A 54,861-nucleotide genomic window follows, 5' to 3' on the forward strand; every position below is an offset into this window, starting at 1 on the left:
GTAGGCCGCCTCCAGGCCCGAGGCCCGCAGCAGGCTGCGCACCTCAGCAGCTCCACCGCGGCCCGGATCGGTCAGCACCGCCAGGGCGGCAGGACGCTTCTGCAGCGCCGCCGCCAGCGGCGCCGGATCACGGCCATGCAGGCTGATCCAGCTGGCGTCCTGCCAGGGGCGGCCGAGGCGGGCGAAGGCCAGCTGCAGGGAGCTGGGGGCGGGATGGAAGCGCAACTGCTCCGGGCTGAAGTGCTGCAGCAGGATCCGGCCGATGCCGAACCAGAGCGGATCGCCGCTGGCCAGGAGCACCACGCGGCAGTTCTGGGCCAAGGCCTCTTGCAGCCGGGGGATCAGTTCGGCGGGTCTGTCGCTGGCGATCAGGAGAGGCCCAGAACCTGGTCCGGATGCGTCCGAAGCGCCTGAACCCGTGATGGCTGACTTGGCGGAGAACAGTCCTGCAGCCTCCGTCAGGGTCTCAGTGGTCTGCGGGTCCTGGATCTTCGACCAGAGCTCCAGCTCGTCGAGCAGGCGAGCCGGGGCGGCCACCAGCGCAGCCTTGCGCACCAACTGCTGTGCCGCCGCCGGCAGGCTGGCCATGCCGCCGGCACCGGTGCCCACCACATCCAGCCAGGATTGTTCGCTCAGGGCTTGCCACGGCCAGTGCTGGCCATGATGCTCAACTCCGTTCCCTCGGGAGTCCGTCGGCCACTCCGCCATGCATGACCGCCGCCAGCGCATCCACGATCTGGTGCTCGCCCTGCTGGCCCAGCAGGGCGACCTGGAGCTGCTTTCCGGCGACGGTGCCGGCCTGCCCGATGGCGATGCCGGCACCTGGATCGAGCGCAACCGCCGGGTGGTGCTGCGTTATCAGGCCCTGGTGCGCTCCGCCGTCACCCTCGATGCCCTGGTGGATCAGGAGGTGAATGGGGGCTTCCCGGCGCCGAAGCCCCAGGAGTGGCAGCCGTGATCGAACGGGACAACCCAGCTCTGACAAGCTGGGGGCATCCATAGAACCTGCATGGCGCGTTTTGGCCTGTCCGCCCTGACATCGCTGCTGCGGGACGCCGGATCCCGTCCGGTTGAAGGGTCCCGCCGCAGCGCCGGCACGGCCTGGAAGCCTCCGGTGGCCAGCTGGTCGCGACCCTTTGGTCTGGGTTGGGACGCGCCCTACACCGTGCGCTACGCCAGCAACCTCGACGACGGCCCCAACCACGGCATGCCCCTGGGGGGCTTCGGCGCCGGCTGCATCGGCCGAGGCCCCGATGGCAGCGTCAACCTCTGGCACCTGGACGGCGGCGAGCACTGGTTCGGCACCCTGCCGGACTGCCAGTTCGCCCTGTTCGAGAGCGATGGCAGCAGCAGCCGCGCCCATGCCCTGGCCGTGAAGCCGCCGCTGGACGCCTCCCGGCCCGAGGCGGGCGAGCCCCTGACCAGCTGGAGCTGGTACCCCGCCAGCACCGCCGAGACCACCACCGGCACCTACGCCGCCCGCTATCCCCTCAGCGCCACCCACTACAGCGGTGTGTTCGCCGCCGAGCTCAGCTGCGAGGCCTTCAGTCCGATCCTGCCGGGCGACTACCAGCGCAGCAGCTATCCGGTGGCGGTGTTCGTGTGGACGCTGCACAACCCCAGCGACCGCCCCCTGGACCTGTCGTTGCTGCTGAGCTGGCGCAACACCGTGGGCTGGTTCCGCAATACCGATCCCTCCGCCTCGGTGCACTTCCGCGACGACGGCAGCCCCGAGCACAACTACGTGCCCGCCATCGGCCACAGCCGCGGCCAGCGTAACCGCTGGATCGATCAGCCGGGCCTGCAGGGGATCCTGCTGGAGGGCGAGCGCAGCGAGCCGATCGCCGAAGGGGAAGGGCAGTGGTGCCTGGCGGTGCCCGATGCCGCAGCCCTGGAGGCAGCCGGCGTGCCGGGGGCCCGCATTCAGCGCTGCAGCCGCTGGAACCCGGCTGGCAGTGGCGCCGAACTCTGGGAACCCTTCGCCCGCGACGGCTCCATCCCCGATGGCGACAACGATCGCCGCAGTGCGGAGAACGATCCCGCCAGTGCCGCCCTGGCGGTGCAGCTGCGCCTGGAGCCCGGCGCCACGGTCGAGATCCCAGTGGTGATCAGCTGGGACCTGCCGGTCACGGCCTTCGCCAGCGGCACGACCGCCCTGCGTCGCTACACCGATGTCTTCGGTGCGGTGGGAGACAATGCCGCCGCCATCGCCGCCGAAGCCCTGCGGGACTGGCGCGGCTGGCTGGAGCGGATCGACGCCTGGCAGCAGCCCGTGCTGGAGCGCACCGACCTGCCGGAGCCGCTGCGCATGGCCCTGTTCAACGAGCTCTATGACCTGGCCAGCGGCGGCAGCCTCTGGACCGCTGCCAGTCCCGCCGATCCGGTGGGCCGCTTCGGGGTGCTGGAGTGCCTCGACTACGCCTGGTACGAGAGCCTTGATGTGCGGCTCTACGGCTCCTTCGCTCTGCTGCAGCTCTGGCCGGAGCTGGACAAGAGCGTGCTGCGCAGCTTCGCCCGCGCCATCCCCGCCGCCGACCCCACACCGCGGCCGATCGGCTGGTATTTCACCCAGGGGCGGGGCCGCGTCGAGGCCGCCCGCAAGGTGGCTGGTGCCACACCCCACGACCTCGGGGCCCCCAACGAGCGGCCCTGGGATGCCACCAACTACACCGCTTATCAAGACTGCAATCTCTGGAAGGATCTGGCCAGCGACTTCGTGCTGCAGGTCTGGCGCACGTTCCGGCTCGCACCGACCGGAGAAGACCTGCGCTTCCTGGCGGAGTGCTGGCCGGCCGCCGTGGACGCGCTGCGCTACCTCAAGACCTTTGACGCCAACGACGACGGCCTGCCCGACAACGGCGGCGCCCCGGACCAGACCTTCGACGACTGGCCGCTGCAGGGCGTGAGCGCCTATTGCGGTGCGCTCTGGATCGCGGCCCTGGAGGCGGCCCTGGCGATGGGCCAGCGCCTCCAGCTGGAGCTGGGCCTTGATACCTCAGAGGAGCAACGGCAGTTCAGCGGCTGGCTGGAGCAGTCACGCGCCAATTTCGACCGGTTGCTCTGGAACGGCGAGTACTACGCCATCGATGCCTGTAGCGGCACCCCCGTGGTGATGGCCGACCAGCTCTGCGGCGATTTCTACGCCCGCCTGCTCGGTCTGCCCGCCGTGGTGGCCGACGATCGGGCCCATTCCGCCCTCAACGCCGTCAAGGAAGCCTGTTTCGAGGGGTTCAGGGGTGGCAGCCTCGGTGTGGCCAATGGCCTGCGTCGCGACGGCACGCCCCTCGATCCCAACGGCACCCACCCGCTGGAGGTGTGGACCGGCATCAACTTCGGCCTGGCCGCCTACTACCGGCTGATGGGCGACAGCAGCACCGCCTTCGCGATCACCGGCGCCGTGGTGCAGCAGGTCTATGGGGGCGGCCTGCAGTTCCGCACCCCCGAGGCGATCACGGCGGTGAACACCTTCCGCGCCTGCCACTACCTGCGGGCCATGGCGATCTGGGCCCTGTGGGCCACCCATACGGACTGGCAGGCGATTCCCGGCGCGGAACAGCCGGCCCCCTGGCCGTTGCACAGGGAGCAGCCAGCTTGAACGTGCCTCCCCTGAAGCGGCGCTGGGCCCACCCACTCCAGCCTGGCCTGGCCCTGATCCTGGGTCTGCTCTGCTGGCTGGGCTGGCCAGCGCTGGCGATGGCCCAGCTGCATGCCCATCCGGATCAGAACAGCATCCCGGTAGTCCGCAGCCTCGAGAGCCTGCGGGACCTCGACGGTCAGAGCTGGCAGGTGGTGGCCTACCGCCAGGGTCCGGTCGGCGGCCCCTTGATCCTGCGCCTGGTGGGCTACCCCGGCAAGGTGAGGCTCGACCACCCCACCAACCTGCAGGTGGTCAGCGGCCGCCTCAGCTGGCAACTGGCCGATGTGACCCTGGCCAGCACCGCCCTGGCCGGCGATGGTCGGGCCGCGGCCGCTGAGTTTGATCTGGCGCCCTTGCTGGCCGATCTGCAGCAGAACCGGCCGCTGCGGCTGCAGCTGAGGGGAGTGTTCACCGACCTGCCGGTGCCCCCTTACGTGGTGGCGGAGTGGCGCAGCCTCAACGACGCCGCGGAGCCAGTGTGAGCCTGCCGATCTCGCCTCTGCCGAGCCCACGGGCGGGCATCGGTTACTGCTCGTCCTCCAGCCAGTGGCACGGCTGGATGGAACGGGCCCTGCAGCTCGCCGCCCTCGGAGCCGGCCGGACCAGTCCCAATCCGATGGTGGGGGCCCTGGTACTGGATCGAAGCGGCCAGCTCGTGGGCGAAGGCTTCCATGCCGCGGCCGGCGAACCCCATGCCGAAGTGGGCGCGCTGGTGCAGGCCGGTGAGCGGGCCCGCGGCGGCACCCTGATCGTGACCCTGGAGCCGTGCTGCCATCAGGGCCGCACGCCCCCCTGCAGCCAGGCGGTGATCCGCGCCGGCCTGGCGCGAGTGGTGGTGGCCATGGCCGATCCCGATCCCCGGGTGGCCGGCCGTGGCATTGCCCAGCTGCGCTCGGCGGGCCTGGAGGTGATCGTGGGCGTGGCGGAAGCGGCAGCCCTACGCCTCAACCGCGCCTTTCTGCATCGGGTCCAGACCGGTTGCCCCCTGGCCATCCTCAAGTGGGCCATGGGCGTGGATGGCCGCACGGCGCTCCCGAATGGCGCCAGCCAGTGGATCAGCGGCAGTGCGTCACGGGACTGGGTGCACCACTTACGGGCCAGCTGCGATGCGGTGATCGTCGGCGGCGGCACGGTCCGAGCCGATGACCCGCTGCTCACCAGCCGGGGGCGACGCTCGCCGGAGCCGCTGCGGGTGGTGCTGAGCCGCAGCCTGGCCCTGCCGGAGCAGGCCCGTCTCTGGGACCAGGCTGACGCCGCAACCCTGGTGGCCCACGGGTACGAAGCCCAGCCGCGGCGGCGCTTCCAGCTGGATCGACGCGGTGTGGAACGGCTGGTGCTGAGCCGTTGCGAACCCACGGAGCTGCTCGAGGCCCTGGCCCGGCGCGGCTGCAACCAGGTGCTGTGGGAATGCGGCCCTGCTCTGGCGGCGGCGGCCCTGCGGGTCGGGGCCGTGCAGGAGATCGTGGCCGTGATCGCACCAAAACCAATGGGTGGTCTGGCCGCCTTCACACCCCTGGATGATCTCGGCTTCACGGCCATGGACCAGGTGGCCGCATGGACTGCAAGACCGCCATCCGTGTTGGATGGCGACCTGCTCTGGCGCCTGGAGGCCCCTGCCTCGTGATCATCCTGCCCTTTGACCTTGGTCTTCTGTTGAGCGGCCTGCTGCTGGCCGTGGTCGTCTGGATCGGGATGGACCAACTGGCCCGGCTGGCACGGCCGAGCGGTCTGGCGCGGCGCCTGCTGCTGCGGGCGCGCCTCAGTGTCAGCCTCACGATCGGGCTGGGCACCCTGATCTGGTGGGGGTTCGAGCGCCTGGGCTGGGATCTGAGCCGCAACGGCAGCGAGGTGCGGCAGGTGGTGCTGATCCTCGGACTGGTCTGGACAGTGCTGCGCTGCAAAAGCGCCCTGCTGGCCCATGCCGGAGAAAACCTGGAGTGGTTGCAGCAACGCAGCCAGGCAGACCGCAACTTTCTTCAGGACCTGCTCAACAAGCTGATCACGGGAACGTTGCTGCTGCTGGCGACACTCGAGGTGCTGCGCCTGATGGGGGTGTCGCCCACGCTCTTGCTCACCGCCAGTGGCTTCGGTGCGGCCGCCCTCGGGTTTGGCGCCCGCACCCTGGTGGAAAACCTGCTGGGCGGGGTGATGCTGTATGTGAACCGCCCCTTTGTGATCGGCGACTTCATCCAGGTGCCGAGCCAGTCCCTGCAGGGGACGGTGAAGGTGATCGGGCTGTATTACACCCAATTGATCACACCGGATCAGCAGCCTCTCTATCTGCCCAATGCCACCTTCGCCAGCTCGGCGATCCTCAACGGTGCGCGCCGCGATCACCGTCAGGTGCTGGTGACGTTCGGCATCCGCTACGACGATCAGCCCCTGCTGGAGCCGATCCTTTCCGCCTTGCGCGAGGAACTGACCCAATGCCCGGGGGTGGAGCCATCCCTGCCCAGGCGGGTGCATTTTGTGGGATACGGGGAATCCAGCCTCGATCTCCGTCTGGAGTGCTTCGGGGGCGGCAGCTCCGATGCCTATTACGAGCTGCAGCAGGAGATCCTTCAGCGGATCGGCCGGGTCGTGGCCAGCCAGGGCGCCGCGATGCCCTTCCCGACCAGGCTGGTGCTCCAGACCAAGCCTCAGAACGAGGATCCGCAGGAGAGCTCAGCGGGGGCCGAAGGGTAAGGGGCTACCAGGCTCGCGGCGGCGGATCAGTCGATGGAGTGGCTGTGCTGGACCAGATCAGCTGGGAATGAAGTGACGCAGGCGGCAGGCCTCGCTGGCTGTGCGGTGCTGCAGTTCCTCATCGCTGAGCTCACTCTCCTGACGCTGCTGGGCCGCGATCACGTCGCTCTCGCTGAGCTGGTAGCCCTGTTCCGCCGCCAGGGCCAGAAAAGCGGCCAACTCCAGGGGCTGATTCAGCCGCTGCTGCAGGTCGGCATCGGCGCGGGCGCGGGCGAGAAAGGCATCGAGTTGATCAAGGCTCATGAATCAGGTCCGATGGGTGTCTCAGTCCTAAGCCCACAGCGTGCCAGGTGCTCAGGGGTCGTCCCGCAGCGGCGGGTGGCTCTTCTGGACTTCGCTTTCCTGCACCGTGAGGCGGCTGATCAGGATCCCCATCACAACCGCGATGTACAGCGGCCCCACCACGGTGAACAGCACCGTGAACATCTGCGCAGCTGGCGTCTGGGGCAGGATGTCGCCGAAACCCACGGTGCTGATACAGACAAAGGCGTAGTAGGTGAGACGCACAAAGTCGAGGTTCCACGGCACTTCCAATGAACTGGTCGGCCCTGGCAGGATGAGTGGCTTTTGATCGCTGGCGCTGATGAAGCTGCCCGGCTGGAGGGTCTCCAGCACCGTCACCACCATGCCGGCCGTGAGGCCCAGCAGCAGGTAGCCGGCCACGGCCCCCATCAACACCTTCTGGTTGATCAGCTTTTCCTCCGACAGGAACAGGATCAGCCGCTGCAGGCTCCAGGCGATGAAGCCGGTGATCAGCAGCAGCAGGGGAAGGCCGCTGTTGCGCACCTCCAGCGGCGTGAACGACCAGAACACCATCGACAGCAAGCAGGCCAGCCCCACCAGGCGGAAGGCCAGATCGTTGCTGCGGCGGCCGCCGGGCCGCAGCGTCTCGCGCAGCTGCAGGCTGAGAATCAGCAGCAGGAGTCCGTAAACAAGATGGGCCAGCCGGTTGAACGGAGCCGGCAGGCTCAGGCAGCCCAGGATGAACAGGTCGAGCAGCAGCAGGTTGCGGTAAAAGCGATGTCGGCGAGATCGCCGTCGATCCGGACTGAGATCAGTTGGACTCAGCAGATGCATGCAGCCGCCTCGGTTGCCTGCATTGTGGGGCCGCCGTTCGGTTCTCCCACCCCGCCCTCGGGGCTCCCCTGCAGCAAGGACCCTTAGTTTGGTCAGACTACGGACGACTGACGATGGCCATCCGCCAGGACGACAAAGGTCCGAACCGGCGCTTCGGAGTGATCAATCTGGTGTTGATCGGCTTCGGTGTGCTGTTGCTGTTCAGCAACTTCCTGCCGTCGCAGGGAATGCAGCAGGTGCCGCGGGTGCCCTATTCGCTGTTCATCGATCAGGTGAACGACGACAACGTCAAACGTGCGTACATCACCCAGGACCAGATCCGCTACGAACTCAAGAGCCCTGAGGAAGAAGGCGCGCCCTCGGTGCTGGCCACGACCCCGATCTTTGACATGGAGCTACCCCAGCGCCTGGAGCAGCATGGGGTTGAATTCGCCGCTGCTCCTCCCAAAAAACCAAACTTTTTCACCACGCTGCTGAGCTGGGTGGTGCCTCCGCTGATCTTCATTCTGGTGCTTCAGTTCTTCGCCAGGAGAAGTGGCATGGGCGGCGGCGCCCAGGGAGCCCTCAGCTTCACCAAGAGCAAGGCCAAGGTCTACGTGCCCGATGAGGAATCGCGCGTCACCTTCGCCGATGTGGCTGGCGTCGATGAGGCCAAGCAGGAGCTCACCGAGATCGTCGATTTTCTCAAGACCCCGGAGCGCTACGCCGCCATCGGCGCCCGCATTCCCAAGGGCGTGCTGCTGGTGGGTCCTCCCGGCACCGGCAAGACCCTGTTGTCCAAAGCAGTGGCCGGTGAGGCCGGTGTGCCCTTCTTCATCATCTCGGGCTCCGAGTTCGTCGAGCTGTTCGTCGGTGCCGGTGCCGCCAGGGTGCGGGATCTGTTCGAGGAAGCCAAGAAGAAAGCGCCCTGCATCATCTTCATCGACGAACTCGATGCCATCGGCAAGAGCCGCTCCGGGTCGATGGGTGTGGTCGGCGGCAATGATGAACGGGAGCAGACCCTCAACCAGCTGCTCACCGAGATGGACGGCTTCGCCGCTCAGGACAAGCCGGTGATCGTGCTGGCGGCCACCAACCAGCCCGAAACGCTCGATGCCGCCCTGCTGAGGCCCGGCCGATTCGATCGCCAGGTCCTGGTGGATCGGCCTGATCTCTCAGGCCGCAAGATGATTCTCGACATCTATGCCAAGAAGGTGAAGTTGTCGGGCAGCGTTGATCTCGACAAGATCGCCCAGGCCACCAGTGGCTTCGCCGGCGCCGATCTGGCCAATCTGGTCAACGAGGCCGCCCTGCTGGCGGCCCGCGCCTACCGCACCAGTGTGGAGCAGGGCGACCTCAACGAAGCGATCGAACGGGTGGTGGCCGGCCTGGAGAAGAAGAGCCGAGTGCTCCAGCCCGATGAGAAGAAAGTGGTGGCTTATCACGAAGTGGGCCACGCCATCGTGGGTCACCTGATGCCAGGCGGCAGCAAGGTGGCGAAGATCTCGATCGTGCCGCGCGGCATGGCAGCCCTGGGGTACACGTTGCAGCTGCCGACGGAGGAACGCTTTCTCAACTCCAAGGGCGATCTCGAGGGGCAGATCGCCACATTGCTCGGGGGCCGCAGCGCTGAAGAGATCGTCTTCGGTGCCGTGACCACCGGCGCCGCCAATGATCTGCAGCGCGCCACCGACATCGCCGAGCAGATGGTGGGCACCTACGGTATGAGCGAGACCCTTGGGCTCCTCGCCTACGACAAGCAGGGCGGCAGCCGCTTCCTCGGTGGGCCCAGCAACCCCCGCCGTGTCGTCAGTGACGCCACCGCCCAGGCGATCGATAAGGAGGTGCGCACCCTGGTGGATCGGGCCCATGAACGGGCCCTGTCGATCCTGAACCACAACCGTGGGTTGCTCGATTCGATCTCCGAGAAGATCCTCGAGAAGGAGGTGATCGAAGGCGACGATCTCAAGGATCTGCTCGCTTCCAGCACCATGCCCCAGGGGGAAGAGGCTGTCAGCTGTGCAGATCAGCTCAGCCCAGCCTGAGTCCCAGACAGGGAAGCGTCCCGCCCCGGATGCTTCCGGGTCTCCGCCCTTGACGGCGGGGCCCCCAATCCCGGATAAGGGTTCTTTGAGATGGGGCGATGACCTCCCAGCTCTCCAGCCTCGCCTCGCTGCTGAGCGGCCTGCGCGGATCGGATCTCCTCTCCTCCGCTGATCTGAGCGGCGATCAGACCCTGGCCCTGCTGCAGCTGGCCGCCGAACTCAAGAGTGGACAACGCCGCATCGACCTGGGCGGCAAGACGCTGGGCCTGATCTTCACCAAGGCCTCAACCCGCACCCGGGTGAGCTTCACGGTGGCGATGGCGCGCCTTGGGGGGCAGACGGTTGATCTCCACCCCTCGGTCACCCAGGTGGGGCGCGGAGAGCCGGTGGCGGATACGGCCCGGGTGCTGAGCCGTTACGTGGATGCCCTGGCGATCCGCACCTTCGCCCAGCAGGAGCTGGCCGAGTACGCGCACTGGGCCTCCATCCCGGTGATCAATGCCCTCACCGACCTGGAACATCCCTGCCAGGCCCTGGCCGATTACCTCACCCTGCAGGACTCCTTCGGGGAGATCGAGGGCCTGACCCTGGCCTACGTCGGCGACGGCAACAACGTGGCCCATTCCCTCCTGATCGCCGGCGCCTTGCTGGGGGTGAACGTGCGGGTGGGCTGTCCGGAGGGGTTTCTGCCCGATCCGGCCGTGGTGGAGCAGGCCCGAAGCCTGGCCGGAGATCGCTGCCGCCTGGAGGTGCTGCACGATCCGGTGGCAACCGTGCGCGGCGCCCAGGCGCTCTATACCGATGTGTGGGCCTCAATGGGCCAGGAGCAGGAGCAGACGGAACGCGAGCGGGCCTTTGCGGGCTGGTGTCTGGATGAGGCGCTCCTTTCCGAGGCGGACAGTCGGGCGATCGTGCTGCATTGCCTGCCGGCCCACCGCGGCGAAGAGATCAGTGCCGGCGTGATTGAGGGTGACGCCAGCCGCGTGTTTGATCAGGCGGAGAACCGCTTGCATGTGCAGCAGGCCCTGCTGGCGGCGGTGCTGGGGGCGTTCTGAGTGGCTCCGGGTTCCAATCCGGCCAGCCGATCTCTGGACAAAAGTGGCCCCAGAGCGATACAGATGTATCAGGTGCTCGATGATCTGTGCCGGTACTCCCTCCTCCTGCCGCTTCCACCCTGGAAACGCTCACATCGGCCCAGCGCGAGTTGTACGACTGGCTGGAGGGGTATATCGCCGCCCATCGCCACAGTCCTTCGATCCGGCAGATGATGCAGGCGATGGGCCTGCGTTCGCCGGCCCCGATCCAGAGCCGGCTGAGGCATCTGCAGCAGAAGGGCTGGATCACCTGGCAGGAGGGCCAGGCCCGCACTCTGCAGCTGCTGGGCGAGCGCTCCGAGGGAATTCCGGTGCTTGGTGCTGTAGCGGCCGGAGGCCTGGTGGAAACCTTCGACGATGTCCAGGACCGGCTCGACATCGCGCCGCTGCTGGAAAGTCGTGGCCTGTTTGCCCTCACCGTGAATGGAGACTCGATGGTGGGCGCCCACATCGCTGACGGTGACATGGTGCTGATGGAACCGGTCAGCGATGCCAGCCGAATTCGGCCCGGCACCATCGTCAGCGCCCAGGTGCCCGGCAGCGGGACCACACTCAAGCACTTCCATCCCGATGGAACCCAGATCCGCTTGGAGGCCGCCAATCCCGCCTACGAACCGATCGTGCTGCCCGCCGACCAGGTGCTGATCCAGGGTCGCCTCGTGGCCGTGTGGCGCCAGCTTTGAGTCTGCACAACAGCTCGACGGAACCCATCCAGCCAGGACAGGCCGCGGTGTAAAGTCTCCTGGCGAGCGACGGGGCTCTCCGAGCCAAGCGAAGTCACCAGAACTTCGTTCGTTTCTTGCAAGCATGGGGCCATAGCTCAGCTGGTAGAGCACCTGCATGGCATGCAGGGGGTCAGCGGTTCGAATCCGCTTGGCTCCATTAATCACTGTTTTTGTTGGGGCTTTGTTTCAACAAGATATTTGGTTGAATTAAGTTTCAACTTTATATTTTAATTCAATATTTCGTACCCGATTCTCTCTCCAGTTCATTCGAGATTTTTTATAGGGCCTCTCTGGGTGCCCTCAAGCCTGACTTCGTTGACCATCTGTGGCCTGGCAACTCACGGGTAACGCCCGGCCCCTGCTGGGGTTGTGACCGGCACCACCTTCATCCCGATCGGTGCCAGGGCGATCAAAGCCAGCTTGATGTGCTGGATGCCGAAGGGAATTCCCACGATGGTCACAAAGCAGGCCAAGGCGGAGCTGAGGTGGCCGATCGCCAGCCACCAGCCGGCCAGCAGGAACCAGATCAGGTTCCCCACCAACCCCAGCGGCCCCGTTCCGAAGTCGCCCTGGCCGGTGAGCTCCCGACGACTGACGGCCTCATAGCCGAACGGCCAGAACGCGAAGTTGCCGATCACGAAGCAGGCGCGCGCCCAGGGAATCCCCACGATCGTGAGGGCGGCGACGAGGCCTGCCAGCCACCATCCCACCCCCATCACAAAGCCGCCGAGGACAAACCAGAGGATGTTGAGAAGGAGGCTCACGCTGGAACAGGCAGGTTGCTGCTGATCGGTAGCCACACGATGACCTCCATCCAAGGCGATGACCAGCGCACGGGCAGTTCCCGTGCTGACCCCACACCCCCTGGTGGGGCCGTCAGGGCGGCGCTACGACCGGCTCCCCTTCCCTGGCCGTCATGGTGTCGACGACGCGCCCGTTACTTCCTGGCATCACCGCGGTTCGGGTGGCCCTTGGGCTGGCCTGTCTGGGCCTGGCAGCCCTGGCCCCAGCGGCGGAGGCGGCAGGCCTGATGCGGCTGCGGCGCACGGATCGCGTCCTGCCGAGCAGTGGCGATCCTGTCTGGGCACTGCAGCTGGAGCTGCCGGGAGAACCCCTGCGGTCCTATGCGGCCCTTGCGGGACGGGCGGATCGGCAGCAGGCGGATCGCCATCGCCTCGGCAGCCGCTCACCCCTGCCCCCCGGGCACTACCGCGTCTCCGAGATCGTCTCCCTGGCAGGGTCCGATGATCTGCCGGTTGAGCTGGGCCGCATCAGCTGGATCGGCCTGGAGCCGCAGTTCCCCACCGATCGCCGTGCCCTCGGCATCCATCTCGATCCAAGCGCGGGGCATGGCAGCGAGAGCGGCACCGATGGCTGCATCGGCATGATCCATGCAGATGATCTGCTGACGCTGACGGCGTTGCTGCAGCAGCACGGGGTGAGCGAACTTGAAGTGCTGCCCTGAGGGCTCCTGTGAGCCCGAGGCAGGTCGCACCTCCAGGCCAAGACACCCAACACCGCGGACAAGACCACGGCAGATTGTCCCTCTTCCATCTCTGGAACTGGGCAAGGCATGACCGGCAACCTCGCCGCCATCGGCTTTCTGTTCACCTGGGTGCTGGGCTGGGGCATCGGCGGCTCCCTGATCGACGCCGCACTGCTCCACGTCGGTGTCTACTCGCTCGAGACCGGTCAGCTGGGCACCCTCGCCACCTTCGTGGGCTGGACAGTGGTGTGGGGAGGATTGGGCTGGTGGCTCTACGAGCGGCTCACCGCAACGCCCTCGTCGTCGGATTGAGTGATGCCTGGCAGAGGCTTGGTCGCTGCCTGGCAGAGGCGTGACCGGTGCTGGTTCGCTGATCAGCCAGAGCGGCATTGGATGGGTGTCCGCTGACCAAGGCATCCGGTCGCGATCCCGTTGAACCCGCCGGGACCACCCCAGACGCATCGCCAGACAGCCGTACGACCGCGCTCCACAGCACCAGGGGAAGCGGCCGAGCCCGTGGCAGCGACCTCACGGGGCTCATGCGTGAACCAGCGGATTAGCCATCATCGGACAGAGATGTGCTTAAAGACACACGCGAGAGGGCATGTTCATGCCGATTTGACGTGTTGAAAACCTGATCACGATGCCATCGTGATCAGCACTGGGCATCAAGAAAGATCACGTCAGATTGGCGCAGCTTCCGGCGAGGTGATCACACTGGTGTTGCGCTGAATCGATCCACAGCTGATGACGTCTTACCTCACCTGGCGGCGGACCGTCCTGCTATCCACCCTGGACGGGCTGATGGCCAGCAACGCCGCCACGCCCGCCCACGGGTCCACCCTCCAGGCGGCAGACCAGGGCAATGAGGCCGAGACCAACGGGGTGTTCGAGCGTCTTGAACGGGAGCTGTCGCGCTGCATGCCCGTGGCCGAAATCGCTGCCACCACCTCGGATCTGCTCACGTCGCGGCGCTGCACCTCCTCTCCGGCACGGCTGCGGATGCTCGATGGCTTCCGCCGTCATCTTCTGGTGCGTCAGTCCTGAGTTGAGCCGCTGGCAAGACAGCCCCAAAGAGGCTGATCGAAATCAAGCCGTTCAAATCAAACGAGATGACATCATCAGAGCAAAACGAACCACTAAAAGGTCTGGGTCCAGCCAGGAGCGTGTTGACGGGATACTCGAAGTAGCGATCCTTCAGCTGCAGATCTATGCCTGCGGCATGCTGGCGTCGGCAGCCTCTTTGGCCGCGTCGAAATGTGCCGCCAGAACGGCATCAGCTCTGGTGAGGCCATCCACTTTATGTGTGAAGATCTCGGCCTCGACATGGCCCCAACCGAGCTGAAACTCGGCGTGATGGCCCTGGCGTTCACAGATCTCACCAGCCTGATTCACCCACGCCAGGGCGGAGACAAAGTCCGGGAAGGTCCAGGCCTTGCGCAGGTGGTGGGCGTCCACCACCTCCCAGCCCGGCAGTTCCTGCAGCACGGCGTCGCATTCCTCTGGGGTGAGGGTGGGCGCCCCATCCCGGCAGGGAACGCAGGTCTCATCTCCGAGGGCCATGGGGTGTCGCGCGTTGCTGCCGCAAGTATGGGCAGAATTCCCATCGCGCCGCCGCTCCTGACCATGCTTCTGCGCCTGCTTCTGCCCCTGTTGATTGTGCTCCTGGTGGGCTGGGGCGGACCGTCCGCGGCCCTGGCCTCGATGTTTCACCTGGAAGGACCGTTGCCGGCTGATCTCGGCATCCACGGAGGCTCGCTGTCACCCTGTGCCAGCTCAGCGCACTGCGCGCGTCAGAACTGGTCGGTTGCCGATCCCGATGCTGCCGTGGAGTTCCTGGCATCCCGGCTTGAGGCCACCGAAGCGATCCGCATCGTGGAGCGTCAGTCCAACTACCTGCATGCCACCGCCACCAGCAGCCTGTTCGGCTTCGTGGACGATCTCGAGCTCCTGGCGGATCCTGTCCACCAGCAGGTGCAGGCCCGCTCCGTATCGCGGCTCGGGGATTCCGATCTCGGGGTCAACGCCCGTCGCCTGGAGTGGCTCAGCACAGCTCTGGAGCGTGACTGAACTCTTGTCAGGGCACGGGGCTCTGGCCTCGGCAACCGCTTCTCGACCCAGGCTCAAGAAGCAGGTGACAGGAGTCTCGCCCCAACGCCCCCTGATGGATTCGAACCATCGACCGGCTGCTTAGAAGGCAGCTGCTCTATCCGGCTGAGCTAAGGGAGCTCACTGGCCTGGGCCAGGTCTTCCAATGATGCCTTGTGGGCAGGTGCCCGTGCTGGTGGGACGTAGAATGGTCAACCCTGCGATTTTCGCGCCATGGCGGCGACCCGGCTCAGCGAAGCGCAGAAAACAGAGCTGGTGGCCCGTTTTCGTAACGGAGACACCAGCCAGGAGCTGGCGGGGATCTATGGCTGCAGTGCCATCACCGTGAGCCGGGTGGTGAAGGCGTCTCTCGATCCAGCCGAATACGAGGGGCTCAAGCAGAGGCGAGGTCGCCGCGGCAGTGCGGTCGCCGCGGAGGCCACTGCGGATGTCGCGGTGCCGACGTTGATCCCAGAGGAGCCTGGACCAGACCTCCCCATCCCCAGCGCACAGGTCCTCGACTCTGCAGTGCCCGTGGCGCCCCAGGAAGCCAACAGCACCATCGAAAGCGAGAGCGACGATGGCGGCGAGAGCAGCGAGGACGACGAAGCCGCCACCGGCCTTGCCATCGACGATGCCGATGACTTCGGGGACGACGGGGATACCAGCGATGACGAGGACAGCATGGATGGTGGGGAGGACGCCGCCGCCGATGTGTTCCTGGTGATTCCACTGACGACCACCGTCGTCGATGACACACGCCCGTCGATCGAAGCCCAGCCACTGGAAGAAGCGACGTTGCCCAGCAGCGTCTACATGCTGGTTGACAAGACGGTGGAGCTACAGGCCCGACCGCTGCGGGAGTTCAGCGATCTGCAACCCCTCGCTGACGAGGAGCAGGATCGCCAGGCCCTGCACGTGTTCGCCAATCCACGCCACGCAAAACGCCAGTGCGGCCGCACTCAACGGGTGATCAAAGTACCGGATGTGGCGGTGTTTCAGCTCACGGCTCCCTACCTGTTGAAGCAGGGCATCACGCGTCTGGTGGTCGAAGGTGCCCTCTATGCCCTGCCAGGCTCCTGAAGGGAAAGCCCGCCTTCGCTGGGATCATGGGCGCGGCGAGCCTGGGCACTGATCAGATCATCCAGTGCCAGGGGCCAGGGAGCTCGGCCTGGATTAGGCCCGCTGCCACGCCGGGAGGGGGAGGGTGGATGTTCTGCCCGATTACTGGTCATGGGTCTGAGTCTCTGGCGATCCTGGATCCGTTCAATCGGAGGATGCCGCAGACTTGGTGAAGGCAGTGTTGCCAAGACGACAAGCCATCAAAGCTCGCAGGCGACTCCAGCAAGGGTCTCTGGCGCAATCAACCCATAAGCCAGCCCAGCAACCGGAACCCTGTCAGGTCCGTGCGGTCTGATCCGCGCAATCAGGCCGGATCCATGGTCTGGAAATGCGCGAGAAGCACTCCGATGCTGCTCAGTTCCTCGCGAACATCGTCCATGGAAACAATCTCTGGCGACGTGACCTGGCCCCGAGGCAGGCAAGCCTGCTGAAGCAGAGCTTCCCGCAGCATGGCTGCCCGCACCTCCAGGGCCACAAGGAAAGGATTGCGAGGCGGTGGCGACTCCTCCCAGTCCAGATCCAGATCCAGATCCAGATCCAGATCCCAGTCCAGATCCAGATCGGGTTCGAAGTCTTCTGTGCTTGGCTCCAGAGACTCGAGCAGGGCCGAAAGACCGGGATCTTGCCCGACGTGCGCCTGGATCGTCGCTGAGGGAACCACGCGCAGGAGGGTCTGCATGGGAAGAAGCGGAACCAACCACCTCTCCAGAGTGCACCTGATGGACTGGCCCAAGGCAGGAAAAACGGAGCTTCTTCACGAAGCGGGTCCCGGCCGCGCCGGCTGAGATCACGCTGCCCCTCTGGGAAGCCTCAAGGGCGGCGGGGGAGCAGGATCGCCGCGCTGGTGCCGCCACTGACCATGCCCAGCACCAGAGCCATGCCCACCAGAAAACCGCTCGGCAGCGGTGCCGTGCGACCAAAGCCCAGCTGCAGGCTGGGTCGATCCTCTAGGTTCTGGGCCCCCAGGCAGAGCACCAACAGCAACAGGCCGCTGCCGATCACCGTGGAGCACAGCAGGCGCAGGCGCAGCAGCATCGGGATCAGGACCCGCCAGGTGGTGAGGGGCAGTCTGAATCATGCGGGGCGTCCAGCTCCGGTTCGCGGCGGTGCAGCAAGGCATAGAGATCGCGGCGGTTGTGGCCGCTGCGCTCCGCCACCTCACGAGCGGCCTCCTTGCTGCTGCGCCCATCGGCCACCAGCTCCTGTAGCTGGCTCCTCAACTCCACTTCGCTCCAGAGGCGTGGCTGCGCTGGGACGGCTCCGCCCAGCACCAGGGTGCACTCCCCCTGGGGGGGCACCTGGCGGAAGTGGGCGAGGGCGGCGCTCACCGTGGGGCCCACCTGTTGCTCATGCCGCTTGGTCAGCTCCCTGGCCACCCGCAGAGCTCGATCGCCGCAGACGGCGAGCAGATCCTCCAGCAGATCCACCAGCCGGTGGGGAGCCTCGTAGAACACCAGGGTCCGTTCCTCTTTCTTCAGCTGCTCCAGACGGGCCCGCCGCTGGCTGGGCCGAGTGGGCAGAAACCCTTCGAAGCAGAAGCGGCCGCTGGGAAGGCCGCTGCTCACCAGGGCCGTGGTCACCGCGCTCGGACCTGGCACGCAGATCACCTCCAGCCCCGCCTGCCGCGCTGCCGCCACCAGTTCTTCACCAGGATCGGAAATGCCCGGCAGACCGGCGTCGCTGATCACAGCCAGTCGTTCGCCGGCTTGCAATGCCGCCACCAGTTCGGGAATCCGTGTCGCCTGGTTGTGCTGGTGAAAGCTCACCAGGCGTTTCTTCTGGCCCAGGGTCTGCAGCAGCAGGCCGCTGCGGCGCGTGTCCTCGCAGGCGATACGGTCGACGCCCGAGAGCACCTGGCGGGCCCGGGGGGAAAGATCACCGAGATTTCCGATGGGAGTTCCCACCAGATAGAGCACGCCGGCAGCGGGTTCAGGTTCCTGCACAATGCACCTCTCGGGGCGCTCGGTCGTCCCGGTGCCCCTTTCCGTCTGTCCATGATGCCGGCTTCCCTACCCCTGCCATCCGGCGTTGAACCCGAGCAGCTGTTCCAGGAGTTGCGTCGGCTGAGCTGGGGTGCGGCAGACATCCTGCGGGCCTATGCCCGGGGCGAGCAGCCCCCCTACGGCTTCCCCAGAGCCCTGAGTGTGGACGAAGGCGGCGAAGGGCCTGTCTCTGCAGCTGATCTGGCTGTGAATAGCTGGTTGCTCGACGGTCTTGCCGCCGCCTACCCCAAGGCCGGCTGGACCCTGTTGAGCGAAGAGACCGCTCGCGAGCAGCTGCGGGACGGCGAGTCCCTGGCCGCCGAGTGGCTCTGGATCCTTGACCCACTGGATGGCACCAAGGACTTCCTCCAGGGCACCGGTGAGTACGCCGTGCATCTGGCCCTGGTGAAAGACCATCGCCCCGTGCTGGGGGTGGTGCTGCTCCCGGAGATGGAGGAGCTCTGGTTCGGCTGGGTCGGGGCCGATGGCGGGGGACGAGCCTGGCGTGAGAACCGGGCCAGCGAGCAGTTTCCAGCAGCCCTCAGCAACCGCTGCGACCTCGGCGACCTGGTGTTGGTGGCCAGCCGCAATCACCGAGACCAGCGGCTGGAGCATCTTCTGGAGGCCCTGGCCCTGGGCGACACCAAGGCAATCGGCAGCGTCGGCGGCAAGGTCGCCACGATTCTGCGCGGCGAAACCGATCTCTACATCTCACTGTCTGGCAAGAGTGCCCCCAAGGACTGGGACATGGCGGCTCCTGAAGCGGTGCTGATGGCCGCGGGTGGGGCCTTCACCCATGCCGATGGCCGTCCCCTCTCCTACAACGATGGCGACGTGCGCCAGGCTGGCTGCCTGATCGCCAGCCATGGCCCCAGCCATGCGGCGCTCTGCGAGCGGGCCTCAGCAGCGATGGCCGTGATCGACCCTGGATTCGCGGTCTGAGTCCTGATCGCGCGACAAGCCTGGCCAGCGAGTGGACGCGTGAGCTCAACAGGGCGTGAAGGCAAAAATGCATCAAAAAGCCGGCCCCTCAGGGCCGGCCCAGGTGGCAGAGCCGACCTGATCAGACGCCGACAGGCTCCTGCTGGGGAACGCCCCGCAGCGTCAGGTTGATCCGGCCGCGGTTGTCGATCTCGCGGACGCGAACGGTGACCTGATCACCCACCTTCACCACATCTTCCACCTTCTCGACCCGTGCTTCCGAGAGCTGAGAAATGTGGATCATGCCTTCCTTGCCAGGCAGGATTTCCACGAAGGCACCGATCGGGATCACCCGGGTGACGCCACCGCTGAACACTTCGCCCTCGCTGACGCGGCGGGTGAGGCCTTCGATGATGCGCTGCGCTTCCTCAGCGGCAGCCCCATCGTGGCTGGCGATCGTGACGATGCCGCCATCCTCGATGTCGATCTTGGTGTTGGTGCGCTCAGTGATGCCCTTGATCGTGCGGCCGCCGGGGCCGATCACGGTGCCGATCAGCTCGGGATCAATGCGGAAGCTGAGCAGGCGCGGCGCGTGGGGGCTGAGGATGTCACGCGGCTTGTCGATGGCCTCGAGCATCTTCTCGAGGATGTGGAGGCGGGCTGGACGGGCCTGGTTGATCGCCTCGGCCACGCAGGTGACGGCCAGGCCGGTGATCTTCATGTCCATCTGCAGGGCGGTGATGCCCTTCTCAGTGCCAGCCACCTTGAAGTCCATGTCTCCGAGGAAATCCTCGATCCCCTGGATGTCCGTGAGGATACGGACTTCATCGCCTTCCTTGATCAGACCCATGGCGGCGCCGCTCACGGGGGCCTTGAGAGGCACGCCGGCATCCATCAGGGCCAGGGTGCTGCCGCAGACCGATCCCATCGAGGTGGAGCCGTTGGAGCTGAGGCACTCCGACACCACCCGCAGCACGTAGGGGAAGCTCTCCTTGCTGGGCAGCACGGGGATCAGGGCCCGCTCAGCCAGGGCACCATGACCGATCTCGCGGCGACCGGGCGACCGCATCGGCCTGGTTTCACCCACCGAATAGGGGGGGAAGTTGTAGTGGTGCAGGTAGGTCTTTTCATTGGACGGATTGAGATCGTCCATCTCCTGCGCATCGCTCGGTGTGCCGAGGGTGGCGCAGGAGAGCACCTGGGTCAGGCCGCGCTGAAACAGGCCCGAGCCATGCACGCGCTTGGGCAGCACGCCCGCGGCGGCGCTGATCGGGCGCACTTCATCGAGGTTGCGGCCATCGACACGCTTGCCCTCGGTGAGGATCTGAGCGCGCATCAGCTTCTTCGTGAGGCTCTTGTAGGTATTTCCCAGCGCCTTGCCATTGCTGCTCACCGCCACCTTCACGGCATCATCGTCATTCAGGCAAGCGATCTTTTCAGTCACTTCCGTCTTGATCGCATCAAGTTTTTCGTCGCGCTCGGCCTTGGTCTGGGAGAACTGCTTGAGCACTTCACCGATGGCCTTGGCGCATTCCTTTTCCAGAAACGCCGGCAGGGTGATGTCGTCCTTGCGGGGTTCAGGCAGCACCTGCTCGATGCCGAGATCCTTGAGCAGGGTCAGCTGGGCCTTGATCAGTTCGCTCACGGCTTCGTAGCCGAAGTCGATGGCTTCGATCACATCCTGCTCGGGCAGCTGGTTGGCGCCCGCCTCCACCATCACCACGCCGGCAGGGGTTCCTGCCACCACGAGATCGAGTTCGCTGCGTTCGATTTCGCGATAGCTGGGGTTGAGCACGAAGTCGTCGCCCAGCAGGCCCACGCGTACCGCCGCCATCGGGCCATGGAAGGGAATCTTGGCCAGCAGGGTGGCCATCGAAGCGCCGGTCACCGCCAGCACATCGGGCGGAACCCGTTCATCGAGCGACATGCAGGTGGCAACGATCTGCAGATCGTCGCGCATCCAGCTGGGGAAGAGCGGCCGCATCGGCCGATCGATCAGCCGTGCGATCAGGGTGGCCCGCTCGGGGGGACGGCTCTCGCGCCGCATGAAGCTGCCCGGGATGCGACCGGCGGCGTAGAGCCGTTCCTCGTAGTCGCAGATCAGGGGCAGAAAATCGATGCCTTCACGACCACCGGAGCGGGTGGCGGTGACCAGAACCGCCGTATCGCCGCACTCGACCATCACCGAACCCCCCGCCTGGGGAGCGAACCGACCGGTGGTCAGCCGGATCTCCCGACCATCGAAGGAGATCGACTGAGTTTGTCCTTGCACTTGCGCTTATGTCCTTTTTGTCAATGTCCATTCTCGCATCCGGACCTGACGGACCCCGGCGATGCTGATGGATTTTATTGGCCAGCCCAGTCCAGCCAACAAAAAGCGCCCCTGCTGGGGCGCCGGGTTGAACAGCTGCCAACGGGCCTCAGGGGCTGAAGCGAATCACCAGCTCGACTTCACCACTCCGGGCAGTTCACCTTTGTGGGCACGGGCACGCAGCTGGTTGCGGCATAGTCCGAAATCGCGATACACGCCGCGGGGCTTGCCGGTGGCCCAGCAGCGGTTCCGCATGCGGGAGGGAGCGCTGTTGCGGGGCAGATCCTGGATCTTGCGATGGATCTCCAGGCGCTCCATCGGATCGGCAGCAGCCTCGAAAGCAGCTTTGAGCGCAGCGCGCTTGGCGGCGAAGCGTTCCACCATCTTCTTGCGCTTCACATCGCGCGCAATCATCGACTTCTTCGCCATGCGCTCTGAGCTGGTACGGAACGGGTAATGGATCAGCTTACTGGTCAGCTGGACAGCCATCAGCTGGACGCCCCCTCATCGGCGGCCCAGGCGCCGTTCGGGATGGCTGGGGCAGAGATCGGCGATCGGACAGGTCTGGCAGAGGGGATTGCGGGCCGTGCACACCGCCCGGCCGTGAAAGATCAGCCGAATCGAGAGGTTCTGCCAGTCGGGCTGCGGCACCAGCTTCATCAGATCGGGCTCGATCCGCTGCGGCTCCCGCTGCTTGCTCAGCCCCAGCCGCTGGCTGAGCCGGCGCACGTGGGTGTCCACCGTGACACCGGCGTTGATGCCGAAGGCATGGGCCAGCACCACCGTGGCTGTCTTGCGGGCCACGCCCGGCAGCTCAAGCAGCTCCTCCATCGTCTGGGGAACCTCACCAGCGTGGCGTTCGATCAGCAACCGTGAACTGGAGACGATGTTGCGTGCCTTGTTCCGGAAGAACCCCGTCGCGTGCACGTAGGGCTCGACGTCCTCGCCCTCCACGGCGGCGGCGGCGGCGGCATCGGGGAAGCGCGCGAACAGGGCTGGGGTCACCTGGTTGACGCGCTCATCGGTGCACTGCGCCGAGAGCATCGTGGCCACCAGGAGTTCGTAGGGCGTCCGCCAGTCAAGCGAGCAGGTGGCGTGGGGATAGAGCTGCCCCAGTCGCTCCAGAAGCAACGGTGCCCGCTGCCGTGGTGTGGGGAAACGGGACCGACGGCCGGCAGCGGCAAGCCCCGCAGAGGTGGTTGGCGCGGTGGCTGCGGAGGTGTGCTCCTGAAGTTCAGGTCCCGGGGAACGATGGGGGCTGCCCGGTGGATCGCTGGTCGCATCGTGGGGAATGACCAGTGGCGTACTCATCGACGCGGCGCTCTGAAGTGACTGGTTGGCTCGGAGGATTGGCTTCGGCCCCAGCGGGGGCCAGGACTCAGCAGCACATCCCTCAGCGGCTCATCAGCTGCTGGATGGCGGGCAACTGGCTGGTGTCCTTGACGATCAGCACCACGCTCAGCCCCACCAGGAACACGAAACCGGATTGGAGGAACGCCATCTGGAGGCGGTCCGGCAGGGGTCGCCCCCGCAGACCTTCCAGCAGCAGCAGCACGAACTGACCACCGTCCAACAGGGGGAGCGGCAGGGCGTTGAGCACCGCCAGGTTGATCGAGATCAGCGCTGTGAACAGAAACAGGCTGTCGCCGCCCTGCTTCGCCAGGGAGGCACCCATCTCGACAATCTTGACCGGACCGGACACCTGGCCGGCGGTTTCACCGAAGTGGGTGGCCAGGGTGACAAACCCGTCGACCGTGCGGCGGGTCAGCACCGCAAACTGGCGATTGGCCTGGAGCATCGGTTCGAGCGGGCCTGTGGGGGCCCGGAACACCTCGCTGCCGTTGGGTTGGAGCTGGGCGCCGATGCGGCCGATGCCGCCCTGATCGTCAGGGGTGAGCTCCAGAGTGACCCGGCCGTCACCGCGCGCCGCCTCGAGGCGCAGGCTCCGTTGCGGCGCCGCCTTGATCTCGTCCACCAGATCGGCCACGGCCTGCTGGCCTCCCTGGAGTTCCACGCCCTCCAACCGCACGATCCGATCCCCCGGCAGCAGGCCGGCGGCCGCAGCAGGCTGACCGGGCTGGACCGCCGCCACCAGCACCCCGGGAGTGGCACTGAAGCCGGCTGGAATGCCCACCACCACGCCCTGGGCCACCAGCACCAGCCAGGCCAGGAGCAGGTTGGCCATCACGCCGGCGGCAATCACCAGGGCCCGCTGGGGCAGCGGCCGATTGCGCAGCAGATCCGGATCATCGGCGGGAAAGGCGCAGTCGTCCTCATCGTCGGGGAAGGCGACGAAGCCCCCCAGGGGGATGGCCCGCAGGGCGAACTGCACGCCCCGGCGGCGGCGTTCCAGCAGCACCGGGCCGAAACCGATCGAGAAGCTGCTGACCCGGATGCCCTGCCAGGTGGCGGCAAAGAAATGACCCGCTTCGTGCACCACGATCAGACCAGCCAGGATCGCCAGTGCGGTGAGAACACCCATGCAGGCTCAGTCCACGCAGTTCAACCCATTGTGGTGGGTGAGGTGCTGGCGATGTGGTCGCTGCCGAAGTAGGGGACCAGCGCCGCCGGCAGCCGCACACTGCCATCGCTCTGTTGCCCGTTCTCGAGCAGGGCGGCCATGGTGCGCCCCACCGCCAGACCACTGCCGTTGAGGGTGTGGACCAAGCGGGTGCCCTTGCCTTCCTTCATGCGAATCGCGGAGCGGCGGGCCTGGAAGTCGCCGCAGGTGCTGCAGCTCGAGATCTCGCGATAGGCACCGGCGCCCGGCAGCCAGACCTCCAGGTCATAGGTGCGGGCCGCCGAGAAGCCCAGATCGCCGGTGCAGAGCTCGATCGTGCGGTAGGGGAGATCCAGGGCCTCGAGCACGGCCTCCGCATCGGCCGTGAGCTGGGCATGGGCCGCCTCGGAGTGATCGGGGTGGCAGAACCAGTACAACTCGACCTTGTGGAACTGGTGCAACCGGATCAGCCCCCGGGTGTCGCGCCCGTAGGAGCCGGCCTCGCGGCGGAAACAGGGGGTGAAGGCCACGTAGCGGAGCGGCAACTGGTCGGCCGGAATGACCTCATCGCGATGCAGTGAGGTGACCGGCACCTCGGCGGTGGGGGTGAGCCAGAGGTCGTCGTCGGCGCAGCGGAAGCTTTCCTCGGCGAACTTGGGCAGCTGGCCCGAGCCGGTGAGGCTGGCGCTGTTCACCAGGATCGGCGGCAGCACCTCGCGGTACCCCTTGCTGGCGTGGAGATCGATCATGAAGTTGATCAGGGCCCGCTCCAGCCGTGCGCCCTGGCCCAGCAAGGTCACGAAACGGCTCTGGGCGATGCGCACGCTCCTCTCGGTCTCGAACAGCCCCAACCGCTCGGCGATCTGCCAGTGCTCCTGGAGGCCGGAGGCTTCGCGCGGGGTTCCCCAGCGCTTCACCTCAACGTTGTCAGCTTCGCTGCGACCATCCGGCGTTTCAGCCGCCGGCAGGTTGGGAAGGGTGAGCAGCCGGTCACGCAGCTGGGCCGAGAGCTGCTTCTCCCGTTCTTCCAGCTCCGCCACCTGCCCCTTGAGGCGGTTGCCGGCGTCGCGCAGCTCCTGGACAGCCTCGCCGCGGGGGTCTGCGCCTGCCTTGATGCGCTGGCCGACCTCCTTGCCAACCCGGTTTCCTTCGGCCTGCAGGTCGCTGCGCTGTTCTTCCAGATCGCGTTGTTGCTGGGCGGCCTGCTGCAGATCGCCGAGATCGAGCACCATGCCGCGCCGCCCGAGTTGCTGGCTGATCCACTCGGGGTTATCGCGCAGCAGGCGCTGATCCAGCACAGTCAGAAGGGCAGTTGCCGGCAGCCTAAGGGCCGGGGATCAGGACTTCCGGCCCTGTTCTGCCAGGCCGGCTTCAGAGCACCTGCACCACTTCGCTCACTTCAGGAATCGATTCACGCAGCTTGCGCTCGATGCCCATCTTGAGGGTCATGGTGCTGCTGGGGCAGGAACCGCAGGCCCCCTGCAGACGCACTTTGACGATCGGGCCATCGATCTCCACCACTTCCACGTTGCCGCCGTCCGCCATCAGGTAGGGACGCAGCTCATCGAGCACCCTCTCCACATTCTCGATGGTGAGCGCGCGTGGATCGGCGGTCAGCGCGCTGGATTCGGAGGTGGGGGTGTCGGTGCTCATGGCTTCCATGCGTCGGTCGTCAGATTCACCTTAGAAAGACCGCCGCCGGGCTGGTTGCCGCGGAGCTGTTCGCTCAGGAGTGATCCAGCTCGGAGAAGAGACTGTCGCTGGGATCCTGTTTCCCTGCTGCCTTCCAGCGGATCACAAGGGCCTGAATATTTTTGCGGTAATCGGCGTGCCGTCGCAGGCTCACCACCAGATAGGCCGCAAAGGAGGGGAGCCCAAGCAGCAGCAGTGGCGGGGAGATGAGTCCAGCAAGCACGGCCAGCAGCAGCAGCACGACGGCGTAGAGGGCCGTGGTCCGGTCGAACTGGCCGGGAGGAACACGCCGTCCGGTGGAGAGTGCCCAGGCAAGGGCTCGGATCTCGAAGGGTTTGGTAAGGAACTGCACCTTCTGGTCGCCCAGAGCCATGCCGCTCCAGCGCGTTCGGCCTTCCGCAAGTTTCGAAAGCAACCGGGCCCGCTGACTGACCGCACGCTGCACGGCCCACATCGGCAGCCTGGCAATCAATTCGCCATCCGCATCGCTGAGGGCGTAGCCGATCTGCGTGTGCCGGGATCGTTCCAGGGAGGCCTGCCGTCCGGGATCGACTTTGCCGCGGCGACGGGCCACGTCCTGGGCGGCTGCGAACAGGGCTGCCTCATGGCCGACGCGCTGTGTCATGGATCGCTTCGGAATGGCAGGCGAACGAAGAAGCCCAGACCAGTCAGGGCAGGCCCGGTGGTGCCCCGGGGCTAGGCAGCGGAAGAACCGTGCAGAGCCTGGAGAACCCCGCTGGCAGATCCTTCAGGCCTCCAGCTGAAGCCGCACCTGGGCAGGAGGTTAGGCAGCTCCACTTCCCATGGCCAGGGTGGGGCCTCCAGCCGGGCACAACAGCCCTTCTAGGATCGAGACTCTTCCGGTGCCCCGAAGGGATCTGCCCGCGCGATGACCGATGTTCCCGTTCAGCGGATCCGCAATTTCTGCATCATCGCCCACATCGACCACGGAAAATCCACCCTGGCCGACCGACTGCTGCAGGAAACCGGCACTGTCGCGGCCCGCGACATGCAGGAGCAGTTTCTTGACAACATGGAGCTGGAGCGGGAGCGGGGCATCACGATCAAGCTCCAGGCCGCGCGGATGGAGTACAAAGCAGCCGATGGTGAGCATTACATCCTCAACCTGATCGATACCCCCGGCCACGTTGATTTCTCCTATGAGGTGAGCCGCTCCCTGCAGGCCTGCGAGGGAGCCCTGCTGGTGGTGGATGCCAGCCAAGGCGTGGAGGCCCAGACCCTGGCCAACGTCTATCTGGCGCTGGAGAACAATCTCGAGATCATTCCCGTTCTCAACAAGATCGATCTTCCCGGTGCCGATCCTCAGCGCATCAGCGAAGAGATCGAGGCAATCATCGGGTTGGATACCTCCAACGCCATCCATTGCTCGGCCAAGACCGGCCTCGGGGTGCCAGACATCCTGCAGGCCGTGGTCGACCGGGTCCCGCCGCCCGAGGATCGTGTGGATGATCCACTGCGGGCCCTAATCTTCGATTCGTATTACGACCCCTACCGGGGTGTGATCGTCTATTTCCGCGTCATCTCCGGCTCCCTCAGCAAAAAAGACAAGGTCTTGCTGATGGCGTCGAAGAAAACCTATGAGCTGGATGAAGTGGGCGTGATGGCCCCCGATCAGCGCCAGGTGGATAGCCTGCATGCCGGGGAGGTGGGCTATCTCGCCGCTTCGATCAAGGCCGTGGCTGATGCCCGCGTCGGCGACACCATCACTCTGGTGAACAACCCGGCCAGCGAGCCCCTGCCCGGTTATACCGAGGCCAAGCCGATGGTGTTCTGCGGCCTGTTCCCCACCGACGCGGATCAGTACCCAGATCTGCGCGAGGCATTGGACAAGCTGCAGCTCTCCGACGCCGCCCTGAAATACGAGCCGGAAACCAGCAGCGCCATGGGCTTCGGCTTCCGCTGCGGCTTCCTCGGCCTGCTGCACATGGAAATCGTGCAGGAGCGGCTGGAGCGGGAGTACAACCTGGATCTGATCGTCACCGCGCCATCGGTGATCTACCAGGTGAACATGCTGGATGGCTCGATGATGATGGTGGACAATCCAGCCACCCTGCCCGATCCTCAGAAGCGTGAGTCTATCGAAGAGCCCTATGTGAAGCTGGAGATCTACACCCCCAACACCTACAACGGCACCCTGATGGAACTCTGCCAGGAGCGCCGTGGCGAGTTCATCGACATGAAGTACATCACCACCGACCGTGTGACCCTCCACTACGAGATGCCGCTGGCAGAAGTGGTGACTGATTTCTTTGATCAGATGAAGAGTCGCACCAAGGGCTACGCCTCGATGGAGTACCAGTTGATTGGCTATCGCAAAAATGAGCTGGTACGCCTTGATGTGTTAATCAATTCCGAAAAGGCCGATCCGCTCACAACGATTGTGCACCGCGACAAGGCCTACAATGTAGGGAAGGGACTGGTGGAAAAACTGAAGGAGTTGATCCCGCGCCAGCAGTTCAAGATCCCGATCCAGGCCTCGATCGGAAGCCGCATCATTGCCTCGGAAAGCATCAGTGCCATCCGCAAGGACGTGCTCGCCAAGTGCTACGGCGGTGACATTTCCCGCAAGAAGAAGCTGCTGCAGAAGCAGGCCAAGGGCAAGAAACGGATGAAGGCGATGGGCAAGGTTGATGTGCCTCAGGAAGCCTTCATGGCCGTACTCAAACTCAACCAGTAGGACTGCGCTCCCACCGGATCGCCCCCTGTTGGCAATCCCCTGTCCGCGGTGGGGAACCCTGATGGCGTCGTTGCTGATGCATCGGGATGGAACAGCAGGCACCGTGGAGGACACCATGGGGAGTGCGAAGACGTGCCGGAATCGAGCCATCCGGTGGCTTTGCCCTGCCCCTGGCCATGGGCACAGCCCTGGTGCTGCTGCTGAGTGGACTGTCGATCCAGACCACTGCCCTGCAGGGGCAGGCCGTCCTGGTGGCGGCCAGCCGATCGCGGCAGGCGGAGGATGACCTGGCCTCGGCGGCGGAGCAGCTGGTGGCCACCCTGGTGCAGCAGCATCCCTGCCTGCTGCCTCTGTCCCTGGCGGACTGGTCCGAGAGCGGGCTCAGCTGCACGGATCCGGCCAGTCGGGAGCACTTGATCGCCGCGACCATCGATCTTCCGGATCAGCCGGCCATGGGCTATCGCCTGCTGCACTGGCAGCCCAGCGCTGACCTGGCAGCCGAAGCGCCAGGGTCGGGCGAAAGGCAGCTGGTCCAGACCCTGGAGCTGGAGCTGGCCGGGACCGGAGCCGGCGGGACCTCCCCAAGGGCCCAGTTCGTGGTGACGCTGGCTCAGGACACCGCCACTGAAGCCTGGCGGGTGCAGCGACTGCACGAGCTGGGTCTGCGGGGGACGCAGCGATGAGCCTGCTCGAGACCACCGTGGCCGCCGTGATTGTGTCCGGCGCCGCGAGCTGCTCCCTGCACCTCTGGGGCCTGGGCACCACCTGGAGCCAGCGGATGGATCAGCAGCGCCTGGGTTCCACCCGTCTGGAGAGCGAACTGGTTGCCAGCCTGGCCCGGCTCCACAACGCTGCCGGGCAGATGGATCCCGCACTCCCTTGCCCGGAGGCTGCGGAGCGGGCCCTGGCTCTGCTGACCCAGACCCCGGTGACGGAGGAGGGGGTGCAGCGGACCGTGCAACAGCGAGGCGAAGCTCTGCTGCTGCAGCTGAGCAGCACCGAGCCGCCCCTGAAGCGTCAGCGACTGCTCCATCCGATCGCCCTGGGGCTTTGCAGGAGCCAGCCACGGCAAGCCTTGCCGGCCCCCCCGCCGGACCCTCCCTTGGACCCACCGGTGGATGTCGATCCAGCCACCACAGATCCAGCAGTGACAGATCCAACACCCACAGACCCAGCGTCCACCGATCCAGCGACCAGCAATCCATCAGCGCCTGATGCAGCCGCCAAGGATCCAGGCTCAGCAGGATCTGGCACCGACTTGAGCGCCACCTCGAGCACCGACCTGGCCAGGGGCACCGTCGCCTTGAGTCAGACGACAGCGGGAGGGAACGATGGCACTCCCTGAGCACCGCCTCTGGCCAGAACCGGATCGGAGCGCTCCTGCAGCAGGCTTCAGCCTCGCGGAGCTGCTGGTCACGGTGGCGGTGCTGTTGCTGCTCGCAGCCATGGCGATCGGAGGGGCCCAGGGCTCGCTGGCCACCTTGCGGGTGGAGAGCGCGGCGCGGCGGGTGCTGCTCGGGCTGAGTGAAGGGCGCGCCGGCGCTGAGCGACGTGGTGAACCCTGCGCCCTGAGCCTCACGGCCGATGGCTGGCAGGAGCCTGCGGCGGGCAGCCTGCCGGCCTGCCGGGAGGGGCGCATCGATCTGACCGAGGCCATCGATGGCGGGGCCATCCGCCTGGTCGACAACCTGCCGGAGCTGGTGCGATTCAGCAGCAATGGCCTGGTGCTCGACGGCGGCACCGTGGTGCTCTCCGCCGATGGCACGGAGCTACGCCGCTGCCTGGTGATGGCGCTGCCTCTGGGGGTCGTGCGCCTCGGCCGCTACGGCGGCGATCCCGGAGCCACGCCGATCAGCGACCAGTGCCGACCGGATCCCACCCTGTGACCACCATGCAACGCCTCCGATGCCAGCCATCTCCAGCCACCGCCTTCACCCTGCTGGAGCTGCTGCTTGCGCTCAGCCTGGGCCTGCTCCTGTGTGGCGTGATCGTGCAGGGTCTGCTGGCTGAAGGGCGCAACAGCCAGCGCTTTGGCCGTCATCTCCGGGAGCGCCAGTCGCAGTGGCGCTCCCTCGAACTGGTGCGCCACGACGTGCGGCAGTCCACCGCTGCAGAAGCAGGGCCCGGCGACGCCACCGCCACCTGCGGACTGGCCGGCCGCACGGCGGTTCTGCAGCTGCAGGCGGCCCAGGGCCGGATCACCTATTCCGTCGGGGCCGCGCCGAGTGCGATCTGGCGCGGCCGGGTGCTGATGCGATGCGGTCCCGCCTTCGGGTTATACGGCGAACTCAGCAGCGGTGATGCCCAGAGCCGCGTGGTGATCGATGGGCTGCCCCGGGACGGTGCGGGGTTCACCGCGCGCCTCGATGGCCGTGGCGGCCTGGAGCTCACCCTGCGCCAGGCCTTCGATCTGGCGGAGGGCCGCACCCAGGACCTGGAATCGAAGCTCACGGTGGCGGCGCCCTGAGGCCCCTCAGGCTGCGCTGTCGTCGTGGGCGAAGCGGCTGTCGAGGAAATCGAGTGCCTGGTTGCGCAGGCCGTAATCGATCCGATCCTCCATGATTCCTCGCGGTTCCTGGCCCGCGGGAAGGTGATCTCAAGAATCTCACCGATCTTCGCCGAGGGGCCGTTGGTCATCACCCCCATCCGATCAGCCAGGAACAGCGCCTCGTCGATGTCATGGGTGATCATCAGCACCTCCGGCCGGATCGCCAGGGCCCGGGCGATCGCCACCCGTTGCTTCATCCCACCGGAGAGCTGCGGGATCTTTGTCTCGGCCGCTTCGGTAAGCCCCACCATGGCGAGGTGCTCCCGGTTGATCTCCTTCTTCTCACGCGCCGACAGATCTGGCTTGACCGAATCGATCGCCAGGTAGACGTTCTCGTAGGCGGTGAACCAGGGCAGCAACGCATAGCCCTGGAACACCACCATTCGATCGGGGCCGGACCTGGTGATCCGGTTGCCGTGCAGCACCACCTGGCCATCACTGGGAGTGGAGAAGCCCGAGGCCATGTTCAGCAGGTTGGAGTTGCCGCAACCGGCGCGGGCGATCGCCCGCCCGTTTCGCACCCTGCTGCAGCTGGATCTGGAGCGGCCCGTGGGGCTCGACACCGATCAGCTCGGCAGCTTCGATGGGCGGCGGCCACGGCCAGGGGGAGCGGAGGACGCCTGCCGCCGCAAGGCCCAGTTGGGCATGGACATCCTCGGCCTGCCGCTGGGCCTCGCCAGCGAGGGCAGCTTCAGCTCACACCCGGCTCTGCCCATCCTGGGGCCGGCCTGAAGCTGATGGTGTTCCTGGATCAGGACCACGATCTGGAGATCTGGGAGCGGCTGGAGATGAACCAGGGACTTCCCTGCGGCTGGTGCGGATGGCCCACCTCCCTGGCTCGCGCCGAGCGATTCGGCTGTGTCAGCTGCTCCCACACCGCGGAACGTCCCCGCTGCGTGCGTGGAACCCGCGCCGCCGTCAGGACGATCTAATACGTCGGAATCCCGGCCATGTGCAGGTACACAGCCGGGATAGAAAACGGACCAGATCAGATCAGATCAGAACTTGTGATCGCGCAGGGCTTCCACCTGGTAGATATAGGTGATGATCGAGTAGTCAGCGTAAAACTTGGCTTCGATCTCATGGGTGATCTTGTCGGCCAGCTCGCGGGTGCCAGTGAGCACCTCGATTTTTACATTGGAGAGAGTGTGCGAGACGACTGGATCTCCCGTGGAGCGCACATTGCGACTACCTTCCCCACCAGCTGAATTTACGGTATAGCCGGTGGCACCTGCCGCCTTGATGAGCTTGATGAGTTTCTTGGAGAGGATTTCCTCCGCAACGATCACCAGCTTCCAGACTTGTTGACTCATGACTTTGACCTCCGAGCGGTTGTAGTTGTGAAGGGTTTAAGACTGAGAACTATCTTAAAGACCGAGCATCATCTCGGCAATCCCAATGAAGAGTGGGATGCAGATGGCGATCGCCACCGGCGTGCCGATGGCCGTGGAGGCGCCGATGTAGGCGGAGGGGTTCGCCGAGGGAATGCCAGCGCGCAGCGTTGGCGGGCCCGAGATATCCGAGCTCGACGCGGCGATCACCGCCAGCACAACAGCGCCACCGATGCTGAAGCCCGTGATCTTGTGAATGACAAGACCAAGACCGAAGGCCAGAAAACCGTGCAGGATGGGTGCGATGAAAGCGTAGATGGCAAACCACTGGGCAACCTTGCGCAGCTCATTCATGCGCTGGGCGGCCTCCATCCCCATGATGATCATCAGGATCGCAAGGAAGCCGCGGAACAGAGGGTTGAAGAAGCTCTCATAAACGGGCTCAGGCTTGGTGAGAATGCCAAGGGCCACACCCAGAAGCAGCGATGTGACGGCAGAACTCTGCACGCTTTCCTTGATGATCGGCCAGATCTCGACTTTCTCGGAAGCGTTGCCGGTCTTCTTGCTGAGGTAAACGCTGGCCACCACGATCGCCGTCACCAGGGCCGGGATGTCCATGAAGGGATAGAGGGCCGCCGTCCAGGCTTCATAGGGGATCTTGGCGGAATCCAACTGGGGCAGCACCGCCGCAAGAGTGGAGCCACTGACCGCGCCGAACAGGCCACCGGTGGCCACGGCGTCAGGCACCTTGATGCCTGGCATTTTCCCCAAGGTGTAACGACCGATGAACACGATCACGATACCAAGCGCCACAGCAGCGAGTGCCGGGAGGAAGATCTCGGTGGGGTTGGAATTGCGAATGGCGATGCCTCCGCTCAATCCGATCTTCAGCAGCAGGAAGAAGGTGATGAACCTGTAGATCGAATCTGGAATGGCCAGCTGGCTGCCGAATGAGGCGACGACCATGCCACCAATCAAGAAGCCAAGTGTTGGAGACTGAAGCTGCTTGATGAAGAGTGTAAGAAATTCGGCCAATTGAATCCTCTTGATGTGTTGACGACTAGGACTGCGGAATGTGTAGGTTGTCGAGCAAGACGAGCCAGCCACTGCCAGGCCAGGCCTCGGTGTTGCTATCGGATTGACGGGTGGATGAGGACATCCAAAGCCCGAATCAGGCTCCCTTAGGAATCAAGCATGGGTCACCGTTGCGGCGGTCGGGAGACGTTAATACCCGGGGACGACCACTGGGTGGTTGTGTTCCGCAGGATTGCGGATGCCATTGATAAGGTCAGACAATCAATCCAGTCAATCCTGGCTCTTGAGCCACAAGCACCCGATCTGGATCGGCCACCCTTGTCTGAATCTGGTAGTGACGCGACCCCAATCAGGGATCCAGCTTCCATGAGTACAGGTGGGGAGCATCAGCCTTGACGATCCCAGTCATGGATCACCATCACCTGGGGATCGCCCGACCCTGGCGAGCTGCCTGTCGCAGCTGATCAGCCCGGCAGGATGACGCGGTCGATCACGTGCACGATGCCGTTATCGCAGACGATGTCCGCCGAGACGACCGTGGCGTTCTTCACTTCAAAGGGTTCGACGCTGCGAATTGGTACCGGGGCCCCTTCGAGGCTCTGCCACTCCGGTTGATCGACCAGATCGGCACGGCAAAAGTTGCCGCCCAGCACGTGGTATTTCAGGATGCGGGCCAGCTGGGGCGGATTGTCCACCAGCGTCTGCACGCAGCCGGGCGGGAGGGCTGCGAAGGCATCGTCCACCGGTGCGAACACCGTGAAGGGCCCCGGACTCTCCAACGCAGCGGTGAGGCCAGCCACCTCCACCGCGGTGAGGAGAGTGGCGAAGCAGCCCGCGCTGCGCGCAGTCTCGATGATGGAGGCCATAGGTGTAAGAGGAGGTAACGGATTCAGCGATAGTCCTGGGTCTGGACCTGGGGCAGGCGCGCCTCCGGCCTGAGGAAACGGTCCATCTGCGCCTCGAAGAAGCGTCGGTTGGCCAGCAGGTGCTCCGGATTGGTGTCGTCGAGCGGATAGAGCAGGGCACAGCGCAAGGCCTGGATCACCGCCGAGGTGACGTTGTACATCGAGCGCTGAAAGGTGATGCCCAGCTGAACCAACTGGTCTTCTTCACTGCGGCGGTGCTTGCGGTAGAGCTCCTGCAGGTAGGGGGGCAGGAAATGCAGCATGTCCTGCATCAGCAGGGTGGGGGGGATGCCCGCCGAACCCACCGGAAACACGTCAGCATAGAGAATTCCGTAGTGGAAATCAGCCTGATCGCTCGGCACCTGTCCAGCCTGGGCGTTGTAGCTCTTGGTGCCTCGGAAGGGTGATGTGCGGTAGAACACTGCTTCCACATACGGGAGAGCAGCTTCGTAGAGCCAGGTGAATCCTTCGCTTTTGGGGATGACTTCAATGCACTCCCCATCCACATAGACGTGGTGGTAGATCGGCCTTCCTGCCACCGCAAAGATGCCATTCACCAAAAAGTCCATGGCATCGGGAACGCCCTGGAAGCCACCTTCATCGTAGATGTCGCTCATTTCGAAAAAGACCGGCGCCATCACCTCCCAGAACAGGCCGAGATTGGCGGTGTAGCTGGCCTGCTTGCATTGCTCCAGAAACATCTCTGGGAACAACTTGTACAAGCCCAGCATCACGGGGTTGCGCTTGAAGTAAGCATGGATTGCTCGGTCAGCATTGGCACGGTAGGCCTCCGATTCGAGATAGTCGTTGAAACGCCCCCCCATACCCTGGTGCCAGAGCATGGCCCGCATGCAGGCCTCGGCGAACTCCATATTCACCCGGTCGTGCCAGAGGTGATGGAGTAGCTTGGGCATGCGGAAGGTTTCGCCCTTCTCCATGAAGGCCAGCAGTTCCGGATGCGCCTTCTCTCCACCCCGCCAGATCCTCAGAGACGACTGATCACCCGCATAGGAATTGGGTCGATCCAGATACTCCTGTGAGATCAGGTATTTGAAGGCGGGCAGGGGCTGGAGGAACACCTGCTCAGCGATGTAGAGCAGATCGCGCCAGTAAAAATCCATCGGCACGGCATAGGCCTTGTAGATGCCGATGATCTGCATCAGGTTCTCCGGCGTGTCCGGCAGCATTGAGCCGCCGGCCTCAAGCCGGTGAATCACCTCCGCGTAGGGATGGTTGGAAGGGGGGATCAGGGGGGTGGTGGCCGGGGCGCCGGCCTGAACGGGAGACGTGCTCATGACGGCAGAACGACCGAGGGGGTAGCGGAGGGGGCGGCCGCTGAGACGAGGCCGGAGGGCACCATGGCCAGCGAGGCGGGGGCGATTGAGTTCGGGATGATCAGGGGGCGGACCGCCAGGGCGGCGGTATCGGCCTCGCTCCAGCCCACCAGGGCCGTAGGCCAGATCCCGACAGCGATCACCAGCAGGGTGAGCGCCAGGGCCGGGGCCCTTTCGCTCCAGCAGGTCGACTGCCAGTCGGCGCGCTCGTTATCCAGACGGCCGAAGCCCACCCGGTTGAACAGACGCACGGCATAGACGGCCGTGAAGCCTGAGGCCACCAGACACACCAGGGTGGCGCGGGGGAAGGCGGTCCAACTGCCTTCGAACACCAGCAGCTCGGCAGGGAAACTGGCCAGACCCGGAATGCCGGCGGCTGCCATCAGGGCAACCAGCAACATCCCCAGGGTGAACGGCAGGCCCCGCAGGGGATTGAGCAGACCGGAAAGTTCGGGTATGGAGGAGGTGCCGGTCTTGCGCTCGATCAGCCCCACACAGGCAAACAACAGAGCCAGAATCAGACCGTGCGCCAGGATCTGGGCCACGGCTCCCTGCAGGCTGAGGGGCGTTGCCGCCGCCAGGGCCAGGACCAGCAGACCCATATGGCCAAGCGAGCTGTAGGCCATCAGGCGGCGCATGTCGCTCTGGGCGATGGCGTTGAGGGCGCCATACACGGCACTGATGGCGCCCGCAGCGGCGATCCAGGGCGACCAGCTCACCCAGAGATCGGGCAGATCACCCACCGCGAAACGGAGTAGCCCGTAGGCGCCCAGCTTCGAAACCGCACCGCCCACCACCATCACAACCGGAGTGGGGGCCTGGCTGTAGGTGAGCGGCTGCCAGCCGTGCAGCGGCACCACCGGAAGTTTCAGGCCGAAACCGAGCAGCAGCAGGGCCAGGATCCAGCGCTGGGCGGTGGGGGAGAGATCAGCGTTGCTGAGGTCGTCGTAGCCGAAGCTGAAACCGTTGGCGTTGAACCAGCCAAAGGCGAGCACGCCCGCCAGGAGGGCGAGGCCGGAAACGGCGCCATAGAGGAGGAAACGGATCGCAGCGCCGGCGCGCCGCTCACCTCCCCAGATCGCCACCAGCAGCGTGGTGGGGATCAGCACCAGCTCGAAGGCGAGCACGAACAGCAGGGCGTTGCGGGCGAGGAAGGCGCCCATGACCCCCAGGTTGGTGGCCAGCAACAACGGAAAGAACAGCCGGGGCCGCAGCTGATCAGCCGGTGCCGAGAGGATGGCGGCCGTGGAGAGCAGGCTGGTGAGCAGGATCAGCGGCAACGACAGACCATCCAGCCCGAGATCGAGCTGAAGACCCAGCTGGGGCACCCAGTCTTGATGGAGATCAGCAGGGGGCAGGCGCCAGCACAGCAGACCCACCAGCAGCTGGGCGGCCGTGGCCGCAGCCGCAAGGCTGCGCACCCGTACGGGCTTCCCCTCGGGAAGCAGCGGCAGCAGCAGGCCGGCGGCCAGGGGGAAAGCCAGCAGCAGCAGGAGAACGGAGGGTGCCATCAGCGGAGAGAAACGAAGGGCACGAGGGGCTGGCTGGCCAGCAACCAGGCGGACATCAACAGAACCCCCAGCAGCAGCGACAGGGCATAGGCCTGGGACCGGCCGGAGGTGGTGAGACTGAGGCGCCGGGCGCCTTCGAGGGTGGCTTCACCGGTGACCTCGCTGAACCCATCCACCAGACGCTGATCCGACCAGGCGCTGAGGCGGGCCAGGGTCAGCACCAGCCCCACCACGGTGCGGTGATAGAAGCGCTCGGTCTGCATGTCGTGGGCGAGCCAGTCCTGCAGGCCCCCAAGGGCTGCCGGCAGATGGGCCAGGGGATGGGGCCGCAGATAGAAGAGGGCCGAGAGTCCACCCCCCAGCAGGGTGGAGAGCAGCAAGGGAACCGCCAACGGACCCCAGCCAGGCAGGGGCGTGAGGGCAAAGATGCCGTTCCGCACCAGCAACTGGGGCATGTGCAGCACCAGACCGGTGAGGAACAGCGTGGGCAGCACCATCAACCAGAGCCCTTCCGGAGAGCGGACTGTGAAGGGGGTGGTGCGGCCTCCCCAGATCTGGCCGAAGACCCTGATCAGCCCCGCGCTGATCAATGCATTGGTGAGTAGCACCAGGCCGCTGAGCAGCAGGGGATGGGTACTGGCGGCCGTGAGGGCCAACAATTCCCGCAGCGCGGCAAAGCCGCCGAACGGAGGCAGACCGATCAGGCCGAAGGCACCAACGAGGAAAGCGATGCCCATCAGGGGCCTGCGGCTCCACAGCCCACCCAGCTGGGTGAGGTCCTGGGTGACGTTGCTGATCACGATGGTGCCGATCGACATCAGCATCAGGGCCATCGGCAGGGGATAGACCAGCAGAAGATGGTCGGCAACAGTGATGCCACTCAGTCCCACAGCCACAAACAGCAAACCCAGCCAACTGCTCACCAGGAACGACAGGGCGCGCTTCACATCCACCTGGGCCAGGGCGATCAGGGAGGCCACCAAAGCGGTGGTTCCCCCGACGACCACCAGCACGGCCTGGACGAGCGGGCTGAGTTCGATCAGTGGTTCCAGGCGCAGCAACACCCAGGCACCACCGACCACGACCACCGAATTGCGCAGCACGGTGGAGGGAAGCGGACTCTCCATCGCCTCATCCAGCCAGAGATGGAGCGGGATCTGAGCACACTTTCCCATCGGGCCTGCAATCAGGGCCAGAAGGATCAGGGTGAAGGCCGCCGGCAAGCCATCACCAGAGGCGGCCTGGGCCGCCGCCCAGGCCTGGAGGCCATGGAAATTCCAGGTGCCGGTCATCGGTAGCAGCGCGATCACCCCGGCCAGCAGGATCAGGTCCCCCACCCGCTTGGTGAGGAAGGCATCGCGGGCTCCCTTCACCACCAGAGATTGGTTGTACCAGGTACCAACAATCAGATAGGTACCGAGGGTGAGCAATTCAAGGATCACATAGCTGAAGAACAGCGAATCGGTGAGAACAAGCCCGCAGAGGCCGGCCTCGAAGAAACTCAGACAACCGAAAAAGCGGGGCCAGCCCCAGTCCATTTCCAGATAGGCAATCGTGTAGATCTGCACGAGAACATGCAGGCCTGTGATCACCGTCATCGCAATCAGCGACGGTTCGCTGATGATCCCATCAAAGCCGATACGCAGTCCGGCGGTCGACAGCCAGGTCCAGCTGATCGTCAGAGGTCGATAGAGGGCGGCGGCGCCAGCCGCGGCATTGGAATGCAGGGCGATCAGGGCGAGCACGCTGTGGACGAACGACACGCTCACCATCAACAGGTTGAGGTAACCGCACGGCCTTGGCCCGGTTCGGGCGATCCCGCCCGACGACCAGGCCAGCGAGGCCAGGGCGGCGAGAAGGGGGTAGAGAGGAATGAGCCAGGCCGTCTGAGCCAGGAAGACGCTCATCGCAGGGGAGTAGGGGGAAGGAAAAGCAAGGCAGCCATGGACATCCAGAAGTGGTCAGACATTGGCCAAGGCCCTGGCCACTCTGGAAGCCGCCTGGAGTGATCGGGTGGATGACACATTCAAGCCTGAATGAGGTGCCATGCGGGAGTTATCGACAACACTTCACCCCAGCAAGGTGATCGGGGCCAGGCGAGGAAAAAGGGAGACAGCTTGTTCAGGCCTTTGGCATCGGTTGGACAACGGCAATGATTGGCCGCTGATACTAAAGGGGTGCCGCTTGATCATGGGTGGATTGGCAGCGAGAAAATCCTATGTCTGCATCAAGGATTCGTGATCAGAAGATTTGTGATCAGGTGTCCTGATCACCGCCTGCGCTGAGCGGTGGGACGATAGGGGTTGGTTCCGCGCTCCACCCTTGCCTTGCCCTTCCTGCGGTTGTCGTGTGGCGGCCCGCTCCAGACAGGGGGTGGGTGGTGGCCGGGACAGCCTGATCTGTGCCGATTGCGGTCGGCCGCTTGAAGGGATGGGGGAGAGACCGCCCCGGGGTTTGCGGTGGAACGATGGCCTCATGGCGGCATTCGCGGTTGTGGTGGTCGTGGTATCGATCACCTTGATCACCACGCTCGAACGCCTGGATCCCGCGGGGATGGGACAGCCCACCACCGAGGAACCCGCGTTCCGCTAATCGAGGCCTCGACCACGGCGATCCCGCCAGGTTCTCAGCAGCACCAAAGCCACCCGGGCCACCACGACGAGCACGGCCAGCACCAGCACAACCTGGATCACGTGGGCGAAGGGGGCGATCCGGGCCGCGGCCTGCTCGTAGTGCTCGCCCAGGGTCATGCCGGCCAGGCTGAGAAAGAGGATCCAGATCAGACTGCCGGCCCCGCTCCAGAGCAGGAAGGGCAGCTGAGGCATCAGCTCCAGACCGGCTGGAACCGATACCAGAGTGCGCACCCCCGGCAGGATCCGGCCCCAGAACACCACCGCATGGCCGTGGCGCTGAAACCAGCGGCGACTGCGGGCCAGATCGTTCGGATGGAGGCCGATCCAGCGCCCATGGCGAGCCAGCAGGCGTGCCAGCCGCTCTTCACTGATCAGGCGACCGACCCCGTACCAGAGCCAGGCGCCGAGCAGGGTGCCGCTCAGGCCGGCCACCACCACCGGCAGCAGCGCCAGCTTCCCCTGGGCTACGAGAAAACCGGCGAGCGGCATGATCAGTTCGGACGGAATCGGTGGAACGACGTTCTCAAAGAACATCAGCATGCCGATCACCAGATAGCCCCAGAGCTGGTTGGCCTCCACCGCTGCGCCGATCAGATCCGGGAGCGTTTCGATCAGAGCCTGCACGGCGTGTTCCCGGGGAGGAGCCTTGGGTTCGGGAGCCAATGCCCCGTGCCTGGAGTTTGGCGCCCCAGCGCTGAGGAGCGATCCCAGAATTCAGCTCTTCACAACCTCCGCATGACCGCAGACTCCCGCCCTCCCACGTCCCTGGAGGCGCGATCATCGGCCCGGAGGCCTGGGGCAGGTGGTGTGCGGGTTCTGCAGTCCCGCGGCTTCATCATCTTTCTCACCCTGCTGATTCAGCTGGCCGACTGGCTTTCTTCGACGCAGGTGGTAGTGGGTTATCTCTTTGTCGTTCCCCTTCTGCTGGGAGCGGAGCGTCGCGGACGGGCCGAAGCGATGCGCTATTTCCTGCTCTGTTGCCTGCTGACGCTGATCCCTCTGAAGCTGGGGCTGCACACCGCAGCCTGGCCGGCGTCCCTGGCCTGGCGGCCGCTGGCCTCCCGCCTTCTGGCCTGCCTGGCACTGGGGGTCACCACGGAATTATGTCTCCGTAATCGACGCCTGCACACCCGCCAGCTGGCCATGGAGGTGCGTCTGGCCCAGGCCGATCTTCGGCACGATCTGATCGACACCCTGGCCCACGATCTCAAGACCCCGGTGCTCGGAACTCTGGCCACCGCCCGACTGATGCGCCAGGAGCTTGATCCTGATGGGCTGAACGACCTGCAGCTGCGCGGCCTTGTCGCGATCCTGAGCAGCCAGGAGCGCTGCCTTCGGCTGATCGAGGACCTGCTGCAGATCTTCCGCGCCGATATCGACGGCCTGCCTCTCCATCGAGAGCCCCTGAACGTGATCGGCCTGGCACAGGACGCCATCGAAGCCGTACGCCCCCTGGCAGAGGAACGGTCGATTGTGCTGGAGCTGCGCCTCCCGGCTGGGCAGGACACCCTGACCTGGCTGTGCGATGCCGCCATGGTGCGTCGGTTAATGGAAAACCTTCTTCTCAATGCGATCGGCCACTCCCTCCGCCGCGATGTGATTGCCCTGGTTCTCGTCGCTGTGGACAGTGAACTACGCCTTCAGGTGCTGGATCGTGGTCCCGGGTTTCCTGCAGAGTCCTTGGCCCAACTATTTGATCGTTTCTACCGCGCTGATCCCGATCGACGCGGCAGTGGCCTGGGGCTCTACCTGTGCCGCCAGATCGTGGAGGCTCACCATGGCCGGATCACCGCCACCAATCGCCCCGAAGGTGGAGCCCTGTTCGAGGTCGTTCTGCCGGCAGAGGTGCCATCGTGGCGTGAGGTTGACACCAAGTCTCTTGAAGCTCCTGCTGATTGAAGACGACCAGGCCTACAGCCTCGGGATCGAGACATTCCTGCATCGCCAGGCCTTTGTGGAGGACGTGCGCACCACGGCCGATGGAGAACGGGCTCTGGAGCTGCTGGCCGAAGCGCCCGTGGATGTGGTGATCCTGGATATCGGCCTTCCGGGCCTGGGTGGCATGGAGGTCTGTCGGCGGATCGTGTCAGGTTTCGGGCTGCCGGTGCTGATTCTCACCAGCCAGGACGATGTCAGCTGGGTGGGGCGGCTGTGGGAGATGGGGGCTTCGGGCTATCTCCATAAGGCCGTGGCCCTGGACCATCTGGAGGTGGCCCTACGCAGCCTCAGCCAAGGCGCAAGCTGGTGGGATACCACCGCCACAAGCGCCCTGCGCGAGCGCAATCAGGGTCTGCAGCAGCTGAAAGCCAACGTCATAGCCTTGCCGCCGCTCACCCGCCGGGAGGGGGATGTGCTCGTCTGCCTCGCTGATGGCCTCACCAACAATGAGATCGCTGCCCATCTGGGGATCACATCTGGAACGGTGCGCATCTATCTGCAGACGATCTTTCAGAAGCTTGGGGTGACAAACCGCACCCAGGCTGTGCTCCGCTATCTCGGTCGCTCTGAGGAGGGCGTCAGGGTCTGAACCCAGCGCTGCAAAGGTTCAAGGCTCCATGATCCCCGGCTCAGAGGATCTGGTCGAGGAAGCGGCGCGAGCGCTCATGGCTGGGGGCTGTGAAGAAGTCTTCAGGCTCGGCTTCCTCCACCACCCTCCCTTCCGCCATCAGCACCACCCGACTGGCCACCTGCCGGGCGAAGCGCACCTCGTGGGTCACCACCACCATGGTCATCCCTTCGCTGGCAAGGTTCTGCATCACATCCAGCACCTCCCGCACCATCTCGGGATCAAGGGAACTGGTGGGTTCATCGAACAGCATGATCCGCGGTTCCATGCAGAGGGAGCGGGCGATTGCCACCCGTTGCTGCTGGCCGCCCGAAAGTTGACCGGGATACTTCTGGGCCTGTTCGGCGATACCGACCCGCTCCAGGAGTTGCAGGGCCTGACGACGCACCTGTTCGCGGGAACGACGGCGCACCAGCACCGGCGCCAGCATCAGATTGTCGAGCACCGTGAGATGGGGAAAGAGATTGAATTGCTGAAACACCATGCCCACCTCACGCCGGACCGTATCGATCTGCTGCAGATCGTCCGTGAGGGCGATGCCATCCACCTCGATCGTGCCCTTCTGGAAGGTTTCCAGGGCGTTGAAGGTGCGCAGAAAGGTGCTCTTGCCCGACCCCGATGGCCCCATGATCACCACCACCTCCCCCCGCCGCACTGAGAGATCAACGCCGCGCAGGGCGTGAAAGCCATTCGGGTACCACTTCTGCACTCCCCTGGCCTCGATCATCAGGGGCATGGACCGGCCGTCGCCCTGAGGATTCGGGGTGTCCAGAGATTGCGGCAGCGGTGGAGTCATCGGAAAGGCACCGAAGCGGTGAAGGATGGGGGGAGAGCCGAGAGGCTGATCTGGGCTGCTGGCTCAGGGTGCATCAGCGAATGCTGGAAATGCGTCAGCGGGAGCTGCCGGTGATGTGGGGATCCAGGCGACGTTCCAAGGCCCGGCTGCCCAGGCCCAGAGCTGCGCAGCAGATCCAGAACAGCACCGCCAGCGTGAGATAGACCTCACCGTTGCGGCCCAGGAAGGCGGGGTTGGCCATCACCGTGCGGGCGATGCCGAGCAGTTCCATCAGGCCGATCAGCGAAAGCAGTGTGGTGTCCTGCAACAGAGAGATGAACTGCCCAACCATTGCCGGCAGGGCCACCCGCAGGGCCTGCGGCAGCACAACCCGCTGCATCGCCAGCCAGTAGGAGAGCCCCAGGCTGCGGGCCGCCTCAAGCTGTCCGCCAGGCACCGCTGCCAGACCGGCCCGCACAGCTTCCGCCAGGTAGGCCGCGGCAAAGAGGGTGAGCACCCAGGCGGCCCGCCAGACCCGATCGGCAGTGAGCACCCCGGGGAGCAGGAATCCGAGGATGTTCTGGCCCAGGAACAGCAGGGTGATCAGTGGCGCCCCGCGGATGAACTCGATGTAGAGCACCGATCCCCAGCGCAGCAGCGGCAGCTCGCTGCGGCGCCCCAGGGCCAGGAGCACCCCCAGGGGGAAACAGAGCAGGATCGCCAGGCTGGCTTCCACCAGGGTGAGCAGCAGGCCACCCCAGGCGGTGGGATGCACATCGATCAGGCCGATGCCGCCGTTGATCAGGCCAAGCCCCACCAGATAGAGCACGGGCCAGAGCAAGGGCACCAGGCGCAGCACCGGTGGAGGCAGTCGCCGTCCCCAGCGGCCCGCCAGCCAACGCAGGGCCAGCAACAGGGCTGCCAGGCCCCACCAACGGCCGGCGATCGACGCCGACAGCTCCAGGAACCAGGGTGTCCAAAGGGCCAGGAAGGTCAGCAAGGCTGCGGCAATGCGGTCGTTACGGGGCCAGAGCTCGCCCCTTCGATCGGCGCGGGGGTAGGCGCGCAGCAGCCCCCAGCTGAGGCCGGCGGCGGCCGAGAACAGGGTCGTGATCAGCCAGAGCCGCCACTGCTCGGCCTCCGGGTAGCGCCCCACGGCGAACAGGGTGCTGTTCAGCCGGATCACCGCCCACTCGGCCTGGCTGAAGGCCCAACGCAGGAAGCCCGCCCCTGCCAGCAGCAGCAGGGTGATCAGGCCGATGCTGAGGGCTCCGTCGGCGGGGCTGGAAAACAGCTCGCGCCGCAGCCACAGCAATGCGGAGCGGGACGGATTGGCGGCGGAGCGCGCCGGATGGGCGGGGGAGTGAGTCATCAGCGCTCCTTGATCTGAACGAGGTGATTGAGCCCGTTCATCAGCGCCGAAATCAGCAGATCCAGGATCAGATACGCCCCCATCAGCAGCACCACCACCTCCACGGCACGACCCGTCTGGTTGAGGGTCGTTTCGGCCACGGAATAGAGATCGGCGTAGCCCACGGCCACCGCCAGCGACGAATTCTTGGCCAGGGAGATGTACTGGGTGTTGAGGCCGGGAATGATCACCCGCAGCGCCTGGGGCAGCACGATGCGGCGCAGGGTGGTGAACCAGCGCAGCCCCAGGGAGGCCGCCGCCTCCCACTGACCCCTGGGCACGGCGGCGATGCCACCGCGCACCACCTCGGCAATGAAGGCCCCCGAATAGATCACCAGACCCGTGATCAGGGCGGAGAACTCCACCGACAGCCGCAGGGGGGCCTGCCAGACGCCATTGACCAGCTGGGGCCCGGCCCAGCGCAGACCCTCAGCGAAACCGGCCACATAGAGCCCCGACTTGGCCAGCACCACACCCGGAATCTGCAGGGCAGCCGTGCCGTTCGGCAGGGTCAGGAACACCACGAAATACCAGAACACCAGCTGCAGCAGCAGCGGGATGTTGCGCACCACTTCCACGTAGGTCCGCACCAGGGCCCGCAAGAGGCCGTTACTGCTGAAGGCCGCCATCCCCGCCGCTGTCCCCAGCAGGGTGGCCCCCACCAGGCCGGTGAGCACGGCGCGCAGGGTGTTCACCAGCCCTGCCAGCAGGCCCCGCCAGTAGGGCATGGCCGCATCAAAGGGCAGCAGCGATTCGGCAATGTCAAAGCTGGCGGGCTGCCCGAGCCAGCGCCAGCTCAGCAGCATCCCCGCCGCCGTGAGGTTGCGGATCAGATTGCCCAGCAGAAAGGCGATCAGCAGCAACACCAGCAGGGCGACCAAGATCTGGATCACCCAGGGCAACACCCGGCGGTTGCGCCACCAGGCGATCGTCACCGGCTGGCGCGGTGGGGGCTCGGCCGCCGGCATCAGCGGAAGGGGGGCGAGTAGATCAGGCCGCCATCCTTCCACTGGCGATTGAGGCCGCGATCCAGCTTCAGCCTGGAGCCAGGACCGACATTGCGATCAAAGATCTCGCCGTAGTTGCCGCTCGCCTTGATCGACTTCACCACGAAATCAGCCGGCAGACCCAGCTGGCGGCCGAAATCCCCTTCCACACCCAGGAAGCGGCGCAGGTCCGCCAGGTTCGCACTGGCCTTGGCCTCGGCGAGCTTGGCGTCCACGTTGGCCTGGGTGATCCCCAGTTCCTCCGCCTGCATCAGGCCGTAGACCGTCCAGCGCACGGCATCGGCCCAGACCGGATCGCCATTGGTGGTGGCGGGGGTGAGGGGCTCCTTGCTCAGCACCTCCGGCAGCAGGGTATGGGCGCTGGGATCGGGGAAGCTGGTGCGCTTGCCCGCCAGCTGCGAGCGATCGGAGGTCACCGCCACGCAGCGCTTACCCAGATAGGCGGCGTAGGTCTGGTCACTGGTCTGGAACTTGATCGGCGTGTAGGGCACCTTCAGCTCGCGCATCCGGTCGGCCAGGTTGAGCTCGGTGGTGGTGCCGCTCTCCACGCAGATCGGCTTGCCAGCCAGATCTTTGAGACTGTTGATGCCACTGCCCGTCGGCGCCATCACCCCCTGGCCGTCATAGAAGGTGGTGGGGCCGAAGCTGAGCCCATTGCCGCCAGCCGAGTCGCGACTCAGGGTCATGGTGGTGTTGCGCGACAGCAGATCCACCTCACCGCTTGCCAGGGCCGCAAAGCGTTCGGTGGAATTGAGATCGCGGTATTCCACCTTGGAGGGATCACCCAGCAGGGAGGCTGCCACCGCCTTGCAGACGTCCACATCGAGGCCGCTGTAGGCACCGCTGGACTCGACGAAGCTGAAGCCGGGCAGCTTGCCCTCGACCCCGCAGATCAGCCGCCCGCGCGCCTTGATCTGAGACATCTTCGGGCTTTCCAGACCGGTGGCGCCCTCCGGAGCGCAGGCCGTGAGCAGAGGAAGGCCCGCCAGCAGGGCCGTCACGGCCAGACCCAGGCGCCTAGAGCCCAGGCCGGGAGCCTTCCCAAACAGGGGTCGGACCGCCTTGGCAACGGTGATGGAGCGCATCAGGGGCCGGAAACTCGCCGGATCTTCTCACGCATTCCCCCTACAGCAGGTTCAGCCGCTGCGTTGCTCGCGCCAGCGCAGCATCTGCCAGACGAGAAAGACCAGCACCAACGGCAGCACGGCTGCCACCACCACGAAGCGGAACGGATCCGCCATGGCGGGGGCGCTGTTGCTGAGGATCTGTTCAGTGAGGTAGAGGCCGTAGAGCAGCACAAGGATGCCGCCCTCCAGCCGCGTGATCACCCCCTGGGTCCAGAAGATCGGCAGGCAGGCCAGGGTGGTGAGCACCATGATCGGCAGATCGCGGCTGATCATCACCGGATCCACCCCCAGGCCGCGGCCGCCGGACACCGTGGCGCAGATCCCGAGGATCAGGAACTGGTTGAGCAGGTTGCTGCCCACCACATTGCCGATGGCCAGATCGGTCTTGCCGCGGTAAGCCGCCACCACCGAGGTGACCAGCTCCGGCATCGAGGTGCCCGCCGACACGATCGTCAGGCCGATCACGGTATTGCTCACCCCGAGGCCCACAGCGGCGGCGGTGGCTCCATCCACCAGCAGCTTGGATCCCCCCACCAGCAGCAGCAGTCCCGCAGCGAGCCGGGCGATGGCCACAGGTGTGGAGCTGGCCTCGTTCTCCTCCATCCCATCGGCCGACTCCTCCGGGTGTTCGCTGGCCGTGCGACTTTCCCAGACCAGATTGATCACGGTGCCCACCAGCAGGGCGACGCCGGCCTGCCAGGTGAGGCGACCGCCGGAGGCCATCCCCCACACGGCCATCGACACCCCCAGCAGCAGAGGCACATCGCGGCGCACCAGCCGACTCTGGACGCGCAGTGGCATCACCAGGGCACTGCAGCCGAGCACCACCAGCACGTTGAAGATGTTGCTGCCCACCACGTTGCTCACGGCCAGGGCATCACCGCCGGCACCTCCCTGCAGGGTCGAGAGCAAACTCACGAACAGCTCCGGGGCGCTGGTGCCGAGCGACACCACGGTGAGGCCAATCACCAGCTGGGGAATGCCCAGGAGCAGGGCCACTGCCACCGAACCAGCCACAAACAATTCACCGCCGCCGAAGAGCAGAAGGATGCCGCCGACGATCTGCAGGGAACTGATCAGGAAGGGCATAGCAGCCGCGGCCATGGGGCCATGCAGTGCGGCGATTCTGAAGGGCGTCGCTCCTCGATTCCATCAGCAGCTCTCATGCACCCAGAGCCGCTTCTAGATTATGGATTGTGCAAAGTCTTCGGCCGGGCAGTCCCGACCACGAGGACAACCCTCAAGATCCAGCAGCCGATGGAGCAGTCGATCGAACCCGTGGCCCAGGCAGAACCCGAGGGGGGCAGGCCCTGCTCCATTGCCCACGTCATCGCACCGGCAAGGGTTCTGCGCGGTCCAGGGGCGTGGCTGGACTCCCTCGACGCTGTGGCGACCCTGACGCGCCGGCCCCTGCTGCTGGGCCGCAGCAACGCCACCCAGTCCCTACGCGCCTCCCTGCTGGTGGATCTTCAGGGTCATGGTTGTGCCCCCACCTCTGCGGAGCTGCAGCACGACTGCTGCGAAGAGGATCTCGAAACGATTGCGCTCCAGGCCCAGGCCGCCCGCTGTGACGGCGTCATCGCCGCTGGAGGCGGCAAGGTTCTCGACGCCGGCAAGTTGCTGGCCGATCGTCTCGGTCTGAGCTGCGTCACCGTTCCCACCAGCGCCGCCACCTGCGCGGGCTGGACAGCCCTGGCCAATCTCTACTCCCCCACTGGAGCCTTCCAGGGTGACGTAGCGCTGCAGCGTTGCCCCGATCTGCTGGTGTTCGACCATCGGCTGGTGCGGCAGGCGCCGCTGCGTACCCTCGCCAGCGGCATCGCCGATGCGGTGGCCAAGTGGTACGAGGCTTCGGTGAGCAGCGGTGCCAGCCAGGACGGTGTGACCCAGCAGGCCGTGCAGATGGCGCGGGTACTGCGTGATCAGCTGCTGCTGGAGGGTGTGGAGGCCCTGGCCCAGCCGGGCGGTGCCGCCTGGGACCGTGTCGCCGAGGCCTGCGGCCTCACCGCTGGCCTGATCGGTGGCATCGGCGGTGCCCGCTGCCGGACAGTGGTGGCCCATGCCGTTCACAACGGACTCACCCAGCTCCGGGCCAGCCACGGCGCCCTCCATGGCGAGAAGGTTGGGTTCGGGATTCTGGTGCAGCTGCGGCTTGAGGAGGTGGTGGGCGGCAGCCAGCTCGCCGCCCAGGCGCGCCGCCAGTTGCTGCCGTTCTTCCGCGCCCTCGGCCTGCCGGTGACCCTGGAGGATCTGGGCCTGGCCGGAGCCAGCCTGGTCGATCTGCAGTCGGTCTGCGCCTTCGCCTGCCAGGAGGGTTCGGATCTGCACCATCTGCCCTTCCCCGTTGGCGAGGAGGAACTCCTCGCAGCCTTGGTGAGCACCACGGTGTGCCGGGCGCTGGCAACAGATCGGCTGTCAGCTGAGCGGCCGTCAATGTGACCCAGCTGCTGAAGCCAGCGGCTGGTGCCGTCGGGGGGGAAGCGCTGCTGCAGCAGGCGGCGCTCAACCTTCTGGATCCCGAGGGGCGTTCCCTGGCCTCTTCAGTGCAGTGGTGGTCGCTGCCTGGTCTGGGGGATGACGGCATGGCCTGGCCCGTGGCGGTGCTGGGGCAGGGGCCGCCCCTGCTTGCTCTCCACGGCTTCGACAGCTCCTTTCTGGAGTTCCGGCGATTGGCGCCGTTGCTGGCCAGGCGGCACCGTCTCTATATCCCCGATCTGTTCGGCTTCGGTTTCAGCCCCCGCCCATCCAAGGGGGATTATTCCCCCCGCGGTGTGCTTCTCCATCTTGAGGCGCTGCTGGAGCGCATCGCTTCATCCAGTGCAGCAGGTTCTGATGCGTCGATCAGCCTGATCGGGGCCTCCATGGGTGGATCGGTGGCGGTGGAGCTGGCGCGGCGCCACCCGGCTCGGATCGATCGCCTGCTGCTTCTGGCTCCAGCCGGGCTGACGGGAAGACCGATGCCCCTGCCGCCCCTGCTCGATGGCCTGGGGGTGCGCTTTCTTTCCCTCCCAGAGGTGCGCCGTGGGCTCTGCCGCAGTGCATTCGCCCAGCCGGACCGAGATGTGGGAGAACCGGAGCTGGAAATCGCCTCCCTGCATCTGCGCACTCCTGGCTGGGCAGAGTCGCTGCGTCGCTTCGCGCGCTCCGGCGGCTTCGCCGGCTGCGGCCAACCCCTGCCGCATCAGCCCATCCGGGTGCTCTGGGGCGCCGACGACCGCATCCTGAGGTCACCGCAGAAACGGGCTGCCCTGGCTCTTCTTGGCGATCGGATTGTGGAGCTGGAGGCCTGTGGCCATCTTCCCCACATCGATCAACCCCTGCAGGTGGCGGACACCTGGTGGTCCATGGTCGAGACCCCATCGCTGCGCAGGGATCCAGAGCAGCCCATGCAATCCAGTTCAGAAAAGCAGCCCGTGGGTGACCCTTGATGAGCAGCACGTCTCCCCTGCCCGAATCCCCCCAGGATCCCCCTACTCCTGCTCCCCCTTCCGCAGGGGCGGCCAACGCTCCAACCGAGAAGGAGTCCGGTCCTGTCATGCAACTGATCGCCACCGGTCTGCAGCTCTGGATCCGGCAGCAGTGCGAGTCGATCGAGAGCCTCGATCTTCAACTGGAGGGCTCGGCCCTGCAGCTGCTGCGCGGCCGCCTCAGCGGTGTGCGGCTGATGGCGCGGCGGGTGCGCTACCAGGATCTCGAAATCGAACTGGTGGAGCTTCGTGCCGACCCGATCCGGGTGGCCGTCGGCAATGTGCTGAAGGGGCAATCAGTCCAGCTGGAGGATCCGTTCGGAATTCGTGGCCAGGTGGCCTTCACCGCTGAAGGGCTCTCCCGTTCCCTCAGCCGGCCCCAGTGGCGCTCCCTCGGCGACTGGCTTGGCGAGCAGCTGCTCGGCCTGGTGCCGCTGGTGCGGCTGCGGATCCAGCAGGACCGGCTGGTGCTGGCCGCCCAGGCGGTGGGTCAGTCCGGGCTGCTCGAGCTGGAGACTGACCTGCAGGCTGTAGGGGGCACCGTGGAGATCCGTGCCGTGGACAGTGGCATCCGGGCACGCCTGCCGATGGACCCCAACATCACGATCGAGCGCGCCAACCTCGAGGGGGGCATGGTGCAGCTCCACGGCCGGGCGCAGGTCTCACCCTGAGCGGTTCCACACGACTGGCCCATCCACGCACCGACAACCGGCAGGCTGATGCCTAACCCCACGCTGGCTCAACCCGGCGGATGAAACTGCTGCATCAACAGGCCTCGCTGATATTCCAGAGACAGGCCCTCGAGATGGGAACGGGCCTGCTCGTGCAGGCGTGGATCCACCTGATCAAGCACATTGCCCGTTGGCACCTTCATGCGCAGCACCAATCCCAGCGCATCAAACAGTCGGACCTGGTCGCTCTGCCAGCCCTGGTAGTCAGCGGCAAGGGCCATCAGAGCATCCGCTGAGGCAGCCCCATCGTCGACTTCAGCCCGCATGGCCTGCACCTGAGCCAAGCGCGCCGATGTGACCAGCGCATGGGCTGCGGCGAGGGCGGCCAGGGCATCGCTCACTTCCCTTTTGAGTACGGTCATTTCCCTGTTGAGAACGGCGTTCTCCACCGAAAGCGGTTCCCGCAGGGCAGGGCATTGGGCGGCGGCAGGCGAGATGGCCTTGGTCAGGGAGCCCACTGGCAACGACGCCGGACCCGTCGGGGGTGGAGGCGGATCGAGGGCTTCTCCCCAGGCGAGCAGCACCCGGCCAAGGCGGCGGCGTAGTCCACGCAGCGGACCGGGAATGGGGTTCCGGATGGCGGAGGGCATCGGACGTCTTTGGCGATGGAGCTTCTGGATGGTTCCAATCTGACCGGTTTCGCCGAAGGATGACCAGGGCGGGGAACCCCCAAGCCCCGAACCGATCAGCCAGCTCTGAACTCATGGCTGAGTGTCGATCGCTGGGAGGCTCTCGGCCTTGGCATCGGCTGTGGCTTCTGAGTTGGAACCACCGGCCCTGGAGCAGACACGATTACGGCCCTGCCGCTTGGCCCGGTACAGGCAATCGTCAGCCTGGAGGATCAGGTCTCGAATTCGGCTGCCGCCGGAGGGCACCAGACTGGCCACGCCAAGGCTCACGGTCACATGGGGGGCCGTGGGGGACGCCGCATGGGGCAGATGTTGCTCCTCCACGCTATGGCGAACCCGTTCCGCCAGTGCGCAAGCGGGCGCAAGTGCGGTTTCCGGCAGCACGATGGCAAATTCCTCGCCGCCATAACGGGCAATCAGATCGCTGGAGCGATTCACCGCCGAGGCCATGGACCGAGCGATCGCGATCAGACAATCGTCTCCGGCCCCGTGGCCGTAATGGTCGTTGTAGTTTTTAAAGTGATCAACATCCAGCAGGATCAGCGCCAGGGGCAAGGATTGACGTTGGCAGCTGTTCCATTCGTGCTCCCCAAGTCTGTCGAAGGCTCGTCGATTCGCCAGGCCAGTGAGGGCATCGTGGAAGGCATAGCGTGATAGGAGGTTGGCCTGCTGCTTCAGTCGAAGCTGGGTGCGTACCCGAGCTTTCACTACGGTATGATTAAAGGGTTTCGTAATGTAATCCACAGCGCCAAGATGCAGGCCGCGGGCCTCCTCTTCCGGATTGTTCATCGCCGTAATGAAGATCACTGGAATGTCCTGGGTGGCCTGATTGCTCTTCAGCCGGCGGCATACCTCAAAGCCGTCCATATCCGGCAGACGGACATCCAGAAGGATCAGATCGGGTGGATTCATCCGGACAGCCTCCAACGCCTCAGCGCTGCCTCCAGCCGTGCTGATGATGCCTTCGTCCTGGAGCACCGTTGTCAGAAGCTGACGATTGAACCGCTCATCGTCGACGATCAGAATCCGCGGTGGCAGCTGCGGACTGTTTAGCGGGTCGCACATCACATCAGATGCCTACAGGTCGGATCGGTCTCTAGGGCCTGGGTTGCTGCGGATACCGGGACGGACAGACGTCGCGTTCGAGCAAAAACACATAGGGCTGAGCCACACCCTTTTCGTCCATGATCCCAAGGATGCGGTCGTTGTCGATGCGGCGGAAGCAGTCAATGATTGGGAGGGAGTCGTAGACCATGGCGGCACTCACCTGCCCACGGCACTCCACCATCCGCAGCCGTGCACAGCTGTGCTGAGTGGCCAGCAGGGCTGTGGTCATCTGCAGGGCCGGCCTCCAGAATGGTGCCTTGAGAAAGGGCATCCGGCGAAGGCTTCGCATCGCCAAAGGGTTGGGCACTACCCGCACGATGCCACCGCGAGCGCCCCGGAACAGCAGCGGATGAACCGTTTCCGCATCCACGAACTCCTTGCCATACCAACCGGAGGCCTCGAGCCAGCCGTCCATCGGATGACCCGTGCGAATCTCGGCTCCGCGCCAGAGGCCGATCAGGGCGGCAGCGTCGACCGGCGCCAGAGAATCGAACCAGTTCAGAGCGTCTTCCGTGCTGGCCTGGCGGCTCTCGAGAATCGCGCTTGGCGCGCTGGCGGTTGCGGTCACAACGGTGTTCAGAGGTTGGGGGAGTCGATGTTCAGGCGCTGGGCCGGAAGAACGTCAAGGAAATGACAGAGATGCAGCATGGCCGTCCGGTCAAGAGGAGGGTAGGTGGATGAAGCAGCGATTGGATATCCGCCCTTTGCGGCCGGTCGACATCGCCCATGTGACGGCCTGGGCTCGCGCCGAAGGCTTTGCACCTGGTCAGGGAGATGTGGCGATCTACCGCCACACCGACCGGCAGGGATTGTGGCTGGGTTGGCTGGGAGAAGAGCCGATCGGCTGCATCGCGGGGGTGCGCTACAACTGCGCCTACGGATTCATCGGTCTGTTCCTGGTCCGACCAGCCTGGCGTGGCCAGGGCTATGGACTGCAGCTCTGGCGCCATGCCATGCACCATCTGGCCGACGTGCCCTGCATCGGCCTGGAGGCCGCCACCGATCGCATTGCTGATTACGCCGGCTGGGGGTTCCATGCCGCCTCTCCGACCAGTCGCTGGAGCCTCCTGTCGGCAGGACAACCGAAACCTTCCGCACGGTGGCGGCAAGGGACTGGGGCGGCGCTTGCGCTGGTGGGCGCTGACGCTGTTCACGACGCAGCCGTGGTGGCCTACGACGCGCGCCACGCCCCCAGCCCCCGCCCTCACTTCCTGCGCGACTGGCTGCACCATCCAGCCGGAACAGTGCGGGCCCTCATCGATGGGCAGGGCTGCTGCCATGGCTTCGGGCGGATCAGGCCCTGCCTGTTGCCCACCTCAGAAGGCTGGCGCGTGGGTCCGTTGATCGCGGACACGCCCGCACTGGCAGAGGGGTTGCTCCGTGGCTTGCTCCTGGAACACCCGGGGCAGGTGCTGATCGATGCCCCCCAGGTCAATGCCGCTGCAGCGCAGTTGTTGGCGGGACTCGGTTTCGACAGGGTGGGACAGACCCTGCGCATGTATCGCGGACCACGTCCGCAGCTCCCGCTTGAGGAAGTCTTCGGGCTGGCCTGTCTGGAGCTCGGCTGATCGGCTCGGCAGGATGGATCACGGTTGTCCGCAACACGGCTGCCTCGCTGCTGGGGGAACTCCCTGCCCATTGGTTTGACTGCCCAAGGGCGGGGCACTGGCTGGCATCTGGCGCAGATAGGCGGCCACCGGCAGCCGTTGGGTCTGGTTGTAGCCCACGGGAAGCCACAGATCTCCAAGCGCGGAATTGAAGTGGATCTCCCAGTGATACAGACCGGTGAAGGCGCGCGGATCGTCGCGCAGCAGGGCGGCGTAGTGGAGAACGGCGCGCCCGTAGTTGTCGCTGTTGTTGTACCCCCAAAGCCCCCGACGAATGTCCTTGAGGCCACCGCGGCGCACCAGATAGCGGGCCGCCGCTCCGATGGCATCGTGGGGATTGCGGATGTCACCCTTGCCGATCCCGGGTTCGGCCCAGGTGGTGGGCAGGAACTGCATCGGGCCCCGCGCGTCGGCCACGGAGATCCCATCGATCCGGCCCATTCCCGTTTCCACCAGGTTCACAGCCGCCAGCACCTCCCACTCAATGCCCGTGGCGGCTTCCGCCTCGCGGTAGTAGCGCAACAGCGCCTCCGCCGGCTCCGGAGCAATGATCCGCCAGGCCGGCAAGGTGGCCGAGCCGCGGCCCCCGCTGTGCATGGCCAGAAACTCGCGCCGCGCCGCCAGGTGGTGATCGAACACACCTCGCCAATCGGCGCTGAGTCGATTCCGCACCGCCTCGGCCCGTTGCGGCTGGTGAGACAGGGTGCGGTAGATGACCTGTTGTTGATGGCCCAGTGCCGGGAGATCAGAGGCATCGGTGTGGTCCGAACGAAGGGCCACCTCCACTGCCATCAACAGGTCGGCCAGCGCCTGGGGGGTCTCCGGAACCAGGGGGTAGTGGCGGCCATCCGCCGCCCGGGGCAGGGCAGGATCGATCGGCAGTGCAACAGCCGGGGGGGCATCCTCTGTTGTCACGTCCGTCATTGGTTCGGGAACCATGGCCGCCAGGTGGTGAGGCAACCGTCGCTGGAGCTGAACACCACCGAGCAACGCCAGTCCGCCCAGCAACAGAAACAGGAACCGACGCAGAGGCTG

Annotated in this window: 58 protein-coding genes, 2 tRNA genes and 1 pseudogene (1 of these 61 only partly in view); 28 read left to right on the plus strand and 33 right to left on the minus strand. The window is 65.6% G+C overall.

Going from position 1 to position 54,861, the window contains the following annotated elements; genetic code table 11:
• Positions 1–588 (minus strand): precorrin-6y C5,15-methyltransferase (decarboxylating) subunit CbiE (gene cbiE, locus VB716_RS13390; protein ID WP_416238119.1); only part of this gene is annotated, 588 nt, incomplete at its 3' end.
• A 118-nt stretch (positions 589–706) separates the two neighbouring features.
• Between cbiE and VB716_RS13395 the strand changes: the two genes are divergently transcribed.
• The 5 genes from VB716_RS13395 (at position 707) to VB716_RS13415 (ending at position 6,322) form a co-directional block, all read left to right on the plus strand.
• Entirely contained in the window at positions 707–958 is a 252-nt protein-coding gene (locus VB716_RS13395) for a hypothetical protein (protein ID WP_197153858.1), read from the plus strand.
• Between the two features lie 51 nt (positions 959–1,009).
• Positions 1,010–3,595, plus strand: a complete 2,586-nt coding sequence (locus VB716_RS13400) for a GH116 family glycosyl hydrolase (protein WP_197169661.1) — start codon at positions 1,010–1,012, stop codon at positions 3,593–3,595.
• The gene (locus tag VB716_RS13405) at positions 3,592–4,119 is read left to right on the plus strand and encodes a DUF3122 domain-containing protein (protein WP_370594611.1); all 528 of its coding nucleotides are present in this window, start codon (positions 3,592–3,594) and stop codon (positions 4,117–4,119) included. Before VB716_RS13400 ends, VB716_RS13405 begins: the two co-directional genes overlap by 4 nt.
• Positions 4,120–4,196: 77 nt before the next feature.
• Positions 4,197–5,261, plus strand: a complete 1,065-nt coding sequence (gene ribD, locus VB716_RS13410; protein WP_322758862.1) for a bifunctional diaminohydroxyphosphoribosylaminopyrimidine deaminase/5-amino-6-(5-phosphoribosylamino)uracil reductase RibD — start codon at positions 4,197–4,199, stop codon at positions 5,259–5,261.
• On the plus strand, positions 5,258–6,322 hold the full coding sequence (locus tag VB716_RS13415) for a mechanosensitive ion channel family protein (RefSeq protein ID WP_231597747.1): 1,065 nt from the start codon (positions 5,258–5,260) through the stop codon (positions 6,320–6,322). The genes ribD and VB716_RS13415 overlap by 4 nt, the downstream gene beginning before the upstream one ends.
• Before the next feature lie 57 nt (positions 6,323–6,379).
• On the opposite strand, the gene VB716_RS13420 is transcribed toward VB716_RS13415, so the two are convergent.
• Together VB716_RS13420 and VB716_RS13425 are read right to left on the minus strand one after the other, a co-directional pair.
• On the minus strand, positions 6,380–6,625 hold the full coding sequence (locus VB716_RS13420) for a Nif11-like leader peptide family RiPP precursor (RefSeq protein ID WP_197153861.1): 246 nt from the start codon (positions 6,623–6,625) through the stop codon (positions 6,380–6,382).
• A 51-nt stretch (positions 6,626–6,676) separates the two neighbouring features.
• A complete protein-coding gene (locus tag VB716_RS13425; RefSeq protein ID WP_197153862.1) occupies positions 6,677–7,459 on the minus strand; it encodes a potassium channel family protein in 783 nt (260 codons plus the stop codon).
• 113 nt (positions 7,460–7,572) lie between these two features.
• Between VB716_RS13425 and ftsH the strand changes: the two genes are divergently transcribed.
• From ftsH to VB716_RS13445, 4 genes are all read left to right on the plus strand, one after another.
• Positions 7,573–9,483, plus strand: coding sequence for an ATP-dependent zinc metalloprotease FtsH (ftsH, locus tag VB716_RS13430; protein WP_323270750.1), 1,911 nt, complete (start codon positions 7,573–7,575; stop codon positions 9,481–9,483).
• 98 nt (positions 9,484–9,581) lie between these two features.
• Positions 9,582–10,538 (plus strand): ornithine carbamoyltransferase, encoded by a 957-nt coding sequence (argF, locus tag VB716_RS13435; RefSeq protein ID WP_197153864.1) that lies wholly within the window; start codon positions 9,582–9,584, stop codon positions 10,536–10,538.
• 86 nt (positions 10,539–10,624) lie between these two features.
• The gene (lexA, locus tag VB716_RS13440; RefSeq protein ID WP_197153865.1) at positions 10,625–11,260 is read left to right on the plus strand and encodes a transcriptional repressor LexA; all 636 of its coding nucleotides are present in this window, start codon (positions 10,625–10,627) and stop codon (positions 11,258–11,260) included.
• A gap of 126 nt (positions 11,261–11,386) precedes the next feature.
• Positions 11,387–11,459, plus strand: a tRNA-Ala gene (locus VB716_RS13445).
• 181 nt (positions 11,460–11,640) lie between these two features.
• Here VB716_RS13445 and VB716_RS13450 read toward each other — a convergent pair.
• Complete coding sequence (locus tag VB716_RS13450; RefSeq protein ID WP_197153866.1) at positions 11,641–12,066, minus strand: YccF domain-containing protein; 426 nt, start codon at positions 12,064–12,066, stop codon at positions 11,641–11,643.
• Between the two features lie 152 nt (positions 12,067–12,218).
• On the opposite strand from VB716_RS13450, the gene VB716_RS13455 reads away from it, so the two are divergent.
• The 3 genes from VB716_RS13455 (at position 12,219) to VB716_RS13465 (ending at position 13,835) form a co-directional block, all read left to right on the plus strand.
• A complete protein-coding gene (locus tag VB716_RS13455; protein WP_323270751.1) occupies positions 12,219–12,767 on the plus strand; it encodes a L,D-transpeptidase in 549 nt (182 codons plus the stop codon).
• A gap of 108 nt (positions 12,768–12,875) precedes the next feature.
• Positions 12,876–13,100: a hypothetical protein gene (locus VB716_RS13460; RefSeq protein ID WP_197153867.1), complete on the plus strand. Its 225-nt coding sequence runs from the start codon at positions 12,876–12,878 to the stop codon at positions 13,098–13,100.
• 435 nt (positions 13,101–13,535) lie between these two features.
• Positions 13,536–13,835: a hypothetical protein gene (locus VB716_RS13465; protein ID WP_197153868.1), complete on the plus strand. Its 300-nt coding sequence runs from the start codon at positions 13,536–13,538 to the stop codon at positions 13,833–13,835.
• Positions 13,836–13,997: 162 nt separating this feature from the next.
• On the opposite strand, the gene VB716_RS13470 is transcribed toward VB716_RS13465, so the two are convergent.
• Entirely contained in the window at positions 13,998–14,351 is a 354-nt protein-coding gene (locus VB716_RS13470) for a 4a-hydroxytetrahydrobiopterin dehydratase (protein WP_197153869.1), read from the minus strand.
• Positions 14,352–14,414: 63 nt separating this feature from the next.
• Between VB716_RS13470 and VB716_RS13475 the strand changes: the two genes are divergently transcribed.
• Positions 14,415–14,858: a DUF1499 domain-containing protein gene (locus VB716_RS13475; protein ID WP_323270752.1), complete on the plus strand. Its 444-nt coding sequence runs from the start codon at positions 14,415–14,417 to the stop codon at positions 14,856–14,858.
• A gap of 85 nt (positions 14,859–14,943) precedes the next feature.
• On the opposite strand, the gene VB716_RS13480 is transcribed toward VB716_RS13475, so the two are convergent.
• Positions 14,944–15,017 (minus strand) — tRNA-Arg (locus VB716_RS13480).
• A gap of 93 nt (positions 15,018–15,110) precedes the next feature.
• Here VB716_RS13480 and VB716_RS13485 point away from each other — a divergent pair.
• On the plus strand, positions 15,111–15,959 hold the full coding sequence (locus VB716_RS13485; RefSeq protein ID WP_323270753.1) for a hypothetical protein: 849 nt from the start codon (positions 15,111–15,113) through the stop codon (positions 15,957–15,959).
• Positions 15,960–16,302: 343 nt separating this feature from the next.
• On the opposite strand, the gene VB716_RS13490 is transcribed toward VB716_RS13485, so the two are convergent.
• The 3 genes from VB716_RS13490 to rsmI all read right to left on the minus strand — a co-directional run bounded on the left by VB716_RS13490 (position 16,303) and on the right by rsmI (position 17,941).
• Positions 16,303–16,677, minus strand: a complete 375-nt coding sequence (locus VB716_RS13490) for a hypothetical protein (RefSeq protein ID WP_323270754.1) — start codon at positions 16,675–16,677, stop codon at positions 16,303–16,305.
• Between the two features lie 131 nt (positions 16,678–16,808).
• Entirely contained in the window at positions 16,809–17,033 is a 225-nt protein-coding gene (locus VB716_RS13495; protein ID WP_197153873.1) for a hypothetical protein, read from the minus strand.
• Between the two features lie 5 nt (positions 17,034–17,038).
• Positions 17,039–17,941, minus strand: a complete 903-nt coding sequence (rsmI, locus tag VB716_RS13500; protein ID WP_322757496.1) for a 16S rRNA (cytidine(1402)-2'-O)-methyltransferase — start codon at positions 17,939–17,941, stop codon at positions 17,039–17,041.
• A gap of 51 nt (positions 17,942–17,992) precedes the next feature.
• Here rsmI and VB716_RS13505 point away from each other — a divergent pair, with 51 nt between their 5' ends.
• Positions 17,993–18,922 (plus strand): 3'(2'),5'-bisphosphate nucleotidase CysQ, encoded by a 930-nt coding sequence (locus VB716_RS13505; RefSeq protein ID WP_197153875.1) that lies wholly within the window; start codon positions 17,993–17,995, stop codon positions 18,920–18,922.
• Positions 18,923–19,043: 121 nt separating this feature from the next.
• Here VB716_RS13505 and VB716_RS13510 read toward each other — a convergent pair whose 3' ends face one another.
• The 7 genes from VB716_RS13510 to VB716_RS13540 all read right to left on the minus strand — a co-directional run bounded on the left by VB716_RS13510 (position 19,044) and on the right by VB716_RS13540 (position 26,029).
• The gene (locus tag VB716_RS13510; RefSeq protein WP_197153876.1) at positions 19,044–21,173 is read right to left on the minus strand and encodes a polyribonucleotide nucleotidyltransferase; all 2,130 of its coding nucleotides are present in this window, start codon (positions 21,171–21,173) and stop codon (positions 19,044–19,046) included.
• Positions 21,174–21,338: 165 nt separating this feature from the next.
• Positions 21,339–21,641: a 30S ribosomal protein S14 gene (gene rpsN, locus VB716_RS13515; protein WP_197153877.1), complete on the minus strand. Its 303-nt coding sequence runs from the start codon at positions 21,639–21,641 to the stop codon at positions 21,339–21,341.
• A 75-nt stretch (positions 21,642–21,716) separates the two neighbouring features.
• Complete coding sequence (nth, locus tag VB716_RS13520) at positions 21,717–22,523, minus strand: endonuclease III (RefSeq protein WP_197153878.1); 807 nt, start codon at positions 22,521–22,523, stop codon at positions 21,717–21,719.
• An 82-nt stretch (positions 22,524–22,605) separates the two neighbouring features.
• On the minus strand, positions 22,606–23,694 hold the full coding sequence (gene rseP / locus VB716_RS13525) for an RIP metalloprotease RseP (protein WP_197153879.1): 1,089 nt from the start codon (positions 23,692–23,694) through the stop codon (positions 22,606–22,608).
• A 20-nt stretch (positions 23,695–23,714) separates the two neighbouring features.
• Positions 23,715–25,010 carry a serine--tRNA ligase gene (serS, locus tag VB716_RS13530; RefSeq protein ID WP_322757493.1) on the minus strand — a complete coding sequence of 432 codons (1,296 nt, stop codon included), beginning with the start codon at positions 25,008–25,010 and terminating at the stop codon, positions 23,715–23,717.
• A gap of 73 nt (positions 25,011–25,083) precedes the next feature.
• Positions 25,084–25,365 carry a NifU family protein gene (locus tag VB716_RS13535; protein WP_370594612.1) on the minus strand — a complete coding sequence of 94 codons (282 nt, stop codon included), beginning with the start codon at positions 25,363–25,365 and terminating at the stop codon, positions 25,084–25,086.
• Positions 25,366–25,438: 73 nt separating this feature from the next.
• Complete coding sequence (locus VB716_RS13540; protein ID WP_323270755.1) at positions 25,439–26,029, minus strand: hypothetical protein; 591 nt, start codon at positions 26,027–26,029, stop codon at positions 25,439–25,441.
• 264 nt (positions 26,030–26,293) lie between these two features.
• On the opposite strand from VB716_RS13540, the gene lepA reads away from it, so the two are divergent.
• From lepA to VB716_RS13565, 5 genes are all read left to right on the plus strand, one after another.
• On the plus strand, positions 26,294–28,102 hold the full coding sequence (gene lepA / locus VB716_RS13545) for a translation elongation factor 4 (RefSeq protein ID WP_197169668.1): 1,809 nt from the start codon (positions 26,294–26,296) through the stop codon (positions 28,100–28,102).
• Positions 28,103–28,224: 122 nt separating this feature from the next.
• On the plus strand, positions 28,225–28,785 hold the full coding sequence (locus tag VB716_RS13550) for a hypothetical protein (protein WP_322757492.1): 561 nt from the start codon (positions 28,225–28,227) through the stop codon (positions 28,783–28,785).
• Positions 28,782–29,447 carry a hypothetical protein gene (locus tag VB716_RS13555; protein ID WP_322757491.1) on the plus strand — a complete coding sequence of 222 codons (666 nt, stop codon included), beginning with the start codon at positions 28,782–28,784 and terminating at the stop codon, positions 29,445–29,447. Before VB716_RS13550 ends, VB716_RS13555 begins: the two co-directional genes overlap by 4 nt.
• A complete protein-coding gene (locus tag VB716_RS13560; protein WP_322757490.1) occupies positions 29,434–29,988 on the plus strand; it encodes a GspH/FimT family protein in 555 nt (184 codons plus the stop codon). The genes VB716_RS13555 and VB716_RS13560 overlap by 14 nt, the downstream gene beginning before the upstream one ends.
• A 5-nt stretch (positions 29,989–29,993) precedes the next feature.
• Positions 29,994–30,569 (plus strand): prepilin-type cleavage/methylation domain-containing protein, encoded by a 576-nt coding sequence (locus tag VB716_RS13565; RefSeq protein WP_197153886.1) that lies wholly within the window; start codon positions 29,994–29,996, stop codon positions 30,567–30,569.
• A gap of 6 nt (positions 30,570–30,575) precedes the next feature.
• On the opposite strand, the pseudogene VB716_RS13570 reads toward VB716_RS13565, so the two are convergent.
• Positions 30,576–31,153, minus strand: a pseudogene (locus VB716_RS13570) (ATP-binding cassette domain-containing protein); the annotation flags it as partial.
• On the opposite strand from VB716_RS13570, the gene VB716_RS13575 reads away from it, so the two are divergent.
• Entirely contained in the window at positions 31,095–31,382 is a 288-nt protein-coding gene (locus VB716_RS13575; protein ID WP_197159362.1) for a hypothetical protein, read from the plus strand. The pseudogene VB716_RS13570 and the gene VB716_RS13575 overlap by 59 nt on opposite strands.
• A 5-nt stretch (positions 31,383–31,387) precedes the next feature.
• Positions 31,388–31,582, plus strand: coding sequence for a hypothetical protein (locus VB716_RS13580; protein ID WP_197169672.1), 195 nt, complete (start codon positions 31,388–31,390; stop codon positions 31,580–31,582).
• A gap of 66 nt (positions 31,583–31,648) precedes the next feature.
• Here VB716_RS13580 and VB716_RS13585 read toward each other — a convergent pair whose 3' ends face one another.
• The 7 genes from VB716_RS13585 to VB716_RS13615 form a co-directional block, all read right to left on the minus strand.
• Positions 31,649–31,963: a P-II family nitrogen regulator gene (locus VB716_RS13585; RefSeq protein WP_197169673.1), complete on the minus strand. Its 315-nt coding sequence runs from the start codon at positions 31,961–31,963 to the stop codon at positions 31,649–31,651.
• 54 nt (positions 31,964–32,017) lie between these two features.
• Positions 32,018–33,016 (minus strand): sodium-dependent bicarbonate transport family permease, encoded by a 999-nt coding sequence (locus VB716_RS13590; protein WP_197153889.1) that lies wholly within the window; start codon positions 33,014–33,016, stop codon positions 32,018–32,020.
• A gap of 464 nt (positions 33,017–33,480) precedes the next feature.
• Positions 33,481–33,882 carry a fasciclin domain-containing protein gene (locus VB716_RS13595; protein WP_197153890.1) on the minus strand — a complete coding sequence of 134 codons (402 nt, stop codon included), beginning with the start codon at positions 33,880–33,882 and terminating at the stop codon, positions 33,481–33,483.
• Positions 33,883–33,905: 23 nt separating this feature from the next.
• Positions 33,906–35,216, minus strand: a complete 1,311-nt coding sequence (locus tag VB716_RS13600) for a CO2 hydration protein (RefSeq protein ID WP_322757489.1) — start codon at positions 35,214–35,216, stop codon at positions 33,906–33,908.
• Positions 35,213–36,766, minus strand: a complete 1,554-nt coding sequence (locus VB716_RS13605) for an NADH-quinone oxidoreductase subunit M (RefSeq protein ID WP_322757488.1) — start codon at positions 36,764–36,766, stop codon at positions 35,213–35,215. Before VB716_RS13605 ends, VB716_RS13600 begins: the two co-directional genes overlap by 4 nt.
• Positions 36,766–38,673 (minus strand): NAD(P)H-quinone oxidoreductase subunit F, encoded by a 1,908-nt coding sequence (locus VB716_RS13610; protein WP_323249194.1) that lies wholly within the window; start codon positions 38,671–38,673, stop codon positions 36,766–36,768. Before VB716_RS13610 ends, VB716_RS13605 begins: the two co-directional genes overlap by 1 nt.
• Positions 38,674–39,354: 681 nt before the next feature.
• Positions 39,355–40,062, minus strand: a complete 708-nt coding sequence (locus VB716_RS13615; protein WP_323270756.1) for a DedA family protein — start codon at positions 40,060–40,062, stop codon at positions 39,355–39,357.
• 72 nt (positions 40,063–40,134) lie between these two features.
• Between VB716_RS13615 and VB716_RS13620 the strand changes: the two genes are divergently transcribed.
• Both VB716_RS13620 and VB716_RS13625 read left to right on the plus strand, forming a co-directional pair.
• Complete coding sequence (locus tag VB716_RS13620) at positions 40,135–41,298, plus strand: sensor histidine kinase (RefSeq protein ID WP_197153895.1); 1,164 nt, start codon at positions 40,135–40,137, stop codon at positions 41,296–41,298.
• Positions 41,279–41,926, plus strand: coding sequence for a response regulator transcription factor (locus VB716_RS13625; RefSeq protein WP_323270757.1), 648 nt, complete (start codon positions 41,279–41,281; stop codon positions 41,924–41,926). The genes VB716_RS13620 and VB716_RS13625 overlap by 20 nt, the downstream gene beginning before the upstream one ends.
• Before the next feature lie 40 nt (positions 41,927–41,966).
• Here VB716_RS13625 and VB716_RS13630 read toward each other — a convergent pair whose 3' ends face one another.
• The 5 genes from VB716_RS13630 to VB716_RS13650 form a co-directional block, all read right to left on the minus strand.
• A complete protein-coding gene (locus VB716_RS13630) occupies positions 41,967–42,701 on the minus strand; it encodes an amino acid ABC transporter ATP-binding protein (protein WP_304623193.1) in 735 nt (244 codons plus the stop codon).
• Between the two features lie 154 nt (positions 42,702–42,855).
• On the minus strand, positions 42,856–44,112 hold the full coding sequence (locus tag VB716_RS13635) for an amino acid ABC transporter permease (RefSeq protein WP_323270758.1): 1,257 nt from the start codon (positions 44,110–44,112) through the stop codon (positions 42,856–42,858).
• Entirely contained in the window at positions 44,112–45,119 is a 1,008-nt protein-coding gene (locus VB716_RS13640; RefSeq protein WP_197153898.1) for an ABC transporter permease subunit, read from the minus strand. The genes VB716_RS13635 and VB716_RS13640 overlap by 1 nt, the downstream gene beginning before the upstream one ends.
• Positions 45,119–46,243, minus strand: coding sequence for an amino acid ABC transporter substrate-binding protein (locus VB716_RS13645; protein ID WP_323270759.1), 1,125 nt, complete (start codon positions 46,241–46,243; stop codon positions 45,119–45,121). Before VB716_RS13645 ends, VB716_RS13640 begins: the two co-directional genes overlap by 1 nt.
• A 51-nt stretch (positions 46,244–46,294) precedes the next feature.
• On the minus strand, positions 46,295–47,374 hold the full coding sequence (locus VB716_RS13650; RefSeq protein WP_197159128.1) for a calcium/sodium antiporter: 1,080 nt from the start codon (positions 47,372–47,374) through the stop codon (positions 46,295–46,297).
• A 168-nt stretch (positions 47,375–47,542) separates the two neighbouring features.
• On the opposite strand from VB716_RS13650, the gene VB716_RS13655 reads away from it, so the two are divergent.
• The 3 genes from VB716_RS13655 to VB716_RS13665 are packed head-to-tail and all read left to right on the plus strand — an operon-like array spanning position 47,543 to position 50,423.
• A complete protein-coding gene (locus VB716_RS13655; protein WP_197153900.1) occupies positions 47,543–48,724 on the plus strand; it encodes an iron-containing alcohol dehydrogenase family protein in 1,182 nt (393 codons plus the stop codon).
• Positions 48,721–49,713, plus strand: coding sequence for an alpha/beta fold hydrolase (locus VB716_RS13660; protein WP_370594613.1), 993 nt, complete (start codon positions 48,721–48,723; stop codon positions 49,711–49,713). The genes VB716_RS13655 and VB716_RS13660 overlap by 4 nt, the downstream gene beginning before the upstream one ends.
• Entirely contained in the window at positions 49,713–50,423 is a 711-nt protein-coding gene (locus VB716_RS13665; RefSeq protein WP_322757481.1) for a DUF2993 domain-containing protein, read from the plus strand. The genes VB716_RS13660 and VB716_RS13665 overlap by 1 nt, the downstream gene beginning before the upstream one ends.
• A 68-nt stretch (positions 50,424–50,491) precedes the next feature.
• Here VB716_RS13665 and VB716_RS13670 read toward each other — a convergent pair whose 3' ends face one another.
• From VB716_RS13670 to VB716_RS13680, 3 genes are all read right to left on the minus strand, one after another.
• Complete coding sequence (locus VB716_RS13670; protein ID WP_322757480.1) at positions 50,492–51,073, minus strand: hypothetical protein; 582 nt, start codon at positions 51,071–51,073, stop codon at positions 50,492–50,494.
• 111 nt (positions 51,074–51,184) lie between these two features.
• Positions 51,185–52,177, minus strand: coding sequence for a diguanylate cyclase (locus VB716_RS13675; protein ID WP_322757479.1), 993 nt, complete (start codon positions 52,175–52,177; stop codon positions 51,185–51,187).
• Between the two features lie 31 nt (positions 52,178–52,208).
• Positions 52,209–52,787 carry a DUF4334 domain-containing protein gene (locus VB716_RS13680; RefSeq protein ID WP_323270760.1) on the minus strand — a complete coding sequence of 193 codons (579 nt, stop codon included), beginning with the start codon at positions 52,785–52,787 and terminating at the stop codon, positions 52,209–52,211.
• A gap of 109 nt (positions 52,788–52,896) precedes the next feature.
• On the opposite strand from VB716_RS13680, the gene VB716_RS13685 reads away from it, so the two are divergent.
• Positions 52,897–53,787, plus strand: a complete 891-nt coding sequence (locus tag VB716_RS13685) for a GNAT family N-acetyltransferase (protein WP_197169681.1) — start codon at positions 52,897–52,899, stop codon at positions 53,785–53,787.
• Between the two features lie 18 nt (positions 53,788–53,805).
• Here the strand turns inward: VB716_RS13685 and VB716_RS13690 are convergent, their stop codons facing one another.
• On the minus strand, positions 53,806–54,861 hold the 3' portion of the coding sequence (locus VB716_RS13690; RefSeq protein WP_416238118.1) for a transglycosylase SLT domain-containing protein. The gene runs 6 nt beyond the window's last position; only the last 1,056 of its 1,062 coding nucleotides appear in the window; the start codon falls outside the window, past its right edge; its stop codon occupies positions 53,806–53,808.

The organism is Synechococcus sp. CCY9201, from assembly GCF_034931105.1.
GTDB lineage: Bacteria > Cyanobacteriota > Cyanobacteriia > PCC-6307 > Cyanobiaceae > CBW1002.

Coding starts and splice junctions, on each gene's coding strand:
- VB716_RS13490 (WP_323270754.1), bottom strand. CDS start 16,677: ATGCAGACCCTCCTGCGCGTGGTTCCCTCAGCGACGATCCAGGCGCAC.
- VB716_RS13600 (WP_322757489.1), bottom strand. CDS start 35,216: ATGAGCACGTCTCCCGTTCAGGCCGGCGCCCCGGCCACCACCCCCCTG.
- VB716_RS13470 (WP_197153869.1), bottom strand. CDS start 14,351: ATGGCCCTCGGAGATGAGACCTGCGTTCCCTGCCGGGATGGGGCGCCC.
- VB716_RS13555 (WP_322757491.1), top strand. CDS start 28,782: ATGAGCCTGCTCGAGACCACCGTGGCCGCCGTGATTGTGTCCGGCGCC.
- VB716_RS13640 (WP_197153898.1), bottom strand. CDS start 45,119: ATGCCGGCGGCCGAGCCCCCACCGCGCCAGCCGGTGACGATCGCCTGG.
- VB716_RS13540 (WP_323270755.1), bottom strand. CDS start 26,029: ATGACACAGCGCGTCGGCCATGAGGCAGCCCTGTTCGCAGCCGCCCAG.
- VB716_RS13645 (WP_323270759.1), bottom strand. CDS start 46,243: ATGCGCTCCATCACCGTTGCCAAGGCGGTCCGACCCCTGTTTGGGAAG.
- VB716_RS13620 (WP_197153895.1), top strand. CDS start 40,135: ATGACCGCAGACTCCCGCCCTCCCACGTCCCTGGAGGCGCGATCATCG.
- VB716_RS13585 (WP_197169673.1), bottom strand. CDS start 31,963: ATGAGTCAACAAGTCTGGAAGCTGGTGATCGTTGCGGAGGAAATCCTC.
- VB716_RS13495 (WP_197153873.1), bottom strand. CDS start 17,033: ATGCTGCTGCGCCTGCGCCTGCTGTGCTCCACGGTGATCGGCAGCGGC.
- VB716_RS13455 (WP_323270751.1), top strand. CDS start 12,219: ATGGTGTCGACGACGCGCCCGTTACTTCCTGGCATCACCGCGGTTCGG.
- nth (WP_197153878.1), bottom strand. CDS start 22,523: ATGAGTACGCCACTGGTCATTCCCCACGATGCGACCAGCGATCCACCG.
- VB716_RS13665 (WP_322757481.1), top strand. CDS start 49,713: ATGAGCAGCACGTCTCCCCTGCCCGAATCCCCCCAGGATCCCCCTACT.
- VB716_RS13465 (WP_197153868.1), top strand. CDS start 13,536: ATGACGTCTTACCTCACCTGGCGGCGGACCGTCCTGCTATCCACCCTG.
- VB716_RS13505 (WP_197153875.1), top strand. CDS start 17,993: ATGATGCCGGCTTCCCTACCCCTGCCATCCGGCGTTGAACCCGAGCAG.
- rseP (WP_197153879.1), bottom strand. CDS start 23,694: ATGGGTGTTCTCACCGCACTGGCGATCCTGGCTGGTCTGATCGTGGTG.
- VB716_RS13605 (WP_322757488.1), bottom strand. CDS start 36,766: ATGGCACCCTCCGTTCTCCTGCTGCTGCTGGCTTTCCCCCTGGCCGCC.
- rpsN (WP_197153877.1), bottom strand. CDS start 21,641: ATGGCGAAGAAGTCGATGATTGCGCGCGATGTGAAGCGCAAGAAGATG.
- VB716_RS13535 (WP_370594612.1), bottom strand. CDS start 25,365: ATGAGCACCGACACCCCCACCTCCGAATCCAGCGCGCTGACCGCCGAT.
- VB716_RS13485 (WP_323270753.1), top strand. CDS start 15,111: ATGGCGGCGACCCGGCTCAGCGAAGCGCAGAAAACAGAGCTGGTGGCC.
- VB716_RS13475 (WP_323270752.1), top strand. CDS start 14,415: ATGCTTCTGCGCCTGCTTCTGCCCCTGTTGATTGTGCTCCTGGTGGGC.
- ftsH (WP_323270750.1), top strand. CDS start 7,573: ATGGCCATCCGCCAGGACGACAAAGGTCCGAACCGGCGCTTCGGAGTG.
- VB716_RS13650 (WP_197159128.1), bottom strand. CDS start 47,374: ATGCCCTTCCTGATCAGTTCCCTGCAGATCGTCGGCGGCATCCTTCTG.
- VB716_RS13420 (WP_197153861.1), bottom strand. CDS start 6,625: ATGAGCCTTGATCAACTCGATGCCTTTCTCGCCCGCGCCCGCGCCGAT.
- VB716_RS13685 (WP_197169681.1), top strand. CDS start 52,897: ATGAAGCAGCGATTGGATATCCGCCCTTTGCGGCCGGTCGACATCGCC.
- VB716_RS13395 (WP_197153858.1), top strand. CDS start 707: ATGCATGACCGCCGCCAGCGCATCCACGATCTGGTGCTCGCCCTGCTG.
- VB716_RS13675 (WP_322757479.1), bottom strand. CDS start 52,177: ATGTGCGACCCGCTAAACAGTCCGCAGCTGCCACCGCGGATTCTGATC.
- VB716_RS13400 (WP_197169661.1), top strand. CDS start 1,010: ATGGCGCGTTTTGGCCTGTCCGCCCTGACATCGCTGCTGCGGGACGCC.
- VB716_RS13610 (WP_323249194.1), bottom strand. CDS start 38,673: ATGAGCGTCTTCCTGGCTCAGACGGCCTGGCTCATTCCTCTCTACCCC.
- VB716_RS13670 (WP_322757480.1), bottom strand. CDS start 51,073: ATGCCCTCCGCCATCCGGAACCCCATTCCCGGTCCGCTGCGTGGACTA.
- VB716_RS13460 (WP_197153867.1), top strand. CDS start 12,876: ATGACCGGCAACCTCGCCGCCATCGGCTTTCTGTTCACCTGGGTGCTG.
- VB716_RS13630 (WP_304623193.1), bottom strand. CDS start 42,701: ATGCCCCTGATGATCGAGGCCAGGGGAGTGCAGAAGTGGTACCCGAAT.
- VB716_RS13565 (WP_197153886.1), top strand. CDS start 29,994: ATGCAACGCCTCCGATGCCAGCCATCTCCAGCCACCGCCTTCACCCTG.
- VB716_RS13595 (WP_197153890.1), bottom strand. CDS start 33,882: ATGGCCTCCATCATCGAGACTGCGCGCAGCGCGGGCTGCTTCGCCACT.
- VB716_RS13425 (WP_197153862.1), bottom strand. CDS start 7,459: ATGCATCTGCTGAGTCCAACTGATCTCAGTCCGGATCGACGGCGATCT.
- VB716_RS13635 (WP_323270758.1), bottom strand. CDS start 44,112: ATGACTCACTCCCCCGCCCATCCGGCGCGCTCCGCCGCCAATCCGTCC.
- VB716_RS13560 (WP_322757490.1), top strand. CDS start 29,434: ATGGCACTCCCTGAGCACCGCCTCTGGCCAGAACCGGATCGGAGCGCT.
- lepA (WP_197169668.1), top strand. CDS start 26,294: ATGACCGATGTTCCCGTTCAGCGGATCCGCAATTTCTGCATCATCGCC.
- VB716_RS13655 (WP_197153900.1), top strand. CDS start 47,543: ATGGAGCAGTCGATCGAACCCGTGGCCCAGGCAGAACCCGAGGGGGGC.
- ribD (WP_322758862.1), top strand. CDS start 4,197: ATGGAACGGGCCCTGCAGCTCGCCGCCCTCGGAGCCGGCCGGACCAGT.
- VB716_RS13580 (WP_197169672.1), top strand. CDS start 31,388: ATGGTGTTCCTGGATCAGGACCACGATCTGGAGATCTGGGAGCGGCTG.
- argF (WP_197153864.1), top strand. CDS start 9,582: ATGACCTCCCAGCTCTCCAGCCTCGCCTCGCTGCTGAGCGGCCTGCGC.